This window comes from Kordiimonas lipolytica (assembly GCF_001550065.1).
On sequence record NZ_LRUB01000012.1, the window covers coordinates 115,344 to 173,014 of the forward strand.

Annotated in this window: 50 protein-coding genes (2 of these 50 cut by a window edge); 14 read left to right on the forward strand and 36 right to left on the reverse strand. The window is 58.2% G+C overall.

Annotated features, from left to right (window positions below; genetic code table 11):
- A protein-coding gene (locus KORM41_RS06635; protein ID WP_068146421.1) for an alpha/beta fold hydrolase crosses the window boundary here: on the reverse strand, positions 1 to 201 show its start. Its footprint begins 804 nt before the window's first position; 201 of the gene's 1,005 nt are visible here — the first part of the coding sequence; it begins with the start codon at positions 199 to 201; its stop codon lies beyond the left edge, outside the window.
- Positions 202 to 311: 110 nt separating this feature from the next.
- On the opposite strand from KORM41_RS06635, the gene rimO reads away from it, so the two are divergent.
- On the forward strand, positions 312 to 1,661 hold the full coding sequence (gene rimO, locus KORM41_RS06640) for a 30S ribosomal protein S12 methylthiotransferase RimO (RefSeq protein ID WP_068146424.1): 1,350 nt from the start codon (positions 312 to 314) through the stop codon (positions 1,659 to 1,661).
- Between the two features lie 15 nt (positions 1,662 to 1,676).
- Here the strand turns inward: rimO and KORM41_RS06645 are convergent, their stop codons facing one another.
- The 5 genes from KORM41_RS06645 to KORM41_RS06665 all read right to left on the reverse strand — a co-directional run bounded on the left by KORM41_RS06645 (position 1,677) and on the right by KORM41_RS06665 (position 6,167).
- On the reverse strand, positions 1,677 to 2,414 hold the full coding sequence (locus KORM41_RS06645) for a substrate-binding periplasmic protein (protein WP_068146427.1): 738 nt from the start codon (positions 2,412 to 2,414) through the stop codon (positions 1,677 to 1,679).
- Positions 2,415 to 2,518: 104 nt separating this feature from the next.
- A complete protein-coding gene (locus KORM41_RS06650; RefSeq protein ID WP_068146429.1) occupies positions 2,519 to 3,544 on the reverse strand; it encodes a hypothetical protein in 1,026 nt (341 codons plus the stop codon).
- Between the two features lie 85 nt (positions 3,545 to 3,629).
- Positions 3,630 to 4,424, reverse strand: a complete 795-nt coding sequence (locus KORM41_RS06655; RefSeq protein WP_068146432.1) for a substrate-binding periplasmic protein — start codon at positions 4,422 to 4,424, stop codon at positions 3,630 to 3,632.
- 179 nt (positions 4,425 to 4,603) lie between these two features.
- Entirely contained in the window at positions 4,604 to 5,317 is a 714-nt protein-coding gene (locus tag KORM41_RS06660) for a substrate-binding periplasmic protein (RefSeq protein WP_231727176.1), read from the reverse strand.
- A 223-nt stretch (positions 5,318 to 5,540) separates the two neighbouring features.
- Positions 5,541 to 6,167, reverse strand: coding sequence for a glutathione S-transferase family protein (locus KORM41_RS06665; protein ID WP_068146439.1), 627 nt, complete (start codon positions 6,165 to 6,167; stop codon positions 5,541 to 5,543).
- A 187-nt stretch (positions 6,168 to 6,354) separates the two neighbouring features.
- Between KORM41_RS06665 and KORM41_RS06670 the strand changes: the two genes are divergently transcribed.
- On the forward strand, positions 6,355 to 7,518 hold the full coding sequence (locus KORM41_RS06670; RefSeq protein WP_068146442.1) for a type III PLP-dependent enzyme: 1,164 nt from the start codon (positions 6,355 to 6,357) through the stop codon (positions 7,516 to 7,518).
- A 12-nt stretch (positions 7,519 to 7,530) separates the two neighbouring features.
- Here KORM41_RS06670 and KORM41_RS06675 read toward each other — a convergent pair whose 3' ends face one another.
- Positions 7,531 to 8,169: a DUF2306 domain-containing protein gene (locus KORM41_RS06675; RefSeq protein WP_068146443.1), complete on the reverse strand. Its 639-nt coding sequence runs from the start codon at positions 8,167 to 8,169 to the stop codon at positions 7,531 to 7,533.
- 198 nt (positions 8,170 to 8,367) lie between these two features.
- Here KORM41_RS06675 and KORM41_RS06680 point away from each other — a divergent pair, with 198 nt between their 5' ends.
- Both KORM41_RS06680 and KORM41_RS06685 read left to right on the forward strand, forming a co-directional pair.
- Positions 8,368 to 10,755, forward strand: a complete 2,388-nt coding sequence (locus KORM41_RS06680; RefSeq protein ID WP_068146451.1) for a hybrid sensor histidine kinase/response regulator — start codon at positions 8,368 to 8,370, stop codon at positions 10,753 to 10,755.
- An 85-nt stretch (positions 10,756 to 10,840) separates the two neighbouring features.
- Entirely contained in the window at positions 10,841 to 11,539 is a 699-nt protein-coding gene (locus tag KORM41_RS06685) for a helix-turn-helix transcriptional regulator (protein ID WP_082719810.1), read from the forward strand.
- Here KORM41_RS06685 and KORM41_RS06690 read toward each other — a convergent pair.
- From KORM41_RS06690 to phnD, 5 genes are all read right to left on the reverse strand, one after another.
- On the reverse strand, positions 11,536 to 12,153 hold the full coding sequence (locus KORM41_RS06690) for a class I SAM-dependent methyltransferase (protein WP_068146453.1): 618 nt from the start codon (positions 12,151 to 12,153) through the stop codon (positions 11,536 to 11,538). The two genes, KORM41_RS06685 and KORM41_RS06690, sit on opposite strands and share 4 nt — an antisense overlap.
- A 71-nt stretch (positions 12,154 to 12,224) precedes the next feature.
- Positions 12,225 to 13,250, reverse strand: a complete 1,026-nt coding sequence (locus KORM41_RS06695; RefSeq protein ID WP_068146454.1) for a 2-oxoacid:ferredoxin oxidoreductase subunit beta — start codon at positions 13,248 to 13,250, stop codon at positions 12,225 to 12,227.
- 11 nt (positions 13,251 to 13,261) lie between these two features.
- Positions 13,262 to 15,112 (reverse strand): 2-oxoacid:acceptor oxidoreductase subunit alpha, encoded by a 1,851-nt coding sequence (locus KORM41_RS06700; protein WP_068146456.1) that lies wholly within the window; start codon positions 15,110 to 15,112, stop codon positions 13,262 to 13,264.
- A 182-nt stretch (positions 15,113 to 15,294) separates the two neighbouring features.
- Positions 15,295 to 16,647 carry a glutathione-disulfide reductase gene (gene gor, locus KORM41_RS06705; protein WP_068146457.1) on the reverse strand — a complete coding sequence of 451 codons (1,353 nt, stop codon included), beginning with the start codon at positions 16,645 to 16,647 and terminating at the stop codon, positions 15,295 to 15,297.
- A 158-nt stretch (positions 16,648 to 16,805) separates the two neighbouring features.
- Entirely contained in the window at positions 16,806 to 17,669 is an 864-nt protein-coding gene (phnD, locus tag KORM41_RS06710) for a phosphate/phosphite/phosphonate ABC transporter substrate-binding protein (RefSeq protein ID WP_197421005.1), read from the reverse strand.
- Positions 17,670 to 17,900: 231 nt separating this feature from the next.
- On the opposite strand from phnD, the gene KORM41_RS06715 reads away from it, so the two are divergent.
- From KORM41_RS06715 to KORM41_RS06730, 4 genes are all read left to right on the forward strand, one after another.
- The gene (locus KORM41_RS06715) at positions 17,901 to 18,404 is read left to right on the forward strand and encodes a GNAT family N-acetyltransferase (protein WP_068146462.1); all 504 of its coding nucleotides are present in this window, start codon (positions 17,901 to 17,903) and stop codon (positions 18,402 to 18,404) included.
- 77 nt (positions 18,405 to 18,481) lie between these two features.
- Positions 18,482 to 19,252, forward strand: coding sequence for a 3-hydroxyacyl-CoA dehydrogenase (locus tag KORM41_RS06720; RefSeq protein WP_068146466.1), 771 nt, complete (start codon positions 18,482 to 18,484; stop codon positions 19,250 to 19,252).
- 27 nt (positions 19,253 to 19,279) lie between these two features.
- Positions 19,280 to 20,365, forward strand: coding sequence for a CaiB/BaiF CoA transferase family protein (locus tag KORM41_RS06725; RefSeq protein ID WP_068146469.1), 1,086 nt, complete (start codon positions 19,280 to 19,282; stop codon positions 20,363 to 20,365).
- Positions 20,366 to 20,468: 103 nt separating this feature from the next.
- The gene (locus KORM41_RS06730; RefSeq protein ID WP_068146473.1) at positions 20,469 to 21,350 is read left to right on the forward strand and encodes a TolB-like translocation protein; all 882 of its coding nucleotides are present in this window, start codon (positions 20,469 to 20,471) and stop codon (positions 21,348 to 21,350) included.
- A 13-nt stretch (positions 21,351 to 21,363) separates the two neighbouring features.
- Here KORM41_RS06730 and KORM41_RS06735 read toward each other — a convergent pair whose 3' ends face one another.
- From KORM41_RS06735 to zwf, 8 genes are all read right to left on the reverse strand, one after another.
- A complete protein-coding gene (locus tag KORM41_RS06735) occupies positions 21,364 to 23,325 on the reverse strand; it encodes a DUF748 domain-containing protein (RefSeq protein ID WP_068146476.1) in 1,962 nt (653 codons plus the stop codon).
- A gap of 84 nt (positions 23,326 to 23,409) precedes the next feature.
- A complete protein-coding gene (locus KORM41_RS06740; RefSeq protein WP_380084422.1) occupies positions 23,410 to 24,855 on the reverse strand; it encodes a cryptochrome/photolyase family protein in 1,446 nt (481 codons plus the stop codon).
- A gap of 31 nt (positions 24,856 to 24,886) precedes the next feature.
- Positions 24,887 to 26,371 carry a sodium:solute symporter family transporter gene (locus KORM41_RS06745; RefSeq protein ID WP_068146478.1) on the reverse strand — a complete coding sequence of 495 codons (1,485 nt, stop codon included), beginning with the start codon at positions 26,369 to 26,371 and terminating at the stop codon, positions 24,887 to 24,889.
- A complete protein-coding gene (locus KORM41_RS06750; protein ID WP_068146479.1) occupies positions 26,371 to 26,919 on the reverse strand; it encodes a hypothetical protein in 549 nt (182 codons plus the stop codon). The genes KORM41_RS06745 and KORM41_RS06750 overlap by 1 nt, the downstream gene beginning before the upstream one ends.
- 137 nt (positions 26,920 to 27,056) lie before the next feature.
- The gene (locus KORM41_RS06755) at positions 27,057 to 27,683 is read right to left on the reverse strand and encodes a bifunctional 4-hydroxy-2-oxoglutarate aldolase/2-dehydro-3-deoxy-phosphogluconate aldolase (RefSeq protein WP_068146481.1); all 627 of its coding nucleotides are present in this window, start codon (positions 27,681 to 27,683) and stop codon (positions 27,057 to 27,059) included.
- A 28-nt stretch (positions 27,684 to 27,711) separates the two neighbouring features.
- On the reverse strand, positions 27,712 to 29,511 hold the full coding sequence (gene edd / locus KORM41_RS06760; protein WP_068146484.1) for a phosphogluconate dehydratase: 1,800 nt from the start codon (positions 29,509 to 29,511) through the stop codon (positions 27,712 to 27,714).
- A gap of 39 nt (positions 29,512 to 29,550) precedes the next feature.
- Positions 29,551 to 30,288 (reverse strand): 6-phosphogluconolactonase, encoded by a 738-nt coding sequence (gene pgl, locus KORM41_RS06765; RefSeq protein WP_068146487.1) that lies wholly within the window; start codon positions 30,286 to 30,288, stop codon positions 29,551 to 29,553.
- Positions 30,285 to 31,766 carry a glucose-6-phosphate dehydrogenase gene (zwf, locus tag KORM41_RS06770; protein ID WP_068146490.1) on the reverse strand — a complete coding sequence of 494 codons (1,482 nt, stop codon included), beginning with the start codon at positions 31,764 to 31,766 and terminating at the stop codon, positions 30,285 to 30,287. The genes pgl and zwf overlap by 4 nt, the downstream gene beginning before the upstream one ends.
- A gap of 195 nt (positions 31,767 to 31,961) precedes the next feature.
- On the opposite strand from zwf, the gene KORM41_RS06775 reads away from it, so the two are divergent.
- A complete protein-coding gene (locus KORM41_RS06775) occupies positions 31,962 to 32,696 on the forward strand; it encodes a GntR family transcriptional regulator (RefSeq protein ID WP_068146494.1) in 735 nt (244 codons plus the stop codon).
- Positions 32,697 to 32,720: 24 nt separating this feature from the next.
- On the opposite strand, the gene KORM41_RS06780 is transcribed toward KORM41_RS06775, so the two are convergent.
- The 7 genes from KORM41_RS06780 to KORM41_RS06810 form a co-directional block, all read right to left on the reverse strand.
- Positions 32,721 to 33,035, reverse strand: coding sequence for a hypothetical protein (locus KORM41_RS06780; protein WP_068146497.1), 315 nt, complete (start codon positions 33,033 to 33,035; stop codon positions 32,721 to 32,723).
- Positions 33,036 to 33,086: 51 nt separating this feature from the next.
- Positions 33,087 to 33,425, reverse strand: a complete 339-nt coding sequence (locus KORM41_RS06785; RefSeq protein WP_068146500.1) for a zinc ribbon domain-containing protein YjdM — start codon at positions 33,423 to 33,425, stop codon at positions 33,087 to 33,089.
- Between the two features lie 118 nt (positions 33,426 to 33,543).
- A complete protein-coding gene (locus KORM41_RS06790) occupies positions 33,544 to 34,257 on the reverse strand; it encodes a SapC family protein (RefSeq protein WP_068146503.1) in 714 nt (237 codons plus the stop codon).
- A gap of 171 nt (positions 34,258 to 34,428) precedes the next feature.
- Positions 34,429 to 37,260 (reverse strand): phosphoenolpyruvate carboxylase, encoded by a 2,832-nt coding sequence (locus tag KORM41_RS06795; protein WP_068146506.1) that lies wholly within the window; start codon positions 37,258 to 37,260, stop codon positions 34,429 to 34,431.
- Positions 37,261 to 37,466: 206 nt separating this feature from the next.
- On the reverse strand, positions 37,467 to 40,514 hold the full coding sequence (locus KORM41_RS06800; protein ID WP_068146508.1) for an efflux RND transporter permease subunit: 3,048 nt from the start codon (positions 40,512 to 40,514) through the stop codon (positions 37,467 to 37,469).
- A 9-nt stretch (positions 40,515 to 40,523) separates the two neighbouring features.
- Positions 40,524 to 41,678, reverse strand: a complete 1,155-nt coding sequence (locus KORM41_RS06805) for an efflux RND transporter periplasmic adaptor subunit (RefSeq protein WP_068146511.1) — start codon at positions 41,676 to 41,678, stop codon at positions 40,524 to 40,526.
- Positions 41,679 to 41,932: 254 nt separating this feature from the next.
- The gene (locus KORM41_RS06810) at positions 41,933 to 42,493 is read right to left on the reverse strand and encodes a TetR/AcrR family transcriptional regulator (RefSeq protein WP_068146514.1); all 561 of its coding nucleotides are present in this window, start codon (positions 42,491 to 42,493) and stop codon (positions 41,933 to 41,935) included.
- Positions 42,494 to 42,634: 141 nt separating this feature from the next.
- Between KORM41_RS06810 and KORM41_RS06815 the strand changes: the two genes are divergently transcribed.
- Both KORM41_RS06815 and KORM41_RS06820 read left to right on the forward strand, forming a co-directional pair.
- Positions 42,635 to 44,542: an NAD(P)-binding protein gene (locus KORM41_RS06815; RefSeq protein WP_068146517.1), complete on the forward strand. Its 1,908-nt coding sequence runs from the start codon at positions 42,635 to 42,637 to the stop codon at positions 44,540 to 44,542.
- Positions 44,539 to 44,955, forward strand: a complete 417-nt coding sequence (locus KORM41_RS06820; protein ID WP_068146520.1) for a hypothetical protein — start codon at positions 44,539 to 44,541, stop codon at positions 44,953 to 44,955. The genes KORM41_RS06815 and KORM41_RS06820 overlap by 4 nt, the downstream gene beginning before the upstream one ends.
- A 3-nt stretch (positions 44,956 to 44,958) precedes the next feature.
- Here KORM41_RS06820 and KORM41_RS06825 read toward each other — a convergent pair whose 3' ends face one another.
- Positions 44,959 to 45,975, reverse strand: coding sequence for a LacI family DNA-binding transcriptional regulator (locus KORM41_RS06825; RefSeq protein WP_068146709.1), 1,017 nt, complete (start codon positions 45,973 to 45,975; stop codon positions 44,959 to 44,961).
- 64 nt (positions 45,976 to 46,039) lie between these two features.
- The gene (locus tag KORM41_RS06830; protein ID WP_197421007.1) at positions 46,040 to 47,599 is read right to left on the reverse strand and encodes a sodium/sugar symporter; all 1,560 of its coding nucleotides are present in this window, start codon (positions 47,597 to 47,599) and stop codon (positions 46,040 to 46,042) included.
- A gap of 234 nt (positions 47,600 to 47,833) precedes the next feature.
- Here KORM41_RS06830 and KORM41_RS06835 point away from each other — a divergent pair, with 234 nt between their 5' ends.
- Positions 47,834 to 48,766, forward strand: coding sequence for an alpha/beta hydrolase (locus KORM41_RS06835; protein WP_197421009.1), 933 nt, complete (start codon positions 47,834 to 47,836; stop codon positions 48,764 to 48,766).
- A gap of 64 nt (positions 48,767 to 48,830) precedes the next feature.
- Here the strand turns inward: KORM41_RS06835 and KORM41_RS06840 are convergent, their stop codons facing one another.
- Positions 48,831 to 49,502: a pentapeptide repeat-containing protein gene (locus KORM41_RS06840; protein ID WP_156431926.1), complete on the reverse strand. Its 672-nt coding sequence runs from the start codon at positions 49,500 to 49,502 to the stop codon at positions 48,831 to 48,833.
- A gap of 333 nt (positions 49,503 to 49,835) precedes the next feature.
- Here KORM41_RS06840 and KORM41_RS06845 point away from each other — a divergent pair, with 333 nt between their 5' ends.
- Entirely contained in the window at positions 49,836 to 50,492 is a 657-nt protein-coding gene (locus KORM41_RS06845; protein WP_068146527.1) for a GntR family transcriptional regulator, read from the forward strand.
- Positions 50,493 to 50,510: 18 nt separating this feature from the next.
- A complete protein-coding gene (locus KORM41_RS06850) occupies positions 50,511 to 52,292 on the forward strand; it encodes an aminopeptidase P family protein (protein WP_068146529.1) in 1,782 nt (593 codons plus the stop codon).
- Here the strand turns inward: KORM41_RS06850 and KORM41_RS06855 are convergent.
- The 6 genes from KORM41_RS06855 to KORM41_RS06880 all read right to left on the reverse strand — a co-directional run.
- Complete coding sequence (locus KORM41_RS06855; protein WP_068146530.1) at positions 52,289 to 52,546, reverse strand: hypothetical protein; 258 nt, start codon at positions 52,544 to 52,546, stop codon at positions 52,289 to 52,291. The genes KORM41_RS06850 and KORM41_RS06855 overlap by 4 nt on opposite strands.
- Positions 52,547 to 52,608: 62 nt before the next feature.
- Entirely contained in the window at positions 52,609 to 54,015 is a 1,407-nt protein-coding gene (locus KORM41_RS06860) for a serine hydrolase domain-containing protein (RefSeq protein ID WP_068146533.1), read from the reverse strand.
- A gap of 91 nt (positions 54,016 to 54,106) precedes the next feature.
- Positions 54,107 to 54,445: a hypothetical protein gene (locus KORM41_RS06865; protein WP_068146536.1), complete on the reverse strand. Its 339-nt coding sequence runs from the start codon at positions 54,443 to 54,445 to the stop codon at positions 54,107 to 54,109.
- A 270-nt stretch (positions 54,446 to 54,715) separates the two neighbouring features.
- Positions 54,716 to 56,155 (reverse strand): aldehyde dehydrogenase family protein, encoded by a 1,440-nt coding sequence (locus KORM41_RS06870; RefSeq protein ID WP_068146539.1) that lies wholly within the window; start codon positions 56,153 to 56,155, stop codon positions 54,716 to 54,718.
- Between the two features lie 16 nt (positions 56,156 to 56,171).
- Complete coding sequence (locus KORM41_RS06875) at positions 56,172 to 57,167, reverse strand: 4-hydroxyproline epimerase (protein WP_068146541.1); 996 nt, start codon at positions 57,165 to 57,167, stop codon at positions 56,172 to 56,174.
- Between the two features lie 5 nt (positions 57,168 to 57,172).
- Positions 57,173 to 57,671, reverse strand: partial view of a dihydrodipicolinate synthase family protein gene (locus tag KORM41_RS06880; RefSeq protein WP_068146544.1) — the 3' portion only. It continues 419 nt past the right edge of the window; only the last 499 of its 918 coding nucleotides appear in the window; the start codon falls outside the window, past its right edge; it ends in the stop codon at positions 57,173 to 57,175.

Consider the following 57,671-nt stretch of genomic DNA (forward strand, 5'->3'; position numbering starts at 1 on the left):
CACCAGCACAACAGTAGGGCCATCACCATTGCCCCGGCACAGCATATGCAGACGCCTGTCGCCCACATCCACCATTTCACCCGGCGCGGGGTACTTTTCCGCGCTCCTGACAGTGGCGATCTGGTGATACAGGGCCCATACCCCAACAAGGAGCACCACCACCCCAACGAACCTTATCCCGTACTTCTTTATTTGCTGCATTGCTGGCTCCCCCATCCGGTACGCTTCGCGCTGGCAATTCCCCCAGAAACTCTGTATAAGCCGCCAAAATTATGACGCTATACAAGTTATTGCAGGATACACACTAAACCATGACCACGCATACTTCAAAAGTCGGTTTTGTGTCCCTTGGCTGCCCCAAGGCGCTGGTGGACAGCGAGCGGATTCTTACCAAGCTTCGCTCCGAAGGCTATGAGATCGCGACCGAATATGAAGGCGCCGATGTTGTGGTGGTCAACACCTGCGGCTTTATCGACAGCGCCAAGGAAGAAAGCTTCAGTGCCATCAAGGAAGCCATGAACGAGAATGGCAAGGTGATTGTGACCGGCTGCCTGGGCGTGGATGAAGGTGCTGTCAGGGAAGTGGTGCCAGGCGTGCTGGCCGTCACCGGCCCACACCAGTATGAGCAGGTGGTGGGTGAAGTGCACAAGGCTGCGCCCCAACCACATGACCCCTACACCCATCTGGTGCCTGAAAGCGGCCTCCGCCTCACGCCGCGGCACTATAGCTACCTGAAGATTTCAGAGGGCTGCAACCACCGCTGTAAATTCTGCATCATCCCGTCCTTGCGCGGTGACCTGGCGTCCCGTCCGATCCGTGCGGTGCTCCGCGAAGCCGAAAAGCTGGTTGAAGCCGGCACGCAGGAACTGCTGGTGATCAGCCAGGACACCAGCGCATACGGCCTTGACCTCAAGCACCAGACCGAGATGTGGAAAGACCGCGAGGTACGCGCCCACATGACAGACCTGGCGCGCGAGCTTGGCAACCTGGATGCCTGGGTGCGCCTGCATTATGTTTACCCTTACCCGCATGTGGATGACGTGATCCCGCTGATGGCAGAAGGCAAGATCCTGCCCTATCTGGATATCCCGTTCCAGCATGCGAACCGCGACGTCTTGCGCGCCATGCGCCGCCCGGCCAATGAAGCCAAGGTTCTGGAGCGCATTCAGAACTGGCGTAAGATTGTTCCGGAAATCGTCATCCGGTCCACCTTCATTGTCGGCTTCCCCGGCGAGACGGAGGAACAGTTCCAGTATCTTCTGGACTGGATGCAGGAAGCCAGGCTCGACCGCGTCGGCTGCTTCAAGTATGAGCCGGTGGAGGGTGCTGCTGCAAACGCGCTGCCAAACCCCGTGCCCGAGGAAGTAAAGCAGGAACGCTGGGAGCGCTTCATGGAAGTGCAGGCGAAAATCTCTGCTGAAAAGCTGAAGAACCGGGTCGGCATGGAAATGGCTGTGCTGATTGATGAGGTCTCGGACGAAGGTGCCGTGGGCCGCACATACGCCGACGCGCCAGAGATCGATGGCCAGGTACACCTTGAAGGTGCGACCGAGCTTTCACCGGGCGACATGGTCATGGCGCACATTGACGCCAGCGACGACTATGACCTTCATGGCCATGTGGTGGCCGACGAAGACGAGGACGACGACTGGGACTGGTAAGCCAGCCCCTCACGTCTAGCGCGGCGCTGTCATTTCGCCTGCACGCAGAAGCGCATCATAGGCCTGGCGAATTTTGGCGCGCACGCCCGCTGGCACTTGCCGCCCCGCCGCCAAATAGAAGCCGCCCTCATAAGGCACCCGCATGGCGTCCCGGAAAAAGGCGGCTGACAGGCCAGCCTGCTTCAACTGGGCCTGATGACCCTCCCGATCGTTGAAATAAACGTCAGCACGCCCGGCCAGCACCATCTGCAGGTCTAGAATTCCCTGGTTCGGCAACCGCGTGATCTTGTCTGCCGGCACACCCATCCAGGCCAAAATCTCGCAGCTGATATTGGCGGTAACGCAAGCCGTACGCAAATCCCCTGCTTTCAATGCTTCAAGCGTAACTTCACGGCTGTCTTCAGCGCGGGTGAACAGGTGGTATTCAGACCGCATGAGCGGCATCAACCAGTCATAGAAGCGGTCCCGCTCAGGCGTGCGGGCAAGCGTGAAGATCAGGGCATTGTTATCTGATTTCGACAGCTGAACAGCGCGCGACCAGGGTACCAGCCTGATCTGATAATCAAGTCCTGTCCGGTCAAGAACCTTGCGCACCCTTTCCGTAGACGTGCCTGTAACTTCACCGTCATGGCCACGATAGTTATAGGGTGGGAAATCTTCGGTGTAGACGACAAGGCCTGTCGCGCGCGCCAAGGGCGCCAGCAACAGCAAACCAACCACGAACCAAATTGCGAGAGAAAGAAATCTGAACACGCTATACTACTACCAAATCACTCAACTATTCGACCGTCTCCCAAACGCATCAAGAGCCTATATCAGCCCGTTTCAACAATTGGTTAACAGTCGGCCTAAGGGCTTCAGGAATCAAACTCAGCTGGCGCCGCTTCTTCGGCCTCAGGCAACATATACCCCCGCGCCTCAAGCGGCAGCCCCATGATATCCACCATGCGTTTATTTACCTGGCGAAGGAACGGAAACAATAGGGCCTCGGTCTGTTCGCTCAGGCTATAGTCAAGCGACACATCAGGCTCATGCTTCACCGCCTCCTTGGCGGCGCCGACAAGCGCCATGATACTGCCGACACGGACTTCTTCGGCCTGCAGCAGGTCGTCAAAAATTGGGCGATTTGCCTCCAGCGTCGTCATGTCATCGGCGCCAAAAATCAGGCTTCGGTCACCGCTCAGGTCGATACCCTGCCGCAGATACAGGCGCTGGAAATGATAGGCTTCGGCATCAGACAATTCATTTTCGACGTCGGTCAGTTCCGCATCGATCTCGATACCATGGCGCTCCAGAACGTCGTGAAGCGCCCGCGGGTTTGCCGCCAGATCTTCATAAAGCACGATTTCAAGTTTGTGGAAATGAGCCGCTGCCACGCCGGCCAGCGACACATGATCCAGGCATGACATCAGCCCCTTGCTGCCACGCAGCAGGTGATATTTGACGAAATTGTCGAAGCTGGCGCGCAGCCCGTCATGGACCAAAGCGTGCTTATAGGAGGCACGCAGAAAATCAAGCTGCTCACGAATTACAAGGACAACAACCGTGTCCTCGGGCATCACAGCCTTGAGGCGCACCATGTGGCTGTCGTAGCCGTCGCCCGACTGGCTGACGATATTGTCGTCACTGACAATCAGGACGTCGGCGCCGTTTTCCTCGGCGCTTTCAAGCCCGAGCCGGAAAACGGTAGCCACCAGGTCCGAATTATAATGGTAACTCGGGATTTGCAGCAGTTCGGTCTCAAGGGCGAATTGCACTTGGCTGGGGACATGGCTTGTTGGCCCCTTGCCCAGATAGAAATTATTGCTCTCATCTGCAAGGAACATGTCCCGAATGGCGGACGCCCGCGCTGTGGGCATCCCAATATGCAGCAAACCTTTCATGCCGGTCCCCTTTTTATCCGCTGAAAGGTTTTTATTGCACGGAAACCAATGGAAGCCAATGACCTTGGAAAATGAAAGGGGTGGCTTAGTACCCGCCTCCTGAGGACGGCTCGCTACTTACCAACTGATACTCGCCCGACGCCTTCAGCTTTTCGTAGGACGCCTTGATGCGGGTGCGCACGTCCGCTGGCACATTCAGGCCCGACGCCAGATAAAAGCCCGCGCGACTATCAAGCCGCATGACAGGTTTGGTCAGGTTCGTCGCGTAGCCTTCCGCTTTGCGGAGCCGCCGGTTCGCTGCGAAATCGCTGATATAGAGGTCAGCCCTGCCAGCCAGCACCATGCGGAAGTCGCCTGTGCCCATCTTTGCGATGGGGGTAATCTTGCCAACCGGCACACCCGCCCAGACAAGAAGCTCACACGACAGGTCCCCCGACACACAGGTGGCCGTAAACATGCCGGCTTCCAGATTCTCCCGGGTGACCGCACGGGTCTCGTCTGCCCGCGCATAGATATGGAAATTTGATTCCGCCAGCAGGACCAGCCAGTCAAAACCATATTCGCGGCGCGGCGTGCGGGTAATGGTGTAAATCAGCGCATCGGGCCTTGTTCGCACATAATTCATCGCCCGCGCCCAGGGAACGACCTTGATTTCATAGGTCAGCCCGGCAGCGTCCAGCACTTGCCGCACACGTTCTGTTGCCAGTCCGCCAACCGTCCCATCGGGCTTTGCATAATTGAAGGGGGGATAGTCTTCGGTATAGACGGTAAGGGTCTGCTCACCGGCAGAAGGCTCTGTTGCCCAAGCCGATGCTGGCGCAACCCAAAGCCCACCCAGAAGCAAGAACTTCAACAGCCAGAACTTGAATCCACGATGCATACCCACTCCGCCCAATACGGTTGTCAATACGCCCTACATAAACCGCCTCGCAATTAATCGTAGTCATTAGCCATCAATAATTGGTTAACAGCAGGGCCTATGAAGCCACCGCCTCAGCGGTCTATGACGCCTTCATGGCATCCATGGTGGGGCGAGTATGATGCTATGCCGTCACGCGCCTATTCAGGCAGGCTGTCAAGGTCGGCAGCGTCCAGCGTCATGGCAATGCCCGCCGCCTGCAGCCGGGCCTGTGCTGCAAGGACAGCGGCGCGCAGTTCAGGCTTCAAGCCAAGCCCCGACGCCAGGAACAGGTCCCCGCCCGCGTCCAGCGTCTTTACTGCCTTGAGGCTATCTGCCGGCACGCCAAGGGCCTTCAGCCGGTACAGATTGTGGATTTTCTCTGCCACATAAAGGTCAGCCCGCCCTGCCAGCACCAGCGTCACATCGGGCCGGTTCACTTCCGCGATCCGGTAGATGTATTGCTCAGGTACATTCAGCCCTTTTACCAGCAGGCATGAGATATCATCCACTAGGCAGGCAATGCGGTAGCCTGCTTTGTTCCAATTTATTTCGCTATCGAAACGATTATCTTCTTGCCTGGCATAAAGCTGAAATTTGATGCTGCCCAGCTGCACCAGCCATTCAAACAGGTCTTCCCGTCCCTCTGACCGGGCGATCGTGAAAATAAGCGCATTGTCTTCTTCAAGCGTAGCGCGGTAAGCACGGGTCCAGGGAACCAGCACGATACGGTACGTCAGCCCTGTCTCGTCCATCAGGCGGCGCACAAGGCGGGTGGACAGGCCATCCAGCTGTCCATCCTTGGTCAGATAACTATAGGGTGGGTAGCTTTCAGTATAGATAACAATGTCGGAAGCTGGAGGGTGGGCATGCACTGGCGCACCCAGCAGACCGTTGGCGCAAAATGTAGCCAGAACCAACGCCCGGCATCCGGCACTCGCATGTGCCAGCACTCGAAAAAACCTGCGCAACAAGGTTCAGTGGTCCTTTCACTCTGTGCCTCGCCGACGCTCAGCCTGGCAGGCAACCCCAACCTTTTGAAAGGCTGCCCCAGCATACCGACCACTGATTAATTAAATCATAACAGGGGAAAGCGCCTCAGGCCCCAAGCTGGTATGGGCCGCCGCGCTCCAGCGCGTGACCATAGGCCGGACGCGCCTGCATGCGTTCCAGATAAGCCTTCAGGTTCGGGAAGGCACCAATGGCCCCGCTGACAGCCGCCACTTCAAGCACGAACACCAGCATGATGTCCGCCCCTGTCAGTTGGTCCCTCACAAAGAAATCCCGGTCGCCCAGCCGATCCGACATATAGGACAGGTGGTTAGCAATCTCGCTCTGGATGCGCGGTCCAAGCGGTGCTGCCGCGTCCCCAAGCCGCCCGGTGTAGAGCGCCAGCATGAAAGGCAACATGGCAGAGCCTTCGGCAAAATGCAGCCATTCCATATAAGCATTATAGCCTTGCGCACCCGCCCCGGGGCCGAACTCCCCACCGCCATAGGTGCGGACCAGATAGTCCACAATCGCGCCGGATTCCGCGATCTTCAGGTCACCGTCTTCCAGCACCGGGCTTTTGCCAAGCGGGTGAACCTGCTTCAGGCTGTCGGGCGCAAGGCGGGTTTCCTTATCCCGCTGATAAGGCACAATCTCATACTCAAGGCCCATTTCCTCCAGTATCCAGAGGATACGCTGAGACCGCGAATTGTTGAGATGATGCACCCTGATCATGAGCTCTGCTCCCTCCTGCATTTTTCCTTATTTCAAGAAATAGGGCCTTTTGCTCCGCTGCCCAACCATATCTTGAGGGTCGCATTATTCATTTGGGCCTTCCCGCAATTATGGTATTTTACCCCTCCCCGGACGACCGGGCCGGCATAATGCCACCAATGCGCTTTACAGGAAGGCCCACGCGCCAATGAGTGCCCAAATCGAAGACTATTATTCGCCAGAGACGTTCAACCGCATCAAAGCCCTTGCCGACACACATGAGACCCCGTTTCTTGTGGTGGATACCGGCATGGTTGATGAGGCCTATGATGACCTCAGCCAAAAGTTTCCCACCGCAAAAATCTATTATGCGGTGAAGGCGAACCCAGCGCCCGAGATTATCGGCCTGTTGAAGGACAAAGGGTCAAATTTTGATATCGCCTCCATCTATGAGCTGGACCGCGTGCTTGAAGCCGGCGTATCCCCTGACCGCCTGAGCTATGGCAACACCATAAAAAAGGCGAAGGACATCCGCTATTTCTATGAACGCGGGGTACGCCTGTTCGCGACAGATTCAGAAGCAGACCTGAGGAATATCGCCAAAGCCGCTCCGGGCGCCAAGGTCTATGCCCGCGTGCTGACAGAAGGCACCCACACCGCCGATTGGCCCCTGAGCCGCAAGTTCGGTTGCCAGAACGATATGGCGATCGACCTGATGATCCTGGCGCGCGACCTGGGGCTGGAGCCTTATGGCATTTCCTTCCATGTTGGGTCCCAGCAGCGCGACATCGGCGCGTGGGATGCGGCCATCGCGAAAGTGTCCAATATATTCGAGCGCCTCAAACTTGAGGACGGCATTGAGCTGAAGATGATCAACATGGGCGGCGGCTTCCCCGGTGCCTACACCATGCGCGCCCATGAGCTTGAAACCTATGCCCAGGAAATCACCCGCTTCCTTCAGGAAGATTTCGGCGACGACATGCCTGAAATTATCCTGGAACCGGGCCGGTCTATGGTGGCCAACGCCGGTGTCTTGGTGAGCGAAGTGGTGCTGATCTCACGTAAGGCCCGCACGTCCCTGCACCGCTGGGTGTTCACGGACGTGGGCAAGTTTTCCGGCCTTATTGAAACCATGGACGAAGCCATCAAATACCCGATCTACACCGAAAAACAGGGCGAAATGGAAGAGGCGATCATCGCCGGCCCAACCTGCGACAGCGCCGACATCATGTATGAAGACGCGAAGGTGCCCCTGCCGCTTAATCTCGCGATCGGGGATCGGCTTTACTGGTTCTCAACCGGCGCCTACACCACGAGCTATAGCGCCATTGAGTTCAACGGCTTCCCGCCGCTGAAAGCCTATTATATCTAAGGCCTATTACATCTAGCTGGTTTTCGGGGTGGCCTGGGCCGCCCCGACCGCAACCCTTGGCGTAGCTTGCCGCCGCAACAGCCATTCCGCAAACAGCAGGTTCGGCACCCAGGAGATATAGGCAATCGCCGGATAGGCGACCTCGAACGACAGACCCATCATGCCAAGCGCCAGGAACAGGTAGATCCTGAGCGTTACGGCCCCGAAGGTCAGCGAAAAGGACCGCATCATCCAGACCTGATGGTCAGCGAACTGCCGCCCTCGGGCCCGCAAGTATCCGAAACCCGTGGTGATGATCCATGCAATACCGAGCAACAGGAACCCCAATTGCGCCACAGGGCCATTATCACTGCCAATCGCCAGCCAGATACCGCCAACGGCCGACAGCATGCAGGCCAGCACGTAGGTACGCCCGACCCAGCGGTGCAGCGCAGGCAATCGCGTGCGCAGCCGGGCAAAGAACTGTAAGCCGCCGATCGCCAAAGCGAGCGGCCCAAAGCCGAAATGCAGATACATGCCAACTGGCCGTTCAGCCAGATGGTGCGCCATGCCCGCGTTCTGGACCGGGCTATCCGGCCAGATAAGCGCCCAGCCATACAGGGCCACCAACACCGATAGAATTGTCATCAGCACAAGCATGCCAGTCTTCATGGTTTTCCCCTCGATCAGTCGCTCTATACCATTCATGCCATCACCTGTTATCCCCAGGGCACAAACGGTGCGGTACCGATACTACCGGCTTTAGTGTAAAAATACCGATAAAAATCAATCAGGCCTTGTCAAGCCACGCACAAGTTGCCAACACTTTATCCAGCTCCACATTACAGGCAGGCAATATCGGGGGCATCGATGAGGCAATCACAGCAGGCGATCACGCTTGTGGCAGGCAACGGGCTTTGGCGGCTTTTTGCCCTGGTCGTGCTTGCGTGCCTTATGGTGACGGCTTCCGCAGCAAGTGCCGCAGAACCACCGAATGGGCCCAACCTCCTGCCAACAGCCTGTCATTTCCGCACTGACACCCAGCCCAGTTTCGACAGCATGCTGCCAAGGTTGCCTGAAGCACAATGTGACAGCGCGCCCATGCCGGGCGAAGACGTTGTGTGGTTGTCGCTTGATGTAGCCAGCGTGACCCCGGAAGCGGGCACTGACTATGCCCTCCTGCTGTTCCGCGAGTGGACAGACAGGGCCATTGTCCAGATCCACTATGGCGACGGGCACATGATCAGCTATGACGTCGCAGACCCGGGCTTTGACGACTATTGGTCTGTCGGCAATTTCCTGCGTTTTGACGCGCCTGCGCGCACCGCGCCTGTGAGCCACGTTCTGGTTGGGCTTGAAAATACTGCGTCGATCAGAACTTTCCGGCAGATCAATTTCGTGGCCGCCCAGGACTGGGCAATGTCGGAAACTGACGGGCGGCTTCTGGCGGGGCTGATCATCGGCATCCTGATGGCTATGCTGTTCTACAACATCACCCTGGCGGCGGTGTTGCGGTTCGATTTTCATGTGCATTACTGCATTTTCGTGTTTGCCGTGGTTCTTTATAACTTCACTGCCTATGGGATGATGTCCCATTTCTTCCCCGGGGCCGTGGGGATCAGTGCGCAGATGAACCTCACGATCCTGACGCTGGGGCTGATCGGATTTTCCGGGCTGCAGTTCCTTGTCAGCTTCATTGAAAAAGGCATCCTGGGGGACCGTTGGCGCACGTCCGCCCACGTCCTGGCCTATGCCTTCATGGCCAGCGCCATTCTCTATGCCGCCACCCGCGGCTGGCACACAGACACCATCGACCTGATCTTCAACCTGATGTCCGGCCTTGGCGTGCTGTTCATCCTGGCAACACTGATCAAGTCGCTCATGGCGGGCAGCCGGGCCGCCATTTTCTATGCCGTGGGCTGGCTGCTTCCCATTGTCGGTGTGGCGCTTCGGGTCATGCGCGGGTTCGATGTCATCCCGCATTCTTCGCTGGTGGAATACAGCATGTCGATCGGAATGGCGCTTGAGACAATCGTGCTATCGATCGGTATCGCAGACCGGATCAGCACAATCCGGAAAGACCGGGACGAAGCCAAAGTGGCAGAAGAAAAAGCCCGGGCCGCGAGCCAGGCGAAATCCGATTTTCTGGCCCATATCAGCCATGAAATCCGCACGCCCATGAATGCTATCATCGGCATGACGGAACTTGTCGCCACCACCGAACTGACAGACAAACAGCGCGACTATGTCGGCAACATCCAGATTTCCGGCAATGTGCTGATGGCGCTCCTGAATGACATTCTCGACCTCTCGAAGATCGAAGCTGGCAAGGTGGACCTGGAGCATATCCCCTTCAGCCCCGCAGACATATTCAGGAATGTTCAGGCAATCGCCGCCCCGAAGGCGGAAGAAAAGGGCCTGACCTTCAGCCTTGAAGGCGTGGACGCCTTGCCTGACCAACTGGTGGGTGATCCAACACGGCTGAGCCAGATTCTAATCAACCTGTCGAACAATGCCGTCAAATTCACCGAAGAAGGCAGCGTAACCATCAGTGTTGCAGCGCGGGGCAAACGCGCAGACACACTGACCCTGACCTGCGACGTCAGGGATACCGGCATCGGCATGACGCCAGAGCAGCAGGGGAAGCTCTTCAAGGCCTTCAACCAGGCGGATGAGACTGTCACCCGCCGCTATGGCGGCACCGGCCTGGGCCTTGCCATCTGCAAGCAGCTCGTGGGCCTGATGGGCGGCAACATTGCGGTTGAAAGCACGCCGGGCAAGGGAAGCTGTTTCCGTTTCAGCCTACCGTTCACCAAGGTGCCAGAACAGGCAGAAAGCAAGGCAAAGGCTGCCCCGAATGCGATTGAGAAGGCGCACTATAAGGGCCGGCGCATTCTTGTGGCGGAAGACAATGAGATCAACCAGCTCTTGGCCCGGCGCGCGCTTGAGCCCACAGGGCTTGAGATCGATATCGCCTCGAACGGCACGGAGGCCTTGAAACTTGCTGACAAGCATGCCTATGACCTGATCTTCATGGACCTCAACATGCCGGATATGGACGGCATAACCGTCACCCGCACCATCCGGGAAAAGAATGGCGGCACAGTGGTGCCAATCATTGCCCTGACAGCCAGTGTCGCCGCCAAAGACATCGAAGCCTGCATCAGCGCAGGCATGAACGACCATGTCTCCAAGCCCTTCAAACCTGACGCGCTGCATCAGGCCCTGTCCCGCTGGCTGCCTGCCGCCAGCCAATAAACCTTTTGCCTGTTTGCCCAGCCGGACCGGGGTGCTAGAACCATCCTGACACTTTTTGTCAGCATGGTGATATAGGGTGGCTGCTATGAAGCGCGCAGACCGACTTTTTCAGATCGTGAGTTTCCTGCAGGGCCGCCGCATGGCGGTGACGGCGGAACGCATCGCGGACGAGTTTGATATCTCTGTCCGCACGGTTTACCGCGACATCCAGGATCTGATCACCACCGGCGTTCCCATCAATGGCGAGGCGGGCGTGGGCTATATGCTCGACAAAAGCTATTACCTGCCGCCCATGACCTTCGATGTGGAGGAACTTGAGGTGCTGATGCTGGGGGCCGCGATGGTTTCCAGCTGGACCGACCATGACATGAGCGTCTCCGCCCAGACGCTGATCAGGAAGGTCAGGAACGCGCTTTCGGAACGCGACCGCGAAACGTTTGAGGGCATCGCGCTGTTCGCCCCACCCTCACGCGCGCGCGTGCCCTGGAACATCAATTTCTCCGCCATCCGCCGGGCCGTCAGGAAGAAAGAAAAAATCCATCTGGACTATTCGGACGAACAAGACCGGTCGACAGAGCGCACCATCCGGCCGCTGTCTCTCGTGTTCATGGGTCCGATCTGGATGATGCTGGGCTGGTGTGAACTAAGGCGTGATTTCCGCAATTTCCGGCTGGACCGGATCAAGGAAGCCACCTTCACCGGCGAGTATTTTGAGGATACGCCAGAGACGTCGCTGCAAACATACCTCGATAGCCTTGGTTACTGCGACGGCCTTAGGCCCTAACTTCGTTTCCGCACCAAAAAGCAGGCGAAGGCCTGAGTGCTGCCCCATGGGGTGGTGTGTTCCTCGCGGTGTTCCTCCAGAAGCTCATAGCCATCTCCGAGCAACTCCATCAGGCGCGTGGCATCATATTGCCTGACCGGCAGGCCGCTGCATTTATCCGGCCCACCCAAGGCGAAGGTGGCGATGATGGCATGGCCACCCGGCTTCAGGTGGGCGTCAAGCACGGCTTTGTATCGGGCGCGCTCCTCCGTATCCGTCAGGAAATGCAGCACCGCCCTGTCGTGCCACAGATCCACTTCACGCCCTAGGTCAAGCTTCGTCACATCGTTTGTGATAAACCGAACATCCGCCGCCCCTGCGCCAAGGCGTTCGCGTGTGTGCGCCAGTGCGGCATCCGCCACATCAACCAGCGTCAGGTCGGTGAAACCGCGGTCTAGCAGACGGTCGGCGAGCACGGAAGCCCCCGCCCCTACATCCACAATCGCGGCATCAGACGGCAACTTGAGACCGTCAATGAGCTTAAGAGACAGGGCAGGGTCAGCCTGATACCAGGACACCGCATTCGGGTTCTTGGTTTCATAAACAGTCTGCCAATGATGTTCGCGTGTTGTCATGACTTACAAAAAGCAAAGCCCGGCCAAAAAGGCCAGGCTTTTATCTCGTTCCCACAGGTCCGGAGAAACGCTTATTTCACTTCCCAGGTTTGGCCCGCATACATCAGGTCCTTGAGCGTCGATTTGCCCTTGGCCGCCTTCACCTGCCCCAGCACCGCGTCAGTATAGCAGTGGTCAGCCTGTTTGGCGTAAAGCACACCCATGGCCACCGGCTCGCCCGGGTTCGCGCCCAGTTCGCCCAGCATCTGCGCCATGCGGCGGTTGGTCTCATCGTGGGTCAGGATATCATCTTCGGTGATGCCGTTCTCGCCAATCACCACCACTTCAAGGCTGAAGGTATCCAGGTTGAAGCGGATGCCTTTGTTGCCTTCCGCACCGAAGATCATCTTCTCGCCGTGCTCCAGCAGCAGCTGGCGATCAGGCGCGGCTTTCTTGTCCGTGATATCCGACCAGGCACTGTCGTTATAAACGATACAGTTCTGCAGGATTTCAACAAAGGACGCACCGCGGAATTCATGCGCGCGGGTGAACACGCCCGGCATATGCTTCTGCGCGGTATCGACCGTGCGGGCCACAAAATGCGCGCCCGAGCCCAGCGCGAAGCTGATCGGGTTAAGGGCCGGATCAACCGAGCCCTGCGGCGTGGACGGTGAGCGCGTGCCCACATCTGACGTTGGCGAATATTGCCCTTTCGTCAGGCCGTAAATCTTGTTGTTGAACAGAAGGATGTTCAGGTTCACATCACGGCGGAGTGCGTGCAGCAAGTGGTTGCCGCCGATCGACAGGCCGTCACCATCACCGGTGATCACCCACACGTCCAGGTCTGGGTTCGCGAGCTTGAGGCCCGTCGCAACCGCCGGCGCACGGCCGTGGATTGTGTGGAAGCCGTATGTGTTCATATAGTATGGGAAGCGGCTGGAGCAGCCGATGCCCGATACAAACACCGTGTTCTCACGCGTGACGCCCATTTCAGGCAGCGTGCGCTGCATGCATTTAAGGATCGCATAGTCACCACAGCCGGGGCACCAGCGCACTTCCTGGTCGCTGGTGAAATCCTTGATGGTGAGCTTCTCTTTAGGGGTGCTGAGGTCGTTCATGGCACCTGCTCCTAAACTGCCAGTTCAGCGCGGATCGCATCCAGGACTTCCTGGATTTTGAACGGCTGACCGGAAACTTTATTGAACGGCTTGGCATCGATCAGAAACTTGTCGCGCAAGACGGTCTTCAACTGGCCCGCATTCATTTCCGGCACCAGAACCTTATCATACCCCTTCAGAAGGGCTTCAAGGTTGGTCGGGAACGGGCTGATGTAACGGATATGAATGTGGCTGACATTCAGGCCTTCTGCGCGCGCGCATTTCACGGCCTCGGAAATCGGGCCATAGGTCGAGCCCCAGCCCACAACCGCAAGCGTGCCGCTTTCCTCACCCTGGTCCACATCCTGAAGCGGAATGTCGTTCGCGATGCCATTGATCTTGGCGGCGCGAAGGTCCGTCATCTTCTGGTGGTTTTCCGGGTCATAGGAAATATGGCCTGACTTATAGTCTTTCTCGATCCCGCCGATGCGGTGCTCGGTGCCCGGCGTGCCCGGTTTCGGCCAGTGGCGCGCCAGCGTCGTCTCATCGCGCACGAACGGGCTGAATTCCTCTTCGCCTTCAGGCGCTTTGGCGAACTCGACCTTGAACGGCTCCAGCGCATCCAGATCAGGCAGCTTCCATGGCTCTGCCGCGTTGGCGATAAAGCCGTCGGTCAGCAGCATCACAGGCGTCATGTACTTGACAGCCAGACGGCAGGCCTCAATGGCCACTTCGAAACAGTCGCCGGGTGAGCGGGTGGCGATCACCGGCATCGGCGCGTCACCGTTGCGGCCATAAACGGCCTGATACAGGTCAGACTGCTCTGTCTTGGTTGGCAGGCCGGTAGACGGGCCGCCACGCTGGCTGTTGATCACAACAACCGGCAGTTCCGTGGAAATCGCAAGGCCAAGTGCCTCACCCTTCAGGGCAATGCCCGGGCCGGAGGAGCTGGTAACACCCAAAGCCCCGCCATAGGAGGCGCCAATGGCAGCACAGATGGCGGCGATCTCGTCTTCCGCCTGGAAGGTCACGATGCCCTGCTCTTTCATGGTGGAAAGCGCATGCAAAATAGGTGACGCAGGCGTGATCGGGTATGAGCCCAGAACGATATCAAGGCCAGCAAGCTCACCGCCCGCGGCAATGCCCCAGCTAAGCGCCTGGCTGCCGGTTACGGTTTTATAGGTGCCTGGCTCGCTGTGCACAGTGCCAATCTGATAGCGCTTGAAGGCGGCCGAAAGCTCCGCGGTCTCACCAAAGGCGTGACCGGCATTGAGCGCTGCAACGTTGGCGGCGGCCACGTCCGGCAGCTTGGCGAATTTCTTCTCAAGCCAGCTGATCACAGGCTCGCGCTTGCGGCTGAACATCCAAAGCATCAGCCCCAGCGTCCACATATTCTTACACCTGAGCGCTTCCTTGTTCCCCAGGCCGATGTCCTTGACCGCCTCAAGCGTCATCTTGGAGATATCAAGCTCGATCACCTGATAGGCATCAAGCTCGTGGGAGCCGATCGGGCTATCTTCATAGCCGGCCTTCTGCAGGTTCCGCTTGTTGAAGGTGCCAGTATCGACAACCAAAAGGCCGCCGGGCCGAAGTGTCTTCAGGTTCACCTTCAGGGCTGCCGGGTTCATGGCCACCAGAACGTCCGGGCGGTCGCCCACGGTCTTGATCGCCTTGGCGCCGAAGTTGATCTGGAAGGCCGACACGCCGAAGGTGGTGCCAACGGGCGCGCGGATTTCAGCCGGGAAGTCCGGGAAGGTGGAAAGGTCGCTGCCCGAAAGCGCGGTGGATGATGTGAACTGGCTGCCGGTAAGCTGCATACCGTCACCGCTGTCGCCCGCGAAACGGACAACCGCAGATTCCAGAACCTGAACGTCAGAAGTCATCTAACTTAATTCCTCTGTCACGCAGACCTTCGCTTATTTTGGCCCGCTGTCAATGCTCACATATATATGCGCGCAACCATTACACCGCATCAAGCCCTAAGGCGACGTAAATTTTCTATCATCAGGGTGAAATCGATCTATTGTGAGAATTTCATTCTACAATAATTTCAAAAACAACCTGATCAATCTGCCCTTGGCGTCCGCATCAGGACAAATTCTTCCGCACTGGATGGATGTACCGCAACCGTGGCGTCGAACTGGGCTTTTGTCAGCCCTGCCTTCACGGCGATTCCGACACCCTGGATGATCTCGGCGGCATCCATGCCAATCATGTGCGCACCAACCACTTTGTCGCTCTCTTTGTCAACGATCAATTTGGTATAGGCGCGTTCTGACGCACCGCCCAAAGTATGCTTCATCGGGCGGAAGTCTGACTCATATATGTCGATTTCGCCAAAAGTCTCGCGCGCCTCGGCCTCAGACATGCCCACGGTGCCAATCGGTGGCTGGCTGAAAACGGCGGAAGGAATGGCGTCATGCTCCGGCGATGTGGGTGTATTGCCGTACAGCGTCAGCGCAAAGGCATGGCCCTCCTTGATGGCCACCGGCGTCAGTTGAACGCGGTCGGTCACATCACCCACGGCATAGATGCTGTCCACATTGGTCTTGCCGTAAGCATCCACTTTAACGGCACCTGAGGCATCCAGTTCAACGCCTGCTGTGTCGAGTCCCAGCCCCTTGGTGTTGGGCACCCGGCCCGTGGCATACATGACAGCATCAGCATCCAGCGTGCTGCCGTCCGTGAGCGTCAGGCGCACGCCGTCGTCTGTTTTCTCAATGTTCGTGACATTGGTGTTGGTGCGCAGGTCAACGCCCTTTTTGCGCATCTCGTCGGCGAGGCGGCTCCGCAGGTCGTCATCAAAACCGCGCAGAATCTGCTCGCTGCGGTAAAGCTGCGTGACCTCCGCGCCCATGCCATGAAAGATGCCCGCGAACTCAACAGCGATATAGCCACCACCCACAATGACGATACGCTTAGGAAATTTTTCCAAATGAAGAGCTTCATTGGATGTGATGGCGTGCTCGATACCGGGCACATCCGGCATCTGCGGCCAACCACCCACTGCCACCAGAATGGTTTTGGCAGTGTAGGTCTTGTCACCCACGCGAACCTCGTTCGGCCCGGTGACGACTGCACGCCCATCAATGATTTCCACGCCCGCGCCCTTTAGCGTCTGGATATAGAGCCCGTTCAGCCTGTCGATCTCAGCGTCCTTCCTGGCAATCAGGGTGTTCCAGTCAAAACTGGTGTCGCCGACCGTCCAGCCAAAGCCTTTGGCTGTTTCGAAATCCTCAGAGAAATGGGAAGCATAGACCAGAAGCTTTTTGGGAACGCAGCCACGGATCACGCAGGTGCCGCCCACGCGGAACTCTTCCGCCACAGCAACGCGCGCACCTAAGCCCGACGCGATACGGCTGGCGCGCACACCGCCCGAGCCTGCGCCAATTACAAAAAGATCATAGTCGAATGTCATAAATGCCTCCGGCCCAAAGGGGCCCAAACTGAAATCATGTTCTGGCAATATGGGCACCCACTCGGAGAATCCAAGGCAAAGCGCCAACGCGGGGCATCACAATAATATGATCGGGCTCAAGGTCCAGCCCTGATTGACCAGAGAAAGCAGGAAGAAAGTTATTCCACCAACTCCAGAGACAGAGCGACGTCTTCAAGCTGCTTGAAATCGGAAACCTCAGCCTTCAGGAACCGCCCGGCCCTGACAGAGCTCAGGACAGCGGCATGGCTTTCATTGGCGGGATCAAGGCTGAGAAATGCGGCCACAAGCTGATCCTGCCTCGCGGCGGGCATGTCGCGCTGCACCGCCCAGACATAGTCGGCATAGGGCGGCGTTTCCCAAACAACACGAGTCTTTCCTTCACGTAGGCGGCCATCCGCCAGCATCTGTCGGTAAATCAGGGAGTTTGCAGCACCCAGCGCCACACGCCCTGCTTCCACATTCTGGATCGTCTTGTCGTGCGCACCGGCATATTCCACCCGGCTGAAAAAGTTTTCCGGGTCAATAAATTGCGCCAACAGGAAATGTCGCGGCATCAAATGCCCGGATGTTGACCGCTCGCTGCCGAAGGAGAAGCTGAGCCCAACAAAATGCTTCAGCTCCGTCCCCACGGTATCAGGGCCTGCAAGAAAAACACTGGTGAACGCCCGGTCCACATCTCGGCTTGCAAGCGGCACGGCGCCGCTTTGACGATGCGCGTTTACATACGAAAGCCCACCGAAATAAGCCATGTCTATGGCACGGTCAGCAAAGAGGGCCTCAAGCGCCTCATAGCTTTTCGGCACTGTGATCTCAAACCGCAGGCCGGTTTCTTTTTCAAGGAATTTAAAAAGCGGCTTATGGCGCGCCATCACTTTCGAGGGCTTTTCATCCGGCAGCAGGCCAACACGGATGGTTCCAGGCGATGCTTCTGGCGGCTTGTCACATGCTGCCAGCAATAGGGCCAACACGGCCAGACAAACCAAGGGGAAAGATCCCAGCATGCGCAGAACCACCCTGCCACCCCATGCGACAGTCGGTTCCCCCATCAGGGATAGCCCAGACCTTGTCAATCCATCCTGCATTTGTCACCACTTTACTTCTTTTTTACGGCGCAGGACACCCATTGGATTTCCGGCCCAGGCTTGCGCGTTGCGTGCATGTCTCTGCTTTCCCAAACCACAGCTGCGTGCTATGGGTTGGCCAAACAAAAACAGACAGCAGGAAACAAGATCATGATTCTGGAAACAGAACGCCTTCGGCTGCGCGAAGCTAACCTGGACGACGCAGCCTTCGCCCTTGCCATATACAATAGCCCTGGCTTTATCGAATTTGTTGGCGACCGCGGCCTCAGGACCATTGAGGACGCCGAAGCTTACATTGAGAAGAATGTGATGGGGAGCTACCGCGACAACGGCTTTGGCCTTTATATCGTGGAACTCAAAGATAGCGGCGAAGCTGTCGGCATGTGCGGCCTTGTGGACCGCCCGGGCCTGGACGCCCCGGATATCGGCTTCACCTTCCTGCCCGACCATATGCGCATGGGGTACGGTTTCGAGTCTGCCGCCGCTGTGCTGAAATTCGGCCGCGAGACACTGGGCATGGAGCGTATCCTGGCGATCGTGAACCCGGAAAACGCCAAATCCATCGGCCTGATTGAAAAGCTCGGGCTGGTGTTCGACCGCATGATCCAACTGCCGGGCGACGAGAAGCGCATCAACCAATATACCACCCCATAATCAGCCGTCTCCAAACTTGATTTCGCATATGCGAGGCCCTATGCTGCACCGCAACATTTCAGGTTTGGAGATTTCTCATGGAATTTAAGGGTAAAACCGCAATCGTGACGGGCGGCGCATCCGGCCTTGGCCGCGCCACGGTGGAATATTTCGTATCCAAGGGCGCGAATGCCGTGATCCTTGACCTCAATGACGAGATGGGCAACGAGCTCGCAGGCAAGCTAGGCGCAGCCGCTACGTATGTGAAAACGGACGTTACAAACGAAGACGATGTGGCGAACGCCATTGCCACTGCCAAAAGCACATACGGCAGCGTTGATATCGCTGTGAACTGCGCGGGGATCGGCACACCGCAGAAAGTGCTGGACCGCGAAGGCAACCGCTATGGGATGGCGCACTTCAATAAAGTGATCGCCGTTAACCTGATCGGCAGCTTCAACGTGCTGGCACAGGCCGCAGAAGCCATGCAGCATAACGAACCGGGTGAAGACGGCGAACGCGGCGTGATCATCAACACGGCGTCGGTCGCGGCCTATGAGGGCCAGATCGGCCAGGCGGCATACTCTGCTTCCAAAGGCGGCATCGTTGGCATGACCCTGCCGACCGCACGTGAATTCGCCCGCCAGGGTGTGCGTGTGATGACCATCGCGCCTGGCTTTATCCATACACCGCTGTTCGACGGCCTGCCGGAAGCTGCCGTCGAAAGCCTCACGCAACAGGTTGTCTTCCCCAAGCGCCTTGGCAAACCACAGGAATATGCCAAACTGGCTGGTCATATCGTGGAAAACACCTACCTTAATGGTGAAGTGATCCGCATGGACGCCGCCGCACGGATGGCGCCGAAGTAAGCGGGAGACACCATCAAGGGGGAAAATATGGGGCCGTTAGCTGGCGTACGCATTCTGGAACTTGTTGGCATCGGGCCCGGCCCGTTCGCCGGTATGATGCTCGCGGACATGGGCGCGGAGGTGATCGCCATCGACCGCCCAGGCCATTCCCCCCTTGATATGAAGGGTGATATTAACCGGCGCGGCAAACGCTCTATCGCCCTCGACTTGAAGAGCGAGGAAGACCGTAAGATCTTCCTCAAGCTCTGCACCACCGCAGATGCCCTCTTTGAGGGCTTCCGCCCCGGCGTGATGGAAAAGCTCGACCTTGGGCCCGACGAGGTGCTGAAAGCCAACCCGAAAATCGTTTATGGTCGCATGACCGGCTGGGGCCAGACCGGGCCGCTGGCGCACGCTGCAGGCCACGATATCAACTATATCTCGCTCTCCGGCGCCCTGCACGCCATGGGCCCGAAGGACGGGCCACCAAGCGCGCCGCTGAATCTGGTCGGCGACTATGGCGGCGGCGGCATGATGCTGGCGTTCGGGCTTGTATGCGGCATCCTGGAGGCCCGCACATCCGGCAAGGGACAAGCCATTGATGTCAGCATGGTCGAAGGCTCATCGGCGCTCATGGGCATTTTCCACACGTTGATGGCCAACCACCGCTGGGCACCGATGCGCGGGGTGAACCTTCTGGACGGTGGCGCGCATTTCTACGGCACGTTTGAGACCAAAGACGGCAAGTATGCGAGCTTGGGCGCGATTGAGCCCCAGTTCATGCAGGCTTTCATTGATAAGACCGGCCTTGATGAGACATGGATGCAAAAGCACCTCAACCCCGGTGAATGGGGCGCACTGAAGGAAGAGCTGAAGGTCTTGTTCAAAACCAAAACACTGGATGAATGGAATGACCTGTTGGGCGGCACTGACGCCTGCTTCGCGCCCATTCTGCCGTTCTGGGAAGCACACACCCACCCACATAATGTAGCGCGCGAAAGCTTCATTGAAGTGGACGGCACACGCCAACCCGCGCCCACGCCGAAATTTTCCCGCACCGCCCCCGAGGTGCGTCATGGCCCGATTGAGAAAGACGCCGACCGCGACGCGATCCTCGAAGAACTGGGAATGTAACATTATAACGCAAGCGAAGAACGGTTCGTCGCTGCTGCATTGAAGGCGCCCGTGCCGCTTCCTATATGCCAGCCATCAATCAAGGCGTTCTATGGGGGACAATATGAAACGCATCCTTAAACCACTTTTGGCGCTGGCTTCTTCACTGGCTTTCGGCACGACAGCTGGAACGGCTGCGGACTTTCCCGTCATCGAAGGGCCGCTGATGGGCCAGACACCGCCCGGTAAGGTCGCGGAAGTATTCGCGCCCGGCCTGATCTCCAGAGACGGCTGGGAGCTTGAAGGCGTCTTTGCGCCCGGCATGGAAGAATTTTATTTCGTGACATCCAAAGGCTATGAAAAGCCGCATGTGGTCGGGTTCCGTTACCAGAACGGCCAGTGGCATAAATTTTCTGAATTTGTGCGTACGGGCGAGCCCTTCATCACATCCGACGGCAAGACCATGCATCTGGCAAAAGGCTACCGTACACGCACGGCAGAAGGCTGGTCTGAAAAGAAGAGCCTGGGCCCGATGTTCGACCGCAAGGATTGGGGCATCATGCGCCTGACGGCGTCAGACGCCGGCACCTATGTGTTTGATGACTACAAGAGCGGCGATGTGATCCGCATATCGCGTGTCGCCGGTGGCGTGCGGCAGGAGCCGGAACTGATGGGCGACCAGTTCAATTCGGGCAAGATGACAGCCCACCCCTTCATCGCACCGGATGAAAGCTACCTGATCTGGGATAGCGAGCGCGAGGGCGGCTTTGGCGAGTCTGATCTTTACATCAGCTTCCGGCAGAAAGATGGGTCCTGGGGCCCTGCCATCAACATGGGGCCGGAAGTCAATTCAGAGAAAGACGATTTCTGGGCCAGCGTCACGCCAGACGGCAAATACATCATGTTTGACCGTACCATCGGCGGTGAATGGCCCAACCTGAATGTGGATATCTACTGGGCAGACGCCGGAATCATCGAAGACCTGAGGCGGAAGCACGCCAAATAGACTTGCCTGCCTCCTAGTCTTTCAACAGCTCAAGCCGGACGATGGGTTTCTTGCCGTCCGGCTTTTCCATGAGCGGCAGCACCACTTTCACCAAACGGTTCGGGGCCACGCCCTCGGCCACCAGATATTGGTAGACCGCATCGGCCCGCATGTTGGCAAGCTTCGTCAGCCCCTGCTGGTTCACCGGCGCTTCGCCTTCCGTTGGCTCTGTCGGCGCAAGGTCTACCCCTTCCACGGCCACACCGTCGATCTGCAAACGAATTTTCGGCCGCTCATTCAGCGCCGTCGCAAGAGCTGTCAGCCGCGCCTTTTCAAGCGGCGCCAGTTCGGCACTTGAAGGCTCGAACCGCACCTTGTCGAGGTCGATATCATCTTTCTTGCCGCCCGGGATCAGCTTGCCGATCAGGCGGAAAGGCGTGGTGATCAGGTTGCCGACAAATTTGTTGGTCGCCCGGCGCACCAGGCCGTCCACTCGGAAATTCGGGTCCAGATATTCGCCGTCAACCGGGATTTCCATTTCAACCCGGCCGCCCTTGCCTTCCAGAAGGTTAAAGGCTTTCTTCAGCGGAATGCTCTCGCCCTCATAATCCGGGTTCTTGTCGCCCCATTCCCAGCGGTCGAACAGGAAACTGTTGGTGCCGTCCAGCTGGTTGTCCTCGATATAATAATCGAACTGCAGGTAGGCCTCCCCGGCGCTGCTGGCACGGCCAAGCGTGCGGTACAGGTAGGGCTGCAGCACGCTGTGATCCAGCTTGTTGATCTCAAGCGATACTGTCGCGCCAACCGTGTCGCGAATGTCAAAATAGCCTGCCGTACGCACCGGACTGTTCTGGCCCAAATAGCCGTCACCCTGGAAGGCAAACTCCAGCGCGTCCGTCATGCTGAAATCAGAGATCACAGCGCCAATGCCGTCGATAGCGATTACCGGCGGTGTCTCAAACGTCCGGTCCTCGAACACCAGTTTGCCGCCGCTTAGAAGCGCCTGATTGATGACAAGGCCTGTGCCGGTTTGGGCTTCCACTTCACCCGTTGCTTCCGGCGCCTCTGCCGCGGTCGCCCGCACGATCTCGGCCACCCCGCCGTTCAACCTCAAGGCTTCCAGCGACACCTGGTCGCTTGCGCGGTCATAATCAAACCCTGTGAGGTTCGCGTACGGCACCTGTATGCGGCGCACAATGCTCTGTTCCGTCTCGGCGGCGAAATCCGCCACACTGAAATCACCTTTCAGCGTCAGATCATCCGCAAGTGACAGGGTCGCTGGCCCGGTCGCAAGGCCACCGGTTACCGTCAGGTCATCAAGCGGGATAAAGCCCATGATGGCCTTCAGCGGCACCCTTTTGAAATCCAGCTTCAGCTCCGCCGACAGCGGCGAACGGCCAAGCTCGCCTGTCGCGGTCACCTTGCCGCCACCAAGCGCGAAGGTGAATTCCTTGAAGCCGATGGCGTGCCCTTCCGCGGTTGAGAAACCGTCAAGCGCCAGGTCAAGCGGGCCAACAGATACCTCATGCCCAGTATGGTTCAAAAGCGCCACCGTCAGGCCTTTTGTCGCCAGCTTGTCGATGCGGACATTGCCGCCACCACCACCCTCGCCTGAGGCGGGCTTGATCATAGCCTCCAGGGACGTGCGTCCGGCTTCATCAATCGCCATATCAAGCGACGGATTTTCAAGTGTCACCGACTGCAGGTGCAACCGGCCAGACCATATCGTCCGCCACGACATATTCAGGTGTGCGGCGTCCATTTTCAAAACTGGTTTACCTGCCGCATCTTCCACATTAACGTCGCGCACAAGAAGCGTCAGGCTGATGGGGTTGAAGGCAATATGACTAAAGCTCACCGTGCCGTCGATGCGCTCCGCAAAAACCACGCGCACCTTCTTCTGCACGTACCAGGGCACAACAAAAGGCGAGGCTATGAAATACACCCCGGTCAGGACCAGAAGAATAACAAGGATACGCCGGGTGTTTTTGGACATGGGAAATCTGCCGCTGATGGTTTGCCTTCTATATATGGGGAGCCTACTCCCCAGCGCAATAAAAGGCCACAAGTGCGGCAGATTTTAGGCTGCCTTTTTGATGCTCGCGAGTGCGGCCAAAGCCCGTTCGCGACAAGCCTTACGGTCCAGGATCGGCTTTGGGTAAGTCTCGCCAAGGCTGATGCCGGCCATCTTCAGCACACCCGCCGGCGCTTCGAACGGCTTGTGGATATAGTCATTCGGCAGGTCCGACAGCTCCGGCACATAGGTACGGATATAATCACCCTCCGGGTCAAACTTCTCACCTTGCGTGATGGGGTTGAAGATGCGGAAATAGGGGGCAGCGTCCGCGCCGCAACCCGCCACCCACTGCCAGCTTGCCGCATTGTTTGCCAGATCAGCGTCCACTAGCGTGTCCCAGAACCAGTCCTCACCCGTGCGCCAGTGCCACAGCATGTCCTTGACCAGAAAAGACGCCACAATCATGCGCACCCGGTTATGCATCCAGCCCGTTTGCCAAAGCTGGCGCATGCCCGCGTCCACAATCGGAAAGCCAGTGCGCCCCTGCTGCCATGCCTCGACCTTGTCGTCCATGCCTTCGCGCCAGGGGAAGTCCTCAAACTGGGCCTTCAGCGGCCTTACCGGTAGCGTGGGGTTGTTGAACAGCAGATGGGTGGAAAACTCGCGCCAGCCCAGTTCGCGCAGGAACCAGTCGCCGCCCGTTCGGTCCTGCTCATTTGTCATCACATGAAGCTGGGTTTCGGCCCAGATGCGGCGCGGGCTGATCTCCCCATTCGCCAGATAGGGCGACAGGCGCGATGTGGCCTCCACCCCCGGCACGTCTCTCTTTGCCTTATAGTCACGCGCCGCTTCCGCCAGGAACTTCGCGAGCATATCGTGGGCCGCGTCTTCGCCCGGCACCCAGGTGGCCGCGATCGGTTCAGCCCAGTGCGCGGGCTTTGGGTCCAGCTTGAGGTCGTCAAGGTCGTCACTTTCAGGCCAGGCGTCCGGCGCGGGGATACGGTCGGGTGCGCCCAGGGGCGGTGACCCGTCAATCAGTTCCAGCGCCCGGCGCCAGAAGGGGGAAAAGACCTCATATATGCCACCGGTTTTGGTGCGCACGTCTTCAGGCTCGAGCAACAGGTTGCCTGCAAAACGGCGACAGTCCACATCATGCACTGTGCACTGCTGATGGATTTCCTCCTGCACCCGCCGACCGATTGGACTATAGGACCGGGTCATGTAAACCGCGCTCACATCCCCAAGAAGGCCCGATACCATTTCTGCGGTGTTTCCTGAGCGCAGGATAAGGCGGCTGCCTTTCGCTTGCAGGCTCTTTTCAAGCCGCTTGAGGCTTTCCCGAAGCCACCAGCGCCGCGCACCACCCAGCTTCCAGTCGCCCGCGCCCGCGTCGTCCAGAATGAAAAGGGGGATGACCGGCGCGCCGGACTCGCAAGCAGACACCAGCGCCATGTGATCATCCAGCCTGAGCGTTTCGTTCATCAACAGCAATATGGGCTTCAAGGGCACACTCCAAAACCATGGTTTTGAAGTCTATACGCTAGAGATCCATCACCCGATCAATATCCTTGGGCAGCGGCTTCTGCTTTTCCATCATGGACACCACGATAAACAGGATCATGGAGGTCAGCATCGCCAGGAATCCACCGGACATCTTGTATGGGATTTGTATCTGCCAAAGCTGGATCGCGAAATTGATGGCAAGCGATGACGTGATCGCCACAATTGCCGCACGGGCCGTCGCGCCCTTCCAGTTAAGGCCGATAATCACAACAGGCACCAGGGCCGCCGCGAAGGTGCCCCAACCGAACGCCCCCAGAAGGCCGACGAGCTTATCCGAATAAAGCGCAATAGCGGCCGCAACCACAGACAGTATGATCGTGGCCGTTCGCGCCCAGAAAAGCTCATTATTGAGCGACCGGCCCCGGATGGCCTTCGGGATATCATGGATGATCGCCGCCGCGCCAATGTTCAGGAACCCGTCGGCTGTTGACATGATGGCGGCAAACAGCCCCGCGAACACAATGCCCGCAAGAAGAGGATGCGCATAGGTTGACAGGAAGGCCGGTGCGGCCTCATCCGCAGCGCCAAGCGGCAGCGCGATATCGCCGATCACAAGCGCGCGCATGATCACGCCAATCGACACCCACAGCATGGCCGCCACCACATAGCCCAGCACCGTCATAGGCAGGATCACCCGGTTATCCGCCAGCTTCCGGTTCATCATCATCTTGGTGGCCACATGCGGCTGGCCCGCAAGGCCAAGACCAAAAAGGAAATACCAGCTGAGCGACGCCATGGACCCCAAGGTGCCGAACGGCATGACATCTTCACCGTCATTGGCCAAGAGGATGCCGGTGGCTTCCGCAAAGCCGCCGTCGAACACACTGGCCGCCGTGATCACCACCAGGGCGCCAGCGAGGATCATCACAATGCCCTGCACCAGGTCCGTGTATACAGACGCCAATATGCCGCCGGTGACACAGTAGAAAATCAACACAGCGGAGGAGATCACCACACTTGCCAAAAGGCTGATATCCGCGAACATCTCGGTCGCAGACAGGATCGACTGCAGCACCAGCGCCATCGCCAGAATCTGCGTCGCCAGATAGCCAAGTACGCCGAGTAAGATCGTCCCGGCCGTCAAAAGCCTTGCTGTTTCGCTTCCGTAACGAGCGAACACGACATCAGGCAGGCTCATGGTGTCCCTAACTTCCGCGACCATACGGATGCGTTTGGCCACCAGGTAAAAGCCCGTGGCATAGCCAAGCGCGGAACAGACCGCCATCCAGATGGAGGACATGCCGGTGGCATACACAAGGCCCGGGCCGCCCACGAAGCCGAAGCCCGAAAGGGTTGAGGAAAAGACAGCAAGGCTGACAACCACAGGCCCCAAGCCGCGCCCGGCAACGAAAAAGTCACCGGCGGATTTGGTGCGCCGCATGGCCCAGATACCTACCCAGATGCAAAGGCCCATATAGGCCGCCACGCAGCCAAGGATGATTGGTTGGCGAAGCTCTTCCATCAGGCGTCTCCCCGCTCTGACTTCAGCTCTTCCACAAGCGCGTCGAACTCTGCCTCTTCATCAGGCGTGAAGAAATAGCGGCGAAAGAAGATCACATAGAAAAGGTCAAAGGCGGCGAAACTGCCCCAGATGCCCCAGAACATCCAGTTGGTTGGCATTGGGAAGCCCAGGAACACGGTGGTCTCGCCCGTCAGGATATAATGCTCATAGCCTGTGAACAGCATCACCCACACGAAAAGCGCGAAGCCAACGCCGCCGGCGAAAAACAGCAGCAGGGTCCTGTCCCGCTTGTGGGGCGCGACGCCCATGTATAGAAGCGCACCGGCCAAAAGGATCACCGCAATCTGGAAATAGAAGGGCGCCTTGCCAATGGTGGCCAGTTTGGAGGCCCCGTCCCCGCCCACGGACATGGCCGGGATGGTTGCGTGCGCAACACCTGTGGCGTCCACAGGTGGCTCGCTCATCAGCACAAAGCCGGTGATGCCCGCAATCACAAGCAGCAACAGCAGGACGATATGAATCGGCTCCACCGATTTCAGGAATTTCATGGGCGGCCTCCCCTCCGCTTTCAGGTGCGGAGCCCGCACCAGTTTGGGAGGGAGCCTAGTGGCCTTTGACCTGATCGGTCAAGAGACCAAAACCAGGGCATTCAACATTCGTTGAACCTAAAAGGGCGTCCTGTGCGCTATCCGGTGATTGCTGCCGCACGCGCCAGTTCACGCACCACGTCCAGATGGATTTTGCCGTCACGCCCGCGCGGGGTTATCCAGCTGCCGCCTACTGTCGCGACGTTTTTCAGCGCGCGATACTCGGGCGCTGTATTTGCGGAAATGCCACCTGTTGGGCAGAAGGTCAGGTCCGGCAGCACGCTGCCCACGGCCTTGAGGAACCCGGGCCCGCCAGAGATGGAGGCCGGGAAAAACTTGAGCGCCAAAAAGCCCCACTCGCGCGCCTGCATGGCTTCACTGAGCGTGGCGATACCGGGCAGGAACGCCCAATCCAGCGCCTTTACGGCACCCGCAAGCTCTTCCGTCAGACCCGGGCTGACACCGAATTCAGCGCCCGCGTCCTTGGCGGCCTTCGCCAACGCTGGCGTGATCACCGTGCCCGCGCCCACGATAGCATCCGTCGGCAGGTCCTTGCGGACAGCCGCGATGGCATCCAGCGCACTCTCATGACGGAGCGTGATTTCCAGCACCTTCAGGCCTTCTTCGAAAATCGCGCGGCAGACATCCACCGCTTCTTCAGCACTTTCGAACGCGAGCACCGGAATGACCGGCGAGGTTTCAAGAACTTTCAAAACATCAGACATGGTATCGACCCCTGAAAACTTACTGGAATTAAATAAACGATCCGCCCAGCCCCGCCGGGCCGACAATGCCGCGCACACCAGCAAACAGGTTGCGGCCGAAAGTATCTGGCACCACGGGGCCAATTGAGGCCTCGCGGGCTTTGAACTCGGCCTCGTCCACCAGCACCAACAATTCACCCGTTGTGGCGTCCACGCGGACGATATCGCCGTCTTTCACACGCGCAATCGGGCCGCCGCTCGCGGCCTCGGGCGTTACGTGGATGGCGGCAGGCACCTTGCCCGATGCGCCGGACATGCGCCCGTCTGTCACCAGCGCCACCTTGAAGCCCTTGTCCTGCAGCACGCCCAAGCTTGGCGTCAGCTTATGCAGCTCCGGCATGCCGTTCGCCTTCGGCCCCTGGAAGCGGATCACCGCGACAAAATCTTTTTCAAGCTCGCCTGCTTTGTAGGCCTTCAGGAGATCATCCTGATCTTCGAACACCACGGCAGGCGCTTCGATCACCTGATGCTGCGGCTTGACCGCAGAGGTTTTCATCACCGCTTCGCCCAGCGTACCGTTGAACACCGTCAGGCCGCCTGTTGGCTGGAACGGATTGTCGATCTTCCGCAGGATCATATCATCGCCCGGCACGTCGGGGGATAGGCGCCAGACTGCCTGACCTTCCACCAGCGCAGGCATCTCGGTGAACGGTTTGAGGCCCTCGCCCATGATGGTGTGAACCTCTTCATTGAGGAGCCCACCCGCCAGCAGTTCCTTGATGACAAAAGGCGTGCCGCCTGCATCCTGGAAGGCATTCACATCTGCCGTGCCGTTCGGGTAAACGCGCGCCAGCAGCGGCACAGCGTCAGAAAGGTCTGAGAAATCCTGCCATGTCACCCGGTAGCCCGCCGCAGCCGCAATGGCGACAATATGCAGCGTGTGGTTGGTGGACCCGCCCGTGGCCAGAAGGCCGACAATGCCGTTCACGATGGCTTCCGCCGTGACCATCTCAGCCATGCCGATGTCATTTTTGGCTTCAGCAAGTTTCACCACCTGCTTCGCCGCAGCCGCGTCTAACTTGCCGCGCAGGCCGTCAGATGGGTTCACAAAGCTGCTGCCCGGCAGCTGGAGGCCCATCATTTCCAGCATCATCTGGTTGGTATTGGCCGTGCCATAGAATGTGCAGGTGCCTGGGCTGTGGTAGGCGCGGCTTTCGCTTTGCAGCAGTTCCTTCTTGCCCACCTCGCCGGTGGCGAACTGCTGCCGCACCTTGGCTTTTTCGCTGTTCGATATCCCGGTCGGCATCGGCCCCGCGGGCACAAACACGAACGGCAAATGGCCAAACGCCAGCGCGCCGATAAGAAGGCCCGGCACGATCTTGTCGCAGATGCCGAACAGCAGGCCGCCGTCGAACACATTGTGGCTCATGGCGATGCCGGTGGCCTGCGCGATCACATCGCGGCTGAAAAGAGACATCTCCATGCCCGGCTGGCCTTGGGTTACCCCGTCGCACATGGCTGGCACACCGCCCGCCATCTGGGCCACGCCGCCCGCGTCCACCACCGCCGCCTTCACTTCATCCAGCTTCTGGTGATAGGGCTGGTGGGCGCTGAGCATATCATTATAGGCGCTGACAATGCCGATATTGACCATGCCGGCCTGCATCAGCTTCTGCTTTTCAGCTTCCGAGCAGGCCGCGATGGCGTGCGCAAGGTTGCCGCAACTGAGGTGCGGGCGCGCTGGCCCCGCATCGCGCATGGCTTTCACGCGCGCTTCATAGGCCGCGCGACTATCTTTTGATCGCGCCTTGATGCGGTTGGTGACTTCAAGAAGCCTTGGATGGGTCATGATACGCTCCCATGCATAAAGTTGGGGCTGCCCGAAACGTCAGGGCGCCCAGTAAACTGTGATAGTGACATGCTCAGCCAGCTTTGCTATCGGCAGGTGGGTATCCACCGCAAGGGCGCGTTCGAGCACCGCCTTTTTCTCATCGCCCGTAATCATCAACACCACATGCGGCGCCTTGGCGATGGCGCTAGCGGAGATGCTCATGCGGTCGACCTCGTCGCCTGTCACATCGCTTCTCTTGGCCCTCAAGGCCACGCAGGTCTTGTCGCCATTGATATCAAGCGCGGCGTCAAGGCCTTCTGCGTCCGGGAAGAAGGAAGCGGTGTGGCCGTCAGAGCCCAACCCCAGCAGTACACTGTCGAACGGCTGCTTTACCTGGGCGTAGCGCGCGTTCACTGCCTCCACCGCTTCGAACGGCGTCGCATGCGGGGTTTTCATGCCGATATACATGGCCTCAGCCGCATGGCCTTTCTGGAGTGCCGCGCGCATGAAGGCTTCATTGGAGCGCGGGTGACCCAAGTCCACCCAGCGTTCATCCACCAGCGCCACCTGGATATTCTCCCAGTCGATTTCGGCCTGGCTCATCGCGTCAAACAGCGGCTTGGGCGTGGACCCGCCGGAAACCGCCCAGCTGGCTGTGCCGCGCTTCCGGATGCCGCGCATCAGCGCCTCGCAGCAGGCTTCCGCCAGTTCATCCACCATCTGCTCGCGCGTCTCAAAACAGCGCCACTTGATCTTATGGGCAGCCTTGTGTGCCTTTGCCATCACCGCGCTCATTTGCCGCTCCGCTTGCCGCTGGTTTCATGGAACCATTCGCGGCGGTCGCGCGTCATGAGGTCATGGGCCTCATATGGGCCCCAAGTGCCTGCCTGATAACTTTCAGGCGGCTCGCTCGAGGTTTCCCAATGGCCGATGATGCGGTCCACCCAGCGCCAGGCGTGCTCAACCTCATCGCGGTGCACAAACAGGCTCTGGTCGCCGCGCACGGCATCCAGGATCAGGCGCAGGTATGGGCCAATCCGCAACGCGTCGTCACCCGCCACATCCAGATTCATCTCTACTTCCTTCAGCTTTTCGTCAGCCGAGGAATGGTTCTTCACCATCATGCGAAGCGCCAGATGGTCTTCCGGCTGCATGCGGATGATGAAGCGGTTCGGGTTAATGTTGGTACCCCAGCCCGGGTGCGGCGAATGCGGGATCTGCTTGAACTGGATCACGATTTCGGCGAAGCGGTCCGGCAGGCGTTTGCCTGTACGCAGGTAAAAGGGCACACCCGCCCAGCGCCAATTTTCAATGTGCGCCTTCAGCGCCACGAAAGTTTCGGTGTTTGACGGGCTGTCGAGCTCAAGGTCATCGGCATAGCCCTTCACTGCTTCCCCAAACATGGCGCCTGCCTGATACTGGCCGCGCACCACATTGCGGTCGATCTCCGCGCCTTCAAGCGGCTTCAAGGACTTCAGCACCTTCAGCTTTTCTTCGCGAATGCTGTCTGCCTCAAGCCGCGCGGGCGGCTCCATCGCGACCAGACACAGAAGCTGAAGCAAGTGGTTCTGCACCATGTCGCGCATCGCCCCGGTGCCTTCATAAAAGCCCTTACGGCCCTGCAGGCCCTGGTTTTCGGCGATGGTGATCTGGATATGGTCGATGGTGCGGCCGCTCCAGAGCTCTTCGAACAGAATGTTGGAAAAGCGGAGCGCCAGCAGGTTCTGCACCGCTTCCTTGCCCAGATAATGATCAATCCGGAAAGTCTGGCTTTCCTTGAAGAAACGCCCCACGTCAGCGTTGATCGCCTGCGCGGTCGCCAGGTCGTGGCCAAGCGGCTTTTCAAGCACCACGCGGGCGCGGTCGTTATTGAGGCCATAGGCGCCCAGAAGCTCACAGGTGCTGGTGAAAAGGCTGGGTGGGATCGCCAGGAAATGCACCAGTGGACGGTTTTCATCATCTGCCGCAAGCGCACCCTTGAGGGCTTCCCAGTCCGCGCCGCCTTCAACAAGGCCGAGCTCGACCACATGTACCATGCCTGCGAAGTCCTTGAGCGACTTGGCGTCCATGTCGCACGCGGGCGGCGTTTCCTTGAACACGTCTTTCAGCCATGGTTCGGTGCTGCCCTCAAGACCCTTCCGGCTGGTCAGGAAGATACGGCTGTCCTTTGAGACTCGCCCTGCCACAAAGCCGGAAAACAAGGCCGGCAACAGCTTCCGCCGCGACAGATCCCCGCCGCCACCAAAAATGACCAAATCGAACACATCTTGCATGGTTTTCTTCCCATAAATTACTTGCCTCGGACCCTACGCCCAATTGACAGCGGTGTCAAATCGAATAGAAAAATGATTGGAGCTATATTTTTAATGTTTATTTTCAGTGTATTATGATAATTAAATGAATTACAGGTATGTAATTGGCATTATATAAAAATACCAATATGAACCATCGCCCAGGAAGGCCCCCACATGCAGCTTTCAGACATCATTGGCCCGCTGGATACCAAAGCGACTGCCCCAAAATACCAGCTGCTGTCGAACGCCATCAGGCAGGCGGTGGAGCGCGGCGCGCTCAAGAGCGGGCAGCCCCTGCCCGCCGAACGCGACATCGCCGAAGACATGGGCGTCTCCCGCGTGACCGTACGAAAGGCGCTCGACAGCCTTGCTCAAGACGGATTTCTGGAGCGTAGGCGCGGCGCGGGCACTTTCGTTTCCGGCCCGGTTTCCCTACCCACTGCCAGGCTGGCATCTTTTTCTGAAACCATGGCCGGTCGTGGCCGGAAGGTGCGGAGCGAGTGGATCGACCGGGCCGAGGGCGTCGCCACGCCGGAAGAATGCATGGGGCTTGGGCTGGCACCCGGTGCGCGAGTGTATCGGCTGACCCGCATCCGCTATGCAGACGACAGCCCCATGGCACTTGAGACTGCCACGGTGCCCGCTTTTGCCCTTGCGGGCGCAGGGCCCGTGGCCGGGTCGCTCTATCAGGCGCTTGAGGAAACTGGCCACCGCCCTGTGCGGGCGCTTGAACGTCTTCGCGCCGTCAACCTGAACGCAGAGCAGGCCGCGCGACTGGGTGTGCCTGTTGGCGACGCCGGCCTGTTGGCTGAGCGCCGCGGCTTTCTGGCAAACGGAAAGACCGTGGAGATGACCCGGTCATACTATCGCGGCGACGCCTATGATTTCATCGCTGAACTGAAGACGTGAGGGTTCAAAAGACGCCAGTGTAAGCTATTTTGCAGCCTTCCCCATCCGCCGGACCAGGAAACCAGTTGCCAAAAGAACAACAGCAGACAAGAAAATCGCTACCTGCCCGACAAAAATAGGTCCCACAATAAATGGCAACGCGCCACAGATCATCAGACCAGACAACCAGTCATATCCACTGGGGGACTGACCTTTTTCGCGATCAGTCAAAACCATACAAGCGGTGTGGGCCAGCACCAAAGCTATGGATGCCCCAATCCAAGCTGCGTCACGTATGAAATAGGCATAGAAATAGACATAAAGCCCTATCGTACCCACCAATGTTTCCAACCACCCCATAGCAATCTCCTAAACTACCATCTGGGGCTTGGGGGCCAGCCTGCAAGGTCTTTAAGTCTTCTTCACGAACTGGGACTTCAGCCCCATCTGGCCGATGCCGGGGATTTTGCAGTCGATGTCATGATCGCCGTCCACCAGGCGGATGCCCTTGACCTTGGTGCCCACTTTCACAACGGAAGACGAGCCCTTTACTTTCAGATCCTTGATCACCGTCACGTCGTCACCGTCCTGAAGGATGTTGCCCACGCTGTCACGCACTGCTGCGGCCTGAGCGGCTTCCGCATCCGCGCCCGGCGACCATTCGTGTGCGCATTCAGGGCATATCAGCAGCGCGCCGTCCTCATAGGCATAGGGGCTGCTGCATTTCGGGCAGGGTGGCAATTCGCTCATGGTGGTAATCCTTAAACTAGAAAGGCCTTTCTATAAGCCCCTGAACTGGAAACCCCAAGAAAAAAGGCCGCCTCACACGAGGCAGCCTTTTCCTGAGCTTCAAATCGCGTCAGCAGGCTTATGCTGCGGCTTCGCCCTGCTCGCTCTTGAGCTTGCCGAGGCGACGGATCTGACTGATGGAGTTCAGGTGCGCATAAATCACGGCCAGGACGCCACGCTTCCTGAGATCGAGGAACTTCTCGTCATCAAGCTCGTTCAGCTTCTGCTCGTCCACCAGATAGAGACCGTTGAGGTTGATTTTCTGGTCACCTACTTCAACCGTCAGGTTCCGCTCAACCAGCAGATCAAGCTCGGACAAAAGCTGCACAAAACCCTGGGTGACCTGGCTGTGCTCGAAATAGGCTGTGATGGCGTTCTTGCGATTTGCGAGATATTCGGATTCCGCACCGTCCTGGAAAAGTGCCATGCCTTCGTCTGTGCCAACCTGCTTGGCATCGGTATCAAGCGCGAGAACGAGCTGTTGCTGGTCCTGATCGGCTGGCATCAGGCGGAACGGGAAGGTCGCAATAATGCCCGGGATATACATGCCCTGCCATTTGCCGTCTTTCACCAGCAGGTTTTCGCCCGGCTGCAGGCCCAGCATGGCCACAGGCTGGAACTGGCCGGTTTCGGCATGCTTAACGAAAACAACAGGGACATCGCTCGCCACCTGCGTAAATTCGTGCGCTACAATCGGCACAACATGCTGGTTGGAAACATGGTCGAAGCCGACGTTGTCGTTGACTTTGAGGTCAGCGTGTTGCTCAACACTCAGGGCTACAAGATTGGTCACGTGTTACGCTCCACAATTAAATGCAATTAAACGATTCGGCCCCTTATATCGCATTTGCGGAAAAAGGGGAGAAAGACTCCCCTTTTTTGTGATTTTTTCCTCTGACCAGTGCCTTAACGGCACCAACACACCATCTTGATACACGCCGACAGTGTCAACCAGCACCTGGCCTTAGCCGAACGCGCCCGCCTTTAAGGCAATCAGGCCGCTGATTTCCAGCACCTGGGCATAGGCCTGCTCGATCTTGTCGAAGATATTGCGGTGCGCGTCCTCATAGCCTGACGAGGCGCTGCCTTCATAGGTGGTCTCTTCGCCGAACTGCTCATCGTCGTTCCGGACCGGCGATTCCGGGAAGATTTTCCTCAGCTGCGTGACTGTATCGTCCACCTCAAGGTGCAACAGTTCCACCAGCACATCTTCAAGCGACACATCGAAGCGGCTGCTGAAGCGCGGGATTTCCATGGCCTTGAGGAAGATATACTGGATGAGCCCGATCCTGATCTGGTGCAACTCGAACAGTTCCGCGTCCGGCGAGGCGCTATCAAACGCGGCCATCACGCCTTCGTCCTGCACGCAGTCCGTGAGCGTGCCGGCATCACGCCTGAGCTTGCGGATACAGGCGTCAACGCTGTCGCTTTCGAACAGCCCTTCCAGAAGGCGGGACAGGCGGCGAAGCTGCTCGCGCCTGCCCACATCCGCCACTTCATCAGCGCGGTCAAGCCAATAGCCAGGGCTGAGGAGCTTGGCATAAGCCTCGATCACCCCAACATCTGACCGCGCGAGCGCGTTCACAGCCAGGCTTGTAACCATCTTGAGGCGGTCGGATTTGTTGTAGATTGCCTCAAACAGGTCAGGCGAGCGCGCGATAGCCGTGCCGAAACCGCCACAGCTGTTGGCCAGATATCCCAGTTGCTGCAGAACCGCATTGTTCGGAATGGCCCTGATCTGGCTGATGCGCTCAAGCCGCTGGTGCACCGCCCCGCCGCCTTGCCGCCTCAAGGACCGCGACCCGGTCGGGAACAACAGGCTTCGGCCGATGCTGTCGATCAGGCGCACATAGCCTTTATGGTCCGTCAGATGGTTTTGGTATTCCACCAGCGTCAGGAAGAAATCTAGCGCCCAGCCCTTTTCTTCATAAAGCTTGTCATCGCTGGCGTCATAATCCGCGAAGCGTACTTCAAGGAAATCGGTGAAGGAGGCCAGCGCCGTGTCTTCGGCCAGGAACCACAGATAGCCCTCCCCGCCCTGGAAGCTGACTTCATGCTTTTCAGGACGGTTCAGCGTAGCCAGCTGTTCGCGCACCCGTGGCGGGTGGGTATAAAGGAAGCGCTTCTTCAGGCTTTCAGGGTATGCCCCCCGGCCCACGCTTTCGCCGTGGGTATCGAAAAACAGAAGCTGCACGTCCTCAAGGCCGCGCGCCTTCCAAAGCCGGATCAGGCGAAGCTTGAAACGCTCAATCGCCAGCGTCGCGGCAGGCTGGCCGATATAACGGCCACTATCCGAGAAACCAAGCTGCAGGCAGAAGCGTCCCTGCCGGCGGATATAGGCCAGGAAATGCGGGTTATCAACCAGTTCCGCGATCACCCGGTCGCCGCGCTCCAGCCCCACGGCAGTTTCAAACAGCGGGCTGATTTCCACATGGTCTTCCACGCCAAACAGTTTGGCATAGTAAAGCGCCGTCAACAGCGTGAACGGCGTGTCCGATTCCGCCACCAGCATGCGAATGGGGGTGGTGGCATCAAAGTGCTTCTGGAACTGGGCCGCCAGCATGAACACGCGCCGCGCTGTGGTCTGCTCGCGCGACAGCGTCCCATAGTGGATAGTCTTGGTTTCCACCTTGTCGAGCTTGTCGGAAATCGCGGCCAGGAAATGGCGGCGCATGGCCGACTGGTCAGGCGATTTTGTCAGCTGGATTTCGGCCGAGATGGCGTTATGGAGCTGCGCCGCGTTCAGGCGGAAATGAATGTGCGACAGGCCCATGCCGATCGCGCGCCATTCGCTATAAAGCGTTGCGGCACCGCACCAGGCATCGTCCGCCAGATCAAGCGCCAGAAGGGCTTCGAACGCCTCGCCGATACGCGCCACAGCCGCTTCCTTGCGGGAGTGATTTTCAACCGCCAACTGGTTCAGCTTGCCCAGGCCCTTGCTGCTGCCCTCGGGATTGCTTTGGTGTTCCTCCAGCGTGCGGGCGCCCAGTTCAAAACAGGCGCGCAAGTCTTCAAAACCGGCACGGATGGTTGTCCAATGTTCGACCGCCCCACCCTCAAAGCTTACCCCACTAGTTTGCCCAAGGCAGGCATCAAGCCCGGCCAGCGCCGAGCGGTAGCGGAACAACAGCCCCAGTGACCAGTCAATGTCGGTGCGACCATCAAGGTCAAACCCCACCCAACTGGCGATAGTGGCAAGGCGCGGGCGCAAGCTCCGGTACTCGCCCGGGTAAAGCTTGGCCGCTTCAGTGAAAATAACGCGGTACAGCGTGCGCACAGACCGGCGCATGTTGCCAACCGCAAGGCCCGCATAATCCAGCTCCTGATGCAGCGTCGGTGATTTGGTCGGATGCACAATGCCAACATCCATATTGGCCGTGGCAGTTTTCACGGCCTGTTCGCCGTCCGCCACCGCGCCCATATAGGCCTTGGCATAGGTCCAGGCGGTATCTGAAAGGGAGAAGGTCGGGTGCGCAGTCACGACAAAGCCTGCCACCTCGTCTTCCACCAGCGCGCGAAACTCGCTGAACGGTTTTCGGCTACCGTCAGCGTTCGTTGCGATTTTCTCCACGAGTGCCGCCAGCCGCGCCAGATTGTCTTTCCTGGGCACCGCTGACCACTGGCGGGCGAGCCCCGCAAGCCGACCGTCCAGGCAGCGCTTGCCGCGCGCCGACAGGTCTGCGGATAGGTCTTCCAGTGTCTGCTGTCCTTCAAGCAAGGAACCGGCAATTTCGAACGCCGCAGAAAGGTGTTCCCGTCTTGCTTCGCCCTTACCCTTGGATGGATGATCAAACATGCTGAAATCCTCGTTTTTGAATTTTTGACACCGCTGTCAATTGCCGCCTTTGTAACAGAATTGGCCGGAAAGTCACGCCACAAAGTGTCCGAAACAGAACCCGTTTAGCAAACTTTATTACAAGCCGTTGTTCCGCAGTACGAATTCAGGTCGGGCTCAACGCCTCTGCCTGCCGACCAGAACCAGCCGGGCGGCAGGCGCTCTCCCTACTCCTCTTTGTGGAACAGGAGGAAATAGGCTGCGGGCACAAAGAAGAGCGTCAGCACAGACGCGAACGCCAACCCGAACATCATCACAGCTGCCAGCGGTTCCCACAGCGGCCCACCGAACAGGTAAAGCGGCACAAGGCCGATCACCGTTGTGATGGACGTCAGCAGAATGGGCCTCAGCCGCATGCCGGACGCCTTGATGATGGCGTCCATCAGGCCCTTGTCCGCGCGTTCGATATCAATCTGGTCCACCAGCACAATCGAGTTGTTGATCACGATCCCCGCGAGGCTGATGAGCCCCAGCATGGCGAAGAAGGAAATCGGCTGGCCCAGGACCAGAAGCCCGATGGGCACGCCCACCAGCACCAGTGGCACGCTCATGAAAATGATGGCGGTGCGGCGCACGCTGTTGAACTGGAACATCACGGCCAGCACCATCAGAAGACCGGCGTATGGCAGGCCCGCGCCAAGGTCGCCGTATATTTCCTGGCTTTCCTCAATCTCGCCGCCGACCTTCATTTTATAGTCGCCGCTGATGCCCAGCTTGGCGATATCGTCCTTCACATAGTCATACAGATGACCAGCGGTGAACTGGGCGCTTTTGCCGGTCACGGTGATGGTGCGCTCCTGATCCTTGCGCCATGTCTGGCTGTATTCCAGCGTGGGGCGAAGGACCGCCGTCTGCTCCAGCGGCACCACATTGCCGCCTGCCGGCAGGATGATGTTCAACAGGTCTTCAAGGCTGTCGCGGTCTTCCTTCAAGGCGCGCAGCATGATCGGGATCGTGCTGTCCTCATCGCGGAAGGTGGAGACTTCAAAGCCGTCAAAATAGGCATTGAGGTTCTGGGCCAGCGTCTGGGACGACATGCCTAGGCGGCGCGCCTTGTCCTGGTCCACATCGATGACCATTTTTACCAGCTTTTCGCCCCAGTCGGTCTCATTCTGCATGATGCCGGGCACGCGGGCGAAAATCTCCTCAACGCTGCGCCCAAGCCCCAAGAGCCTCTCATGGTCAGGGCCGGAAATTTCAATATCCACAAGGCCGCTTTCGCTGGCGCCCATCGCAAGCCGCTTGATGGTAAAGCGCGCGTCCGGGACATTTTCAAAGAAATAGCGCTTGGCCCTTTCGGCGAATTTGATCGACTGATCCGGCGTATGCGCATTGACCAGGATGAAAGCTTTTGAAGGCGACGGATTGATCGGGTTCAGGCTCAGGTAAAAGCGCGGGCCACCTTCGCCAATATAGGCGATCTGGTCTTTCACTTCCGGGTTGACGCTTTCGTCCGCGATCCAGTCGGTCACTTCAAGCGCGATATGCTCCGTGGCATCGAAATGCGCACTTTTCGGCATATCCAGATAGATCAGCACCTCAGACCGGTCGCTTTCCGGGAACATCTCATTCGGCAGCGTGGCAAAGAGCTGCATCATGACAAAGACAAGGCCGTACACACCAATCATCACCAGCGCCGACCCCCTGAGCACAGGCCCTAAAAGCTTTTCATAGAAGCGCGCATAGCCGGGAATGACTTCATCGACCTCAATAGGTTCGCCTTCCGGGCCTTCGGTGCGTTTCTTCAGGAACTTGGCGGAAATGAGCGGCAGGAAATACATGGCCGAAATCCAGGAACCAATCAGCGTCAGCGCCAGCACAGCACCGAGCGAAAAGGCATATTCACCCTTGGCCCCGTCGATCAGGAAGAAAGGCGTGAAGGCGAAAATGGTGGTCAGCGACGAGACCATCAGCGGCACGGCATATTGCTTGCCCGCCTCAAGTGCGGCATCGCGGCGCCGGGCGCCCGCGTCCACGCGGGTCAGGATGTCTTCCACAATCACCACGCCGTTATCCACCAGAAGACCGAGCGAGATGATCACCGCCGCGATCGACACTTGCTCGAGCGAGATATCCAGAACGCTCATGCCCAGAAGCGCGAACATGACCGCAAACGGCACGATGGAGGCGATCACCATGCCGGACCGGAACCCCAGGAACAGCAGCACCACCAGAAGCACAACGGCGAAGGTTTGCCCCACGTTCGAAAGCGCGCCTGCGACCGTTTTTTCCACCTCTTCCGGCTGGTAGGTGGCAAAGTTCAGCTCATAGCCGATGGGCAGGCTGTCCTCAAACGCCTGCACGGTTTCCTGCAGCCGCTCGCCCACATCGCCGATGTCATAGCCGGGCTGCATCTGCACGCTCACAACAAGCGCCGGGCGGCCATTATAGTAGGTCTTGCTGCTGGCCGGGCTTTCATACCCGCGCCGGACCTTCACCATGTCTTTGAGGCGCACAAAATCTTCCGACCCCTGCGCGCGGGTCAACATATTCTCAATCTCTTCAACGCTTTTGAAATCGCCCGTGGCTTCAAGAAGGATCGACGAGCCTTCGGCGTTGATCTCACCCGCCGGCAGCACCACATTCTGGTTCTGAAGGTCATCAATCAGCACGTTGATCTGGCCGCCGATGGCGCGCAGGCGGCGGCTGTCCAGCTCCAACCAGATGCGCTCTTCCTGGACCCCAAAAAGCTCCGCCTTCGAAATGCCGTCCACGGTATAGAGCCGCCGCTGCAGTTCCTTGGCGCTTTCTTCCATCTCGCGGTAGCTGAAGCCTTCCGCCGTCATGGCGATGGAGGCGATCGATACTTCGCCGAATTCCGTATTCACGAATGGGCCATAGGCGCCTTCGGGCAGATCACGGCTGACATCTTCCATCTTGTCGCGGAGCGACTGCCAGATGGGTTCAAGGTTGGTGACCTCATCCTTCAGGTCCACATAGGTGCGCATGCGCCCGGTTGTCAGCACCGTGCGGATTTCGTCCACCTCCGCGATTTCACGGATTTTGCGCTCCACCTTTTCGGCGATCAGGTTTTCAACGCGGATGGGTGACATGCCGGGATAAAGCGCCTCAACGATCGCAGTGCGGATGGTAATTTCCGGCGCTTCCCGCTTGGAAAAATCCACATAAAGGAGGATGCCGGAAGCCACCAGCGCCAGCATCAGAAGGGCGGTGAAGCGGCTTCGGGTCAGGCCGAATTTGGTCAGGAATGACATGGCCGCCCCCTAGTTTTTGTGATTTTCAAGAAGCCGGACTTTCTGCCCGTCATGCAAATAGGAAACGCCAGCCGCTGCGATGATATCACCCGCCTCAAGCCCATCGATCACGATGATCATATTCTCGCGCACGCCGGCTGTCTGAACCCGGCGGGTATGCACGGTGGAGGTTTCGCTGTCAAACACGAACACCTGGGCAAAGCCGCCCCGGTGATCCTGGATCGATTCCCCGCGCTTGAGCGTCTCAGACCCTTCAAGCACGAAACAGTGGACCGGCACCAGGAAGCCTTCTTCTCCGATCAACAGGCTGATATCCAGCGCCACCTCCGCCGCCATACCAGCCTTCAGGCCCGGATGGCTCTCCTCAAGCTGCACAACAGCCGGGAAGGCAGACACCTGCCCCGCGCGGGAGCCCAGTTCCTTGATCCGCCCCTTTAGAAAGGTATCGGGGATATCGGTGATTTCCACCGTCGCTTCGTCGCCGGTATGCAGCGCATTGATCACGGTGGCAGGCACGCTGAACTCAACCTCAAACGCATTTTCGCTATAGAGCGACAGCACGGTCTGGCCCGGCGAGATATTGGAATAGGATTTGGCATCCACGCTGGAGATCACGCCGTCAAACGGCGCTTTCAACACCGCCTTATCGAGCCGTTCCTGGCTGATGGCATATTGCTGGCGCGACTGTTCGGCCTGGGCCTCCGCGCTCTTGAGGTTGGTCTCCGACGAATCATACGCCGCCTTGGTCACATTGCCGCTTTTAAGGAGCTCTTCCTTGCGGGAAAAATCCGTGCGGGCGTTCTTGAGCGATGCTTCGGCTTGCTCCAGCGCGGCGCGCGATTGCTGCAACTCATACTGCAGCGTTGTTGGGTCAAGCTTCAATAGCGTGTCACCAGCCTTCGCCTGCTGCCCCACCTCCAGCGTCACTTCCGTGAGCTGGCCGGAGATTTCAAACGACAGTGGCGTCTCGTCTGCGGGCTGCACCACGGATGGGTAGCGACGGGTCATGGTGGCCGCGCTTTCCGTTACCTCGAAAACCTTCAGGCCGCGTACCGGCGGATCGCGTTCTTCCGTCGCAGCGTCACCGCAGGACACGAGAAGAAGCGAGGCGGCAACAAGGCCAGCAAGGGAAGCGGGGCGGTTCAGGGCAGCGCGGATAAGCATGGGCCGGACCTTCTTTAAAGCGTGAATCCAACGGCAGGCGACATCATAGCACACCCGCATGACAGCTCTCATATAATTACTGGACCCACAAGTCCAGTAATTGATTCAATTAATTTCCCGGGGAACGCACGCACTAGACACAGGGGCCGGAAACCCAAGCGCCGGAAACCACAACCAACCATGAAGGGGCCTACCGATCAAGAATGAAAACCTGCGGCAGCTGCAGGGACACGGGCACTGACCAAGCTGCCTTGTCAGTTTCCCAGAAGCACCAATTCCAGCCTTTGACGGAAAACATCAATCGACAGCGCGGGCTGTATAAGAACTTCGAGCTCCAGCCCGCGAATGAGGCTGATCACAACCCTTGCCGTCAAGTTAGGCTTTGCATATCCTAAACGCTCGAGTGCTTGCGCGAGCTGAGCCTGGGCCTTGAATTCCCAATCAGAAAACAGCCTTGCCAGTTCTCTGTCCTTACGGGCGTATAATATCAGCTCATATTCGGCTGGGATGCAAATGGGGTCGTCCATGTCACGCTGAACAATTTCAAGCAGCAGGTCGATCAGGTCTTGCCGCGTATTCACCCCTTCAATTCGATGAGAAAAGTCCGGGTGAAGCTCTTCAACTTCGCCCAGATGATATTTGAAGGCTTCCTGTATCAATGCCTCACGCGTTTTGAAGTGATAGCTTGCAACACCGTTGGAAACACCCGCTTCCCGCGCAACACATCGATGGGTGACTGCATCTACGCCACTGCGGGCGATCACCTTTAGCGCAGCTTCCAAAACCTTGACCCGAGTGGACGCACTTTCACCCATAAATCACCTTAACGCTCTGAATAACAGAGCCTGCATTTAGCACATAAGGGCACAGCCATCATAGAACAAAATATCTAATTTTCTTTGACATATGTCCAATTTATGTGTTTTCTGCGTCTAGCACCATCAAGGAGAAGACTTTTGAAAAAGCCCATAAGCAGGCGGGATTTCATGGGAGGTGTTGCAGTATCGGCTGTGGGGCTTGGCGTTATGGCTTCCCCTGCGTCCGCCGCTTTCTCAGCCAGCTCAAGGCCGGAATCCCCACCCCAAAAAGCCTATCCGCCAACAAAAACAGGCATGCGCGGCAATCATGCCGGCTCATTTGAAGTTGCCCACCAATTGGCCTGGGACGGGGAAAAACCAGCCAGCTACAAATATGTCGACGATGTCTATGACCTGATTGTGGTCGGTGGCGGCATCAGCGGTCTGGCAGCAGCATACCTGTTCGACAAACATTCGGCCGGCAACCAAAGAATGCTAATCCTGGACAACCACGACGATTTCGGCGGGCACGCTAAACGCAACGAGTTTCACTATAAGGGTAAAACCTATCTGGGATTTGGCGGCGCCATCAACCTTGAACGTCCATCCGAATATAGCGAAACGACGGTTCGGTTGCTTGAAGAGATCGGCGTCGACTTCAGCGCCCTCGCAGATTCGGTACAGGGAAACTATCTTCTGGCTGGCGCGGGAGACAAGACGGCTGGGCTGTATCTACCGCACGACCAATATGACCACGCGTGCATTGTCCCAACCAAATTCATTCATGATTTTTCCGGCACAGGAGACTATCAGTCATTCGTTGAGGCTCTCCCCCTGACACAAGAGGAAAAAGCCGTCCTGGTATCCTTCATCGGTGGAGAAAGGGACTTCCTGGAAGGGATGTCACCAGGCCAAAAATATGACTATCTCAGCTCCACGCCCTACCGAGATTTTCTGGAACAGAAAGTTGGATTGTCGCGCCGGTGCACAGCCTTGTTCGAGCCTGCGATAAAAGTAAATGAAGGGCTGGGCATAGACAGTGTGTCGGTTATCGCGGCCTGGGCGCAGGGTGCGCCCGGCCTTGCTGCCGTGGGCACCCTTGGTCGCTGGGCTAACGACCTGTTTCTGAGCAGCGCGGACTATAAGGCCAATGTATTCGCCGATGGCAACAGCAGCATCGCGCGTCTGTTGGTGGCTGCGCTCATTCCTGGCGTTGCAGGCGCGCTGTCGACCGGTTCAGTAACCTCAGCACGCTTTCATTACGACCGACTGGACAGACCAGAGAATACTGCACGCATCCGCCTGAACAGCACGGCCGTTGGCGCACGCAACACCGACAGCGGCATTGAAATAGACTATGTGCAAGATGGCCTGGCACGCAGGGTCAAAGGCAAACGGTGCATCCTGGCCTGCAACAATGAAATCATTGCCCATATGTGCGATGAGCTTCCGCCACACCAGAAAGAGGCGCTGTTGTTTCCCGAAAAGACCCCTCTGGTCTGGGCCAATGTCCTGCTCAGAACCGGTGAGGCTTTCTATCAGGGCGGTTCAGAAACCTACCTGTGTCCCGGAAGTTTCTTTTCTCTGGTGTGCTGTGCACCGCCTGTGGCCATGCCTGATTTTGTCGTCTCAAGAAATCCTGCCGACCCAATGGTGGTCTTCATGGCTCATGCTGCAGCGCCCGAGAACGACGGCGACCAGAGCGCACGGGATCTGTTCCGCACTGGCCGACACGGCATCTATGCAGCCTCGTTTGATGACTACGAACAACAGATCAGGGAGCAACTGGATGGCATGTTCGCACGCTTTGGATTTGATAACAGCAAGGACATAGAAGCCATCACCGTAAATCGGTGGCCCCACGGCTATGCATATACTTATCGCGATCTCTACGACCCTGCATGGCCCAAGGGTGAAGCCCCGCATGAAATCGGCCGTAAACGGTTTGGCCGAATCTCTATCGCCAACTCAGATTCAGAAGTAACGCCCTATATCAACGGGGCGATCGATGCAGCATGGCGGGCTGTAAAAGAACAGCTTTTTTTGATCGGAAGGGAGGGAGCATGAAAGGCTTCTTTACCAGTGCAATCCTCATTGGCTGGCCGTTAGCCAACGTCCTTTATTTCGTCAATCTTGGGCTGGAAGCAGCCGCAATCAGCCCCGAACAGGCTATTGGCGCAGGCGTCGCCCCGGCGGTTTATTCAGGCCTCATTTATACAAAGGCGTCCATGGCGTTTTGCTGGGCGGTTATTGGATGGAGCGCCTGGAAGGGCAATAAGTTGAGCTGCCTATCCAGCAGCTGGCTGTTTGTCGGACTTTTCACATCTGACTTTGCAATATCACACAGGATGGCGATCGAAGCCAACGACCCACTTTTCCTCCCCGTTGCCGTCTCTTTGGCCATCCTTGATACGTGGTACCTGATATGGGCAGTGCGAAACAGCTATCCAAAAGGGCCAATGACCTGGCGCGAAAGCTAGGGCCTAGCGCGCGGTGGAGCCGCGGAGCTGCAGCTCAAAATCGATAACCGTTTCGCCCGCTTCCGCGAGCTTTTCGCGACCTTCGGGATTCATGGCATCCATCAGGGCTTCAGCGGCCTGACGGCCCATGGCGCGGATTGGCTGCCTGACCGTGGTCATGCCCGGCCACACCTGGCGCGACAGCGGGGTATCGTCAAAGCCCGCGACGGCCAGGTCACCCGGCACATTCAGCTTGCGGCTGTGAGCTTCATAGATGGCAGCGGCGGCCATATCGTCGTTCGAAGCAAAGATTGCCGTTGGCGGCACTGGCAGCGACAGCAAGTCAGACGCCGCCTTGCGGCCTGACGCGAAATCGAAATAGCCCTGGGCGAGATAGCCGTCCAGGATATCCAGGTCCGCTTCCTTCATGGCCTTGAGGAAGCCTTCCTCGCGGCACTTGCTGGAATAGTGGTCCGGGTGCCCCTTGATCAGCGCCACGCGGGTATGGCCCATCCCGATGAGGTGACGGGTCATCTGGAAGGCGGCCTCGACTTCATCGATCAGCACGGCGGGCGTGCCGAGCGTGCTTCTGGACGACAGGATCACCACCGGGATGTCCTGCGCCTTAAGGGCTTCAAGAAGCGGTTTGCTGTCTGTGAGCGGGGGCGTCAGCACCACGCCGTCCAGGAATGCCTGCCGAGCCCAGTGGATAACCTGATCCACCATGTCAGGGGCGTGATAGGAAACGGGATTGAGCGCCATGCCGTAATGGCTTTCGCGGCAGGCTTCGATCATACCCGCCTGCAGGTTCGCCAGATAGTTGGGGCTGGGGCTATCGTATACCAACCCGATCATATAAGAGCGGCGCGAGGCAAGCCCGCGCGCGCTTTGGTTCGGGCGGTAGTTCAGTTCCTTGATGGCCGCATCGACCTTGTCCTTGGTTGCCGCCCGTACGTTTGGCTCCCTGTTCACCACCCGTGAAACAGTTTTGATCGAAACGCCCGCCGCTTTCGCAACGTCATCAATGGTAACTGACCGCATCTTCAACATCCTAAGCTGTAGCTCCGGTCACGAGTGTTTGTCCAAACGTCATGCCGGCAGCTCCCTACCACCATGTTCCATAGAGCGCTGCAAGGATCAGCACAACAAGAAATGCCGCAAAGTTGAAGCCCTTGGTGGTGTGGAATTCCACGTCATGCAGCTCAACCGCGCCCTCCTGGTCATGGCCGTTACCCATAACAGAGAAGACCACAGCAAGGCCAACACACAAGAGGAACACAATGCCAACCCGGTCGATAAACGGCAGTTCAGGCCAGACCTGCATAAAGAGGAACGACAGCACGGCAGAGCCGATCGCGGCCGCCAGCGCGCCTGTTGCCGTTGTCTTTTTCCAAAAGATACCCATCAGGAAGATCACAACAATGCCTGGCGTGAAAAAGCCGGTGAATTCCTGGATATACTGGAAGGCCTGGTCGAAGTTGCCCAGAAGCGGCTTGGCCGTGATCATGGCCGTGATCATGGCCAGAAGCGCCACCACCCGGCCCACGATAACCGGGTCCTTGCGGTTCTCTTCCTTCACAAAACTTGGGTAGATATCCATGGTGAAGATGGTGGAGATGGAGTTGGTCATGGACCCCAGCGACGATACAATCGCCGCGATGAGTGCCGCGAACACAAGGCCCAGAAGGCCAGACGGCAGCAGCTTCATGGCAGATGGGTATGCCTGGTCAGGCGCGGCCAGATTTGGCTCCAGCACGAAAATGGCGATACCCGGCAGCACAACGATGATTGGCATCACCAGCTTCAGGAATGCCGCGAAAACGATACCCTTCTGGGCTTCCTGCAGGCTTTTGGCCGCCAGCGCGCGCTGGATGATATATTGGTTGAAGCCCCAGTAGGACACATTCATGATCCACATGCCGCCCACAAGCACCGAAATGCCGGGCAGCGCGTCATAGAATGGGTTGTCAGGCGTGAAGATCATGTCGAACTTCTCAGGCGCACGCTCGACCAGCATATCGAAGCCTGCAATCACGCCCGCGCCATCAGACACTTTGTTAAGCATGATGTAGGCAATCACAAGGCCACCGAACACCAGAAGCACCACCTGGATAATGTCAGTAAAGGCTACTGCCTTCAGCCCGCCATAAAGCGAATAACCCGCCGCGAAGATGCCAAGGGCCACAAGGCCGTAGACAAGATCAAAGCCCGTTACGGCTTCGATCGCAAGCGCACCCAGCCACAGGATGGACGTGAGGTTCACGAACACATAAACGCCCATCCAGAAGAAGGCCATCACCATACGCACCCGGTGGTCATAGCGCTGCTCCAGGAACTGCGGCATGGTGTAGATGCCGCGCTTCAGGAACACCGGCAGCAGGTATTTGCCCACAATAATAAGCGTGATCGCCGCCATCCATTCATAGGATGCGATCGCAAGTCCCATGGCATAGCCCGAACCGGACATGCCGATAATCTGCTCGGCCGAAATATTGGACGCGATCAGCGAGGCACCGATGGCCCACCAAGGCAGAGTCTTGCCCGCGAGGAAATAGTCAGATGCGTCTTTGTCGTGGCCAGCGCGTTCGCGCGAAACCCACTGGGCCAAAGAAAACAGCGTGACGGCATAGATGGCCACAACGGCAAAATCGAGTGTGCTAAACAAGTGTCCCTCCCCAGATACAGAACGATCGGGTCCATTCATTCAAATTTGAAAAGCCAGACGCCCTTCCCGACGTCATGGCATTCCCTTTCCCAGTTTGGACCATAGGCGCAATGTGACAGCGCTGTCAACAGACAAGACAGTGCCGAGGCAACCAATCAGGGCAAAAATTGACAGCGCTGTCGAATGGCGCTACCGCTTCTGAAGGGAAAAACAAAAAACAAGAAGGGAGAGAGCATGCGGGGGATCAAACCAGCCCTGATGGCTGCCACAGTATTCCTATCGGCCTGCGGCGGCCCGGCACCAACCGGCGAGGAACGCGGCGCCAAGGTTTCCACTGGAACGCTGGAAACATATGAAGATTTCAAAGCCACAGGGCTAACAAGCCGTGACCTGCAGGTGTGGCTGCCGGACGGGTACGCGGAAAATGCCGCAAACGGCCACAAATATGCTGTTCTTTATATGCATGACGGGCAGATGCTCTATGACGCGTCTGTCACATGGAACAGCCAAGAATGGGGCGTGGATGAAGTGGCTGGCAAGCTGATGGCAGAGGGTAAAGTGCGCAACTTTATCGTTGTGGGCGTTTTCAATGGCGGTGACACGCGCCACGCCGACTATCTGCCTGAAAAGCCCTATCATTTGCTGCCTGAAAATGTGCGCCAAGGCTATTACGGCACCCATGCCCCGGATCTGAAGGCCGACGAATATATCGCCTTCCTTGCCGATGAGCTAAAGCCCTTTATCGATAGCAAGTACGCCACCCTGACCGGGCCTGAGGACACCGCGGTAATGGGCTCGAGTATGGGTGGGCTCATTTCCATGTATGCGATTGGCGAACGGCCAGACGTGTTTGGCATGGCTGCCTGCATGTCCACCCACTGGCCGGGGTTCGACCCTGGCAAAACCCCGGAAATGCCGGACACTTTCATTGCTTACATGCGTGAAAACCTGCCCCCGCCGGAAGGCCACAGGATCTATTTCGATTACGGCGACCAGACGCTGGATGCCCACTATCCACCACTGCAGAAAAGGGTGGACGCCGTGATGACAGAGCTTGGGTATACCGCGAGCAATTGGCTGACGGTCTATGACCCAGGCGCCAACCACAGCGAAGACGCATGGAACAAGCGCCTGCCCGGCGTGTTTATGTTTCTGTTTGGGAAATAGGCTATCCGGCATCAAAAAAGCGGGCCTGAAAGCCCGCTTGCATACAACCGGCCTGACCTTCAGATCAGGCGTCTTCGTTTTTCTCGGTTTTGCTTGGGACGCGGTGTGGTTCGCCCAGAACCTGCCTGACGGCCTCACGCCCCACAGACTGTTCCAGCTCATGCACGCAGGTGACAGCGCTTCTATAGGGCTCTTCCACATGTGGCAGGTCTTCCGGCGTTACGGTAACGCGGATGCCTTCGCCGTGCACACGCCAGGCATTCGGCGTGCAGAAAATCTGCAGCGGCCGCTTGGGTGTGGACACGGAATAATAGGGCACGCTTGAGACAATCGGGATATGGCGCGAATACCGCGGGCTCACAAAGCTGCAGCTTTCAAAGTCACGCGGGCCAACCATGCCACCGATGATACAATCGGAAAAATTGCTGTCCTGGACGCAGGAGCCTTCAAAGTCCGTGCAGGTCATGTTGCAGGCAACAAATTCGGTGCCGTCGATATCGCAGGCGGTAAACACCGCACCGGCAAAATCGCATTTGAAGAAAATCGCCCCCTGCAGCATCAGAAGATGAAATTTTGTCTCAGAGAAATCGCAGTTCACAAAGATGGTATCGGACCAGCGCAGGACGCTTTTGACCTTAAGGGCACTTACGCTTTCCTGGGCAAACTGTTCACCCATCACAAGTTTGTGCGACGGGAACATATTTGTCAGCGTCTTTAGGTCCATATTGCCAGTCACTTCTGCGTCTCAAAAGAAGGGTAATTCATGATTCGTTGAAATCATAATGAGCCGGAATGATGAATCGGTAAACATTTGCATCAAATTTTAATTAATATTTTCCTCTGGCCCACTTCCTGGTCCAGCTCGCCCCCCAGACAAGGCGCCTAGATGGCTTTGGCAAGCCAATTGTGCAGTGCATGGATTGCTGCCAGCCCCCTGTCTGAAAAAGATATTTTTCTAAATTTCATACAAATGCGTGCGATTGCACATTGGATACAGTATAAACCGAAACATATACCGGCCCAGGATGCCTTCGGGGGCTGACAGCAGTAAATTTGGGAAGATATTTTTATGGCAAAGGTGCAGGCGGTAAAACGAAAATCGCTGGCGATACAGGTAGCGGATGCGCTGAGAGACTTGATCCTTTCTGGCGATTACGCACAAGGTGAACAACTCAGGCAAGATGACGTGGCCAAGAAACTAGGGGTCAGCCGTATTCCGGTGCGCGAAGCGTTCCAGCAGCTTGAGGCGGAAGGCCTGGTGGTGAACGTGCCCTACAAGGGAGCCATCGTCTCGCGCCTTTCGATTGAGGAAATTGACGAATATTTCGACATTCGCACATCGCTCGAGGGTGACCTTTTAGCCCGCGCCATTGATCATATGACGCCTGAAGTCATCGCCCGCGCCCGCAAGATCATTGATCGCATGGATAGCGCAAGCCCCACCAAATGGGGGGAAATAAACTGGCAGCTCCACGCCGAGATTTACGCAATTGCAGGCCGCCCGATCACGCTTGAGATGGTCAAGAAAATCCATGACAACCTGGACCGCTATGTGCGTACCCAACTGAGCTTGAGCGAAGAAAACCGCGAACGCGCCAACCAAGAACACCGCCACCTGGTGGACCTGTGCGAAAAAGGCCGCAAGGATGAAGCCATCGGTTTGCTGCATGACCATATCAACGGCGCGCGGCACGACCTGATCAAGCACATGCAAGAAAACGACTAGTTCAGAGGAAACACCACGATGCTTGCCACCAGCCCCCTTGCCGCCCTGCGCGCAGAAATGGAAAAAGAAGGCGTGGATGCCTTCCTTGTGCCGCTCGCAGATGTCCATCAGGGCGAATATATCGCTGAACGCGACAAGCGGCTGAAGTGGCTGACAGGTTTCACAGGCTCTGCCGGCATGGCGATTGTGCGCAGGCATGACGCCGCCATCTTCGTTGATGGCCGCTACACGGTTCAGGTGGCCCGGCAGGTAGACCTGGAGACTTTCTCCCACCAGCATCTGCATGACCACCCACCCGCCAAGTGGCTGGGTGAAAAGGCATCAAAGGGCGACCGCATCGCCTATGACCCTTGGCTTCACACGTCCGCCCAGGTTGACGCGATCGCGGGCAAGCTTGAAGGCACGGGTGCGGAGCTGGTGCCAGTTCAGGAAAACCTGATCGACCGGGCGTGGGATGACCAGCCAGCCGCCCCCCTTGGCCGTGTTATCGCCTACCCGGAAGACATGGCGGGCGAAAGCGCGAGCGACCGGCGCGCAAAGATCGCGAAGCTGCTGAAAGCCGCAGGTGCAGACGCGCTGGCGATCACCCTGCCGGACAATATCGCCTGGCTGATGAATGTGCGCGGCGCGGACGTGCCCTATAACCCCATGCCGCATAGCTTTGTTCTGCTTCGCGCAGACGGCCGCGCCGACTGGTTCATCGACGACCGCAAGTTCGGGCCAGACCGTGCAGACATCGACATGAAAGGCGTCACGGTGCGCAGCATGGACAGTCTCAGTGATGCCCTGAAGGCAGCGGGCAGCGCGCGAAAAACCGTGTGGATCGACCCGAACTGGAGCCCGGTTGCGGCAAACCAGATCGTGGAAGCCGCAGGCGGCAAAGTGCACAAGGCGGCAGACCCGGTGACCCTTGCGAAAGCACACAAGAACACGCACGAGCGCCAGGCCATGCGCGCCGCCAACAAGCGCGACAGCGTGGCCTGGGTGAAGTTCCTTTCGTGGCTTGACGCCAACGCCCACAAACGCGCCAAGGCCGGCAACCCGATCAGCGAGATCGAAGCTGCCGACAAGATCCTGGAGCATAGGAAGGAAGCCAACCAGTTTATGGAGCCATCGTTCGAGAGCATCTCGGCCGCCGACGGCAACGCCGCCCTGTGCCACTATGCGCCCGAGCCGGGCAAGGAAGGCAAGCTTGAAGCAAACACCATTTACCTGCTGGACTGCGGCGGCCAGTATCTGGACGGCACGACGGACACCACGCGCACCATCGCCATCGGGGATGTTTCAGACGAAGTGAAAGACCGCTATACCCGCGTGCTCAAGGGCCATATCGCCCTTGCCACCGCGCGTTTCCCCAAGGGTACAAAGGGCCACCAGCTGGACGCGCTGGCGCGCATGCCGCTGTGGCAAGTGGGGCTGGATTATGACCACGGCACCGGCCACGGCGTGGGCGTGGGGCTTTCGGTTCACGAGCACCCGCAGCGTATCGCCAAACAGGTGAATGATATTGAACTGGTAGCAGGCATGACGATTACCAACGAGCCCGGCTATTATGAAGCCGACCGCTTCGGTATCCGCATTGAAAACCTGTGCGAGATTGTGGAGGGCGAGGACGGCTTCCTGGAGCTGCACGACCTGACGCTCGCACCCATCGATACACGCCTGATTGACTTCAGCCTGCTGACGAAAGCAGAAGTTGACTGGCTAAACGCTTACCACGCCCGCGTGCGCACCGAGATGGCGCCGCAGGTGGACGGCGAGGTAAAGGACTGGCTGATGAAGGCAACCGAGGCGGTTTAGCCCGCTCGCCGCCGGACCCAGGCCAAAAACTCAAAAAGGGTGGCAGCCCCGAAGGCAATTGCCACCCCCAAAAATACCGCGAAATAATCCAGTGCGTCCGTGGCTAACAGATCCACCATCAAATATCCGGCCAGGGTCCCCAAAAGAGTGCCCAAGAAGGCACGAAAGATTGGATTCAGGTGCCGAAATGGCCCCGTCAGCCAAAGCATAGCCTGCGAACCCGCACAAGCCAAAATTAAAAGCAAAAGCCCCATCTATGCCCCAAACAAACTGACAGCCTCCAACTGCATCACAAATCCGAAATAAAGTGAATAACCTAATTCAACTTTTTGGTTGCCACAGCGCCCCATAGCTCAAGCGAGACCGCCCCATCATCGCCGCGAAGAAGCTTCATCGGCTGCCCGTCCTCGCGGAAGATGAAACTGCCGTCGCCCGTGGGGTAGGCCAGATAGCGGGAGCCGCGGCCTGTGGTGACCACATAACCGTCGCCTACTTGTTTGAGCGTGAAACCGAAGCCGTATTTCTCGATCCAATAGTTGCCCTCAATCACCGCCGCGTCGGCGTTTGTCAGGGCCGCCATATCGGCTGTCTTGGGCGCCATATCAGGCCAGCCAAAGTGGGCTGCAAGCGCCCGGCCCACTTCAAGCTGCAAATGCGTGCCGCCGTCACCGTTAGTCATCAACACAAAGCCCTGATCGCGGTCCGGATAGGCGAACATAAGCGCCTTGAAGCCCTTGTTCGATCCACCATGCGACAGGCGCAGGTTTTCGCCCTCCCCGTCTGAGGCGAAGCCAAGCCCCATGCCTTCCGTTTGCTGTTTGGCCATCTCAGTCGCCGCCTCTGACGTCAGGATACCCTTTTCCCCACGCACCGACGCCATCACATCAATCAGAAGGCGCGAAAGCTCGGTCGGTGTGGTCCACAGGCCCGCCGGTGCTTCTTCCGGATAAACATGCGTCGGTCGTTCACGCCCTAAATGGTCATGCGCCTTGGCCTGCAGCTGCTGCTTAGGCGCGGGAAGCAGCTGGGCGAAGCTGCTGCCGGTCATGCCTGCCGGGCTCAGCACTTCCGCCTGCATCAGTGCACTGAAGTTCTCGCCAGTCACATCTTCAAGCAGTTGCTGCAGCACCACATAACCGCCCCCTGAATAACGCCAGCTTTCGCCCGGCGTCTTGTCGATGAGTATTGCGCCAGAGTTGGCAGGTGCAACGCCGGACAATATCTGAACCATTGTCGGCACCGGCTCACCGGGGGCATAGCCGTCAAATCCATGCACCGTAAAGCCCGCCGTATGGGCCAGAATGCCGCGAATCGTCGCCGGTTTTTCCGCCGACTGGACACCGCCCGGTAAGGTCCAGGATGTGAGGTAGCGCGTGATATCCGTGTCGAGATCAAGCTTGCCCTGGTCAACAAGACGCATCACACCCACGGCCGTAACAGGCTTGGAAAGCGACGCGGACTGGAAAAGCGTATCTGTGGTCACGCTGTCACCATAGGCCCGGGCGAACACCACCTTCCCGCCATCGATCACCGCCAGAGAAAGTGCGGGCACATGGTACCAATCCATGCGGTCTATCAGGTCAAAACGCTGAGGCGTACCGCTTACATGGACCGCAGGGACCAGGCCATATTCCACTGCCTGTTCAAGTGTTTCCGCCTGGGCAGGAAGGATAGACAAAAAGAGCGCGCAGCCAATGGCTGCGAGGCGTGACAAACATGGCATAAGGCTTCCCCCATCATTCTTGGACGCGGGGACCCTAGCCATAGTGGGCCGCCATTACTACAGCCTGTGCGCACATGTCGCACAAAAATCTTTATGCTGCAGAAATCAGATCGTCATAGAAGCCGCGCCAGTCTTGGGGTTCCGGGTGAGCGCTCATGAATGCCTGACGTGTTTCGTCGTCGAGCTCTTTGAACCAGCTCGTGAACCGGTGCCAGTATTCGGCACCCGTGCCCATGACCCAGCCAATGCTGTTCCTGGGCGTATCGGGTTCCTGTTCCCATGGCGGGACTTGGCTGTCGGTTGATTTCGGCTGTTGGATGCTGGCCGAAATTTTGGCCATGACATCGTCAAGACGTTCTTCTTCTGGACTGGTGCCTACTGGCGCATTTGGCACCGTGCAAACGGATTTGATAAAATCGACATCGGTCATTTTCCACCCCCTGGTTTTGACCGTTTCCCCGAATCGATAAAATTTTATCTATCACATGTGACGCGGGAATGACAGCGGCAGACAAGGGACCGACAGCGCGAGACCGACAGGCGGTTGCATTTGTCCTGCGCGTCCAATGCGTTGGCTAAAAAGAAAAAACAGCTGCCAGCCCCAAGAATACTCAAAACATATGGGGCATGGCAGCTGAGTCAGCTCAGAGAGGCCCCGCTATGTGACCGGCAGGGCTGCTCTGGGGTTCTGAGTCGGTTATCAGGCCGACCGCGTGTAAGCGGTCTTGACCGTGGTATAAAACTCCTTGGCGTAAGCGCCCTGTTCGCGGCTGCCGTAGCTTGAGCCTTTCGTGCCGCCAAACGGCACGTGATAGTCCACGCCCGCGGTTGGCAGGTTCACCATCACCATCCCGGCTTCGGACCGGCGCTTGAAATCGGTCGCGTACTTGAGCGAGCTGGTGCAGATACCGGAGGACAAACCAAACTGGCTGTCATTCGCGACTTTGAGCGCCTCCTCATAATCCTTCACCTTCACCACGCTGGCGACCGGGCCAAAGACTTCCTCGCGGTTGATCGTCATCTCTGGCCTCGTGTCGGTGATCAGCGCCGGGGCCATATAGAAGCCCTCGGGTTTGTCCTTAATTCGGTCGCCGCCGCACACAAGCGTGCCGCCCTCGACCAACGCCTGCTCGACATATTTGAGGTTGCTCTCAAGCTGGCCCACGTCGACCACTGGCCCGATCTGGGTCGAGCTGTCGCGCGCGTCACCCACCTTCAGCGCCTTTGTTGCTGCGGCCAGGGCATCAACGAACGCGTCATGGATGCCTTCGGTCACGATAATCCGGCTGGAAGCGGTGCAGCGCTGGCCGGTGGAAAAGAAGGCGCCTTGAAGCGCGCAATCCACCGCGATATCAAGGTCTGCGTCATCCAGCACCACCAGGGGGTTCTTGCCGCCCATTTCCATCTGTACCTTGGCGCCGCGCGCCACCGCCCGGTTGCGGATGTCACACCCCGTCGGCACACTGCCGGTGAAGCTGATGGCTTGCACATCATCCGACATGACAATGGTCTCACCTACTTCGCGGCCGGAGCCATTTACCAAATTGAAGGTGCCTGCGGGCAAGCCAGCGCGGGAGATGATCTCCGCAAGCGCCCAGGCGGACCCCGGCACCAGCCCCGCGGGCTTGAACACCACCGTGTTGCCATACGCAAGCGCCGGCGCAATCTTCCAGGCCGGGATGGCGATGGGGAAGTTCCACGGCGTGATCATGCCGATGACACCCACGGGTTCGCGCGTCACTTCCACGCCGAACCCGGGCCGGGTGGACGGCAGCACGTCGCCCGTGATCCTGAGCGTCTCGCCCGCGAAATATTTAAAAATCTGCCCGGCCCGCGCCACTTCGCCAATGCCTTCAGCGAGCGTCTTGCCCTCTTCGCGGGACAGAAGCTCACCCAGCTCTTGTTTGCGTGCCAGCAGTTCGGTGGCGATGAAATCAAGCGCATCGAACCGCGCCTGGATGCCGCTCATGCCCCAACCGGGCGCCGCGTCCTTGGCGACCTTGATAGCCTCCAGCGCCTGGGCGCGGTCCGCCACCGCATAGTCGCCGATGATGTCGCTGGTGTTTGACGGGTTGACGTTCGGCGCATAGCTCGCGCCCGCCACCCATTCGCCACCGATGAAATTATCAAATTTTGTCATATGTCCCTCCCGATACTCAGACCAGCTGGAACCCTTCTGGGAAGGGGTCCTGCTCATCTACAAAAATTGTGTTCAGCCCCGTCACAAAGGCCCGGCCTTCTATAGACGGGATGATGCCCGGATTGCCACCCACATCTGTCAGCTTTTCAACCCGCCCGGTGAAACGGCTGTGGATGATGCTTTCGTGAATGAAAGTGTCGCCCGCCTTCAGCTTGCCGCGCGCCACCAGCTGAGCCATGCGGGCTGACGTTCCGGTGCCGCAGGGCGACCGGTCAATCGCCTTGTCGCCATAGAAAACGGCGTTCCTGCCGTCCGCTCCCGCACTCGGCGCGCCAGTCCACAGCACATGGCTGCAGCCCCTGACAGTCGTATCAATTGGATGCACAATATCGACAGCCTTATTCACCGCTTCGCGCACCAGCGGACTGAAGCGAATGATGTCTGCTGGCGACATGCCTTCAAGCCCCTTGAAACCCGGCTGCGGATCGACGATGGCATAGAAATTCCCGCCATAGGCCACATCCACCATGAGCGGCCCAAGCCCCTCAACCTCAATCGCCACATCCCTGTGCGCAAGGTAGGACCCGATATTGCGGAGACGCACGCTGGTGACCTTGCCCCCCGCGCGGGTGTAGCTGACACTCACACGTCCTGCTGGCACGTCCAATTCCAGCTGCCCTTCCCCCCGCGGCGTGATCAAACCATGCTCCAGTCCAATCGTTACAGTTCCGATAAGACCGTGACCACACATGGGCAAAGCGCCTGATGTCTCAATGAACAGGATGGCTGCGTCGGCATCGTCCGAGCAGGGCGGATAAATGATCGCGCCGGACATCATATCGTGCCCGCGCGGTTCAAACATCAGCGCCTTCCTGATCCAGTCATGGTTCCTCAGGAAATCCTGGCGCTTTTCGCTCATGGTCCGGCCCTTAAGCACAGGGACCGCGCCATGCACCACACGGACGGGATTACCGCCCGTGTGGCCGTCGATGCACAGAAACGTGCGCCGCATGGGTATTACGCCGCGGCCTGCAGGTCGGCGGGTAAAGCCGGGCGTGTCTCAAGCGCCCGCCGGGTCACGGCTTCAACATAGGCACGCTCGTCGCCTGTCAGCTTCAGGCGCGGCGCCCGCACCATCTCACTGCCGCGGCCCATGATCTCCTCCACCAGCTTGATGCACTGCACCAGCGTCGGGATGGTATCCAGGTCCAGAAGCGGCATGAACCAGCGGTAAATCTCAAGCGCCTCTTCGGTGCGGCCCGCTTTCATCAGCTTGTAGATAGCAACCGATTCCGCCGGGAATGCGTTCGTCAATCCTGACACCCAGCCCTGTGCGCCGAGCGCCAGCGCCTCAAGCGCGATATCGTCCACACCGCCAAAAATGGCGAAGCGGTCCCCGAAGGCATTCTGCAGGTCGATAATGCGGCGGGTGTCCTCGGAGCTTTCCTTGATCGCCACCAGATTATCGATCTTGGCTAGATGCTTCATCGCCTCCACACTGATGTCGATCTTGTAG

What these genes read in the sequence shown, in the direction of transcription:
- KORM41_RS06675 (WP_068146443.1), bottom strand. Translation starts at nt 8,169, where the DNA reads ATGAAGACTGGCATGCTTGTGCTGATGACAATTCTATCGGTGTTGGTG.
- KORM41_RS06680 (WP_068146451.1), top strand. Translation starts at nt 8,368, where the DNA reads ATGAGGCAATCACAGCAGGCGATCACGCTTGTGGCAGGCAACGGGCTT.
- KORM41_RS06685 (WP_082719810.1), top strand. Translation starts at nt 10,841, where the DNA reads ATGAAGCGCGCAGACCGACTTTTTCAGATCGTGAGTTTCCTGCAGGGC.
- KORM41_RS06825 (WP_068146709.1), bottom strand. Translation starts at nt 45,975, where the DNA reads ATGCGGTCAGTTACCATTGATGACGTTGCGAAAGCGGCGGGCGTTTCG.
- KORM41_RS06870 (WP_068146539.1), bottom strand. Translation starts at nt 56,155, where the DNA reads ATGACAAAATTTGATAATTTCATCGGTGGCGAATGGGTGGCGGGCGCG.
- KORM41_RS06845 (WP_068146527.1), top strand. Translation starts at nt 49,836, where the DNA reads ATGGCAAAGGTGCAGGCGGTAAAACGAAAATCGCTGGCGATACAGGTA.
- KORM41_RS06810 (WP_068146514.1), bottom strand. Translation starts at nt 42,493, where the DNA reads ATGGGTGAAAGTGCGTCCACTCGGGTCAAGGTTTTGGAAGCTGCGCTA.
- KORM41_RS06780 (WP_068146497.1), bottom strand. Translation starts at nt 33,035, where the DNA reads ATGGGGTGGTTGGAAACATTGGTGGGTACGATAGGGCTTTATGTCTAT.
- KORM41_RS06820 (WP_068146520.1), top strand. Translation starts at nt 44,539, where the DNA reads ATGAAAGGCTTCTTTACCAGTGCAATCCTCATTGGCTGGCCGTTAGCC.
- KORM41_RS06850 (WP_068146529.1), top strand. Translation starts at nt 50,511, where the DNA reads ATGCTTGCCACCAGCCCCCTTGCCGCCCTGCGCGCAGAAATGGAAAAA.
- KORM41_RS06720 (WP_068146466.1), top strand. Translation starts at nt 18,482, where the DNA reads ATGGAATTTAAGGGTAAAACCGCAATCGTGACGGGCGGCGCATCCGGC.
- KORM41_RS06670 (WP_068146442.1), top strand. Translation starts at nt 6,355, where the DNA reads ATGAGTGCCCAAATCGAAGACTATTATTCGCCAGAGACGTTCAACCGC.
- KORM41_RS06715 (WP_068146462.1), top strand. Translation starts at nt 17,901, where the DNA reads ATGATTCTGGAAACAGAACGCCTTCGGCTGCGCGAAGCTAACCTGGAC.
- pgl (WP_068146487.1), bottom strand. Translation starts at nt 30,288, where the DNA reads ATGAGCGCGGTGATGGCAAAGGCACACAAGGCTGCCCATAAGATCAAG.
- KORM41_RS06800 (WP_068146508.1), bottom strand. Translation starts at nt 40,514, where the DNA reads ATGTCATTCCTGACCAAATTCGGCCTGACCCGAAGCCGCTTCACCGCC.
- KORM41_RS06785 (WP_068146500.1), bottom strand. Translation starts at nt 33,425, where the DNA reads ATGAGCGAATTGCCACCCTGCCCGAAATGCAGCAGCCCCTATGCCTAT.
- phnD (WP_197421005.1), bottom strand. Translation starts at nt 17,669, where the DNA reads ATGCTGGGATCTTTCCCCTTGGTTTGTCTGGCCGTGTTGGCCCTATTG.
- KORM41_RS06665 (WP_068146439.1), bottom strand. Translation starts at nt 6,167, where the DNA reads ATGATCAGGGTGCATCATCTCAACAATTCGCGGTCTCAGCGTATCCTC.
- KORM41_RS06725 (WP_068146469.1), top strand. Translation starts at nt 19,280, where the DNA reads ATGGGGCCGTTAGCTGGCGTACGCATTCTGGAACTTGTTGGCATCGGG.
- gor (WP_068146457.1), bottom strand. Translation starts at nt 16,647, where the DNA reads ATGACATTCGACTATGATCTTTTTGTAATTGGCGCAGGCTCGGGCGGT.
- zwf (WP_068146490.1), bottom strand. Translation starts at nt 31,766, where the DNA reads ATGCAAGATGTGTTCGATTTGGTCATTTTTGGTGGCGGCGGGGATCTG.
- edd (WP_068146484.1), bottom strand. Translation starts at nt 29,511, where the DNA reads ATGACCCATCCAAGGCTTCTTGAAGTCACCAACCGCATCAAGGCGCGA.
- KORM41_RS06745 (WP_068146478.1), bottom strand. Translation starts at nt 26,371, where the DNA reads ATGGAAGAGCTTCGCCAACCAATCATCCTTGGCTGCGTGGCGGCCTAT.
- KORM41_RS06855 (WP_068146530.1), bottom strand. Translation starts at nt 52,546, where the DNA reads ATGGGGCTTTTGCTTTTAATTTTGGCTTGTGCGGGTTCGCAGGCTATG.
- rimO (WP_068146424.1), top strand. Translation starts at nt 312, where the DNA reads ATGACCACGCATACTTCAAAAGTCGGTTTTGTGTCCCTTGGCTGCCCC.
- KORM41_RS06775 (WP_068146494.1), top strand. Translation starts at nt 31,962, where the DNA reads ATGCAGCTTTCAGACATCATTGGCCCGCTGGATACCAAAGCGACTGCC.
- KORM41_RS06805 (WP_068146511.1), bottom strand. Translation starts at nt 41,678, where the DNA reads ATGCTTATCCGCGCTGCCCTGAACCGCCCCGCTTCCCTTGCTGGCCTT.
- KORM41_RS06835 (WP_197421009.1), top strand. Translation starts at nt 47,834, where the DNA reads ATGCGGGGGATCAAACCAGCCCTGATGGCTGCCACAGTATTCCTATCG.
- KORM41_RS06700 (WP_068146456.1), bottom strand. Translation starts at nt 15,112, where the DNA reads ATGACTTCTGACGTTCAGGTTCTGGAATCTGCGGTTGTCCGTTTCGCG.
- KORM41_RS06655 (WP_068146432.1), bottom strand. Translation starts at nt 4,424, where the DNA reads ATGCATCGTGGATTCAAGTTCTGGCTGTTGAAGTTCTTGCTTCTGGGT.
- KORM41_RS06755 (WP_068146481.1), bottom strand. Translation starts at nt 27,683, where the DNA reads ATGTCTGATGTTTTGAAAGTTCTTGAAACCTCGCCGGTCATTCCGGTG.
- KORM41_RS06795 (WP_068146506.1), bottom strand. Translation starts at nt 37,260, where the DNA reads ATGTTTGATCATCCATCCAAGGGTAAGGGCGAAGCAAGACGGGAACAC.
- KORM41_RS06650 (WP_068146429.1), bottom strand. Translation starts at nt 3,544, where the DNA reads ATGAAAGGTTTGCTGCATATTGGGATGCCCACAGCGCGGGCGTCCGCC.
- KORM41_RS06735 (WP_068146476.1), bottom strand. Translation starts at nt 23,325, where the DNA reads ATGTCCAAAAACACCCGGCGTATCCTTGTTATTCTTCTGGTCCTGACC.
- KORM41_RS06690 (WP_068146453.1), bottom strand. Translation starts at nt 12,153, where the DNA reads ATGACAACACGCGAACATCATTGGCAGACTGTTTATGAAACCAAGAAC.
- KORM41_RS06750 (WP_068146479.1), bottom strand. Translation starts at nt 26,919, where the DNA reads ATGAAATTCCTGAAATCGGTGGAGCCGATTCATATCGTCCTGCTGTTG.
- KORM41_RS06865 (WP_068146536.1), bottom strand. Translation starts at nt 54,445, where the DNA reads ATGACCGATGTCGATTTTATCAAATCCGTTTGCACGGTGCCAAATGCG.
- KORM41_RS06875 (WP_068146541.1), bottom strand. Translation starts at nt 57,167, where the DNA reads ATGCGGCGCACGTTTCTGTGCATCGACGGCCACACGGGCGGTAATCCC.
- KORM41_RS06730 (WP_068146473.1), top strand. Translation starts at nt 20,469, where the DNA reads ATGAAACGCATCCTTAAACCACTTTTGGCGCTGGCTTCTTCACTGGCT.
- KORM41_RS06695 (WP_068146454.1), bottom strand. Translation starts at nt 13,250, where the DNA reads ATGAACGACCTCAGCACCCCTAAAGAGAAGCTCACCATCAAGGATTTC.
- KORM41_RS06860 (WP_068146533.1), bottom strand. Translation starts at nt 54,015, where the DNA reads ATGCCATGTTTGTCACGCCTCGCAGCCATTGGCTGCGCGCTCTTTTTG.